General features: G+C 70.2%; 43 protein-coding genes, 7 pseudogenes and 1 riboswitch (1 of these 51 only partly in view). Of the genes and pseudogenes, 22 read left to right on the forward strand and 28 right to left on the reverse strand.

Going from position 1 to position 57,671, the window contains the following annotated elements:
* A protein-coding gene (locus ACH4VX_RS18605) for an SDR family NAD(P)-dependent oxidoreductase (RefSeq protein WP_398368480.1) crosses the window boundary here: on the reverse strand, window positions 1-2,511 show its 5' end (the start). Its footprint begins 4,863 nt before the window's first position; the window shows 2,511 of its 7,374 coding nt (coding positions 1-2,511); the start codon lies at window positions 2,509-2,511; its stop codon lies beyond the left edge, outside the window.
* 149 nt (window positions 2,512-2,660) lie between these two features.
* On the opposite strand from ACH4VX_RS18605, the gene ACH4VX_RS18610 reads away from it, so the two are divergent.
* From ACH4VX_RS18610 to ACH4VX_RS18635, 6 genes are read left to right on the forward strand one after another with little or no spacing between them, the layout of a single operon-like run.
* A complete protein-coding gene (locus ACH4VX_RS18610) occupies window positions 2,661-3,689 on the forward strand; it encodes a 3-oxoacyl-ACP synthase III family protein (protein ID WP_398368481.1) in 1,029 nt (342 codons plus the stop codon).
* Window positions 3,686-4,606 carry an alpha/beta fold hydrolase gene (locus ACH4VX_RS18615; protein WP_398368482.1) on the forward strand — a complete coding sequence of 307 codons (921 nt, stop codon included), beginning with the start codon at window positions 3,686-3,688 and terminating at the stop codon, window positions 4,604-4,606. The genes ACH4VX_RS18610 and ACH4VX_RS18615 overlap by 4 nt, the downstream gene beginning before the upstream one ends.
* Window positions 4,603-6,180, forward strand: coding sequence for an AMP-binding protein (locus ACH4VX_RS18620; protein WP_398368483.1), 1,578 nt, complete (start codon window positions 4,603-4,605; stop codon window positions 6,178-6,180). The genes ACH4VX_RS18615 and ACH4VX_RS18620 overlap by 4 nt, the downstream gene beginning before the upstream one ends.
* Complete coding sequence (locus tag ACH4VX_RS18625) at window positions 6,177-7,226, forward strand: NAD-dependent epimerase/dehydratase family protein (protein ID WP_398368484.1); 1,050 nt, start codon at window positions 6,177-6,179, stop codon at window positions 7,224-7,226. Before ACH4VX_RS18620 ends, ACH4VX_RS18625 begins: the two co-directional genes overlap by 4 nt.
* Entirely contained in the window at window positions 7,190-7,450 is a 261-nt protein-coding gene (locus ACH4VX_RS18630; RefSeq protein WP_398368485.1) for an acyl carrier protein, read from the forward strand. The genes ACH4VX_RS18625 and ACH4VX_RS18630 overlap by 37 nt, the downstream gene beginning before the upstream one ends.
* Window positions 7,447-8,676, forward strand: a complete 1,230-nt coding sequence (locus ACH4VX_RS18635; protein ID WP_398368486.1) for a beta-ketoacyl-[acyl-carrier-protein] synthase family protein — start codon at window positions 7,447-7,449, stop codon at window positions 8,674-8,676. Before ACH4VX_RS18630 ends, ACH4VX_RS18635 begins: the two co-directional genes overlap by 4 nt.
* A 60-nt stretch (window positions 8,677-8,736) precedes the next feature.
* On the opposite strand, the gene ACH4VX_RS18640 is transcribed toward ACH4VX_RS18635, so the two are convergent.
* The 9 genes from ACH4VX_RS18640 to ngcE all read right to left on the reverse strand — a co-directional run bounded on the left by ACH4VX_RS18640 (window position 8,737) and on the right by ngcE (window position 20,974).
* Window positions 8,737-10,263, reverse strand: a complete 1,527-nt coding sequence (locus tag ACH4VX_RS18640) for an amino acid permease (RefSeq protein ID WP_398368487.1) — start codon at window positions 10,261-10,263, stop codon at window positions 8,737-8,739.
* A gap of 148 nt (window positions 10,264-10,411) precedes the next feature.
* Window positions 10,412-12,379: a 1-deoxy-D-xylulose-5-phosphate synthase gene (gene dxs, locus ACH4VX_RS18645; RefSeq protein ID WP_398368641.1), complete on the reverse strand. Its 1,968-nt coding sequence runs from the start codon at window positions 12,377-12,379 to the stop codon at window positions 10,412-10,414.
* A 264-nt stretch (window positions 12,380-12,643) separates the two neighbouring features.
* The gene (locus ACH4VX_RS18650; RefSeq protein WP_398368488.1) at window positions 12,644-13,936 is read right to left on the reverse strand and encodes a sugar ABC transporter permease; all 1,293 of its coding nucleotides are present in this window, start codon (window positions 13,934-13,936) and stop codon (window positions 12,644-12,646) included.
* Window positions 13,933-14,724 (reverse strand): ATP-binding cassette domain-containing protein, encoded by a 792-nt coding sequence (locus ACH4VX_RS18655; protein WP_398368489.1) that lies wholly within the window; start codon window positions 14,722-14,724, stop codon window positions 13,933-13,935. Before ACH4VX_RS18655 ends, ACH4VX_RS18650 begins: the two co-directional genes overlap by 4 nt.
* Window positions 14,725-14,907: 183 nt before the next feature.
* Window positions 14,908-16,008 carry a substrate-binding domain-containing protein gene (locus ACH4VX_RS18660; RefSeq protein WP_398368490.1) on the reverse strand — a complete coding sequence of 367 codons (1,101 nt, stop codon included), beginning with the start codon at window positions 16,006-16,008 and terminating at the stop codon, window positions 14,908-14,910.
* A 134-nt stretch (window positions 16,009-16,142) separates the two neighbouring features.
* Window positions 16,143-17,354 carry an ROK family protein gene (locus ACH4VX_RS18665; RefSeq protein WP_398368491.1) on the reverse strand — a complete coding sequence of 404 codons (1,212 nt, stop codon included), beginning with the start codon at window positions 17,352-17,354 and terminating at the stop codon, window positions 16,143-16,145.
* A 183-nt stretch (window positions 17,355-17,537) separates the two neighbouring features.
* Entirely contained in the window at window positions 17,538-18,473 is a 936-nt protein-coding gene (locus ACH4VX_RS18670; protein WP_398368492.1) for a carbohydrate ABC transporter permease, read from the reverse strand.
* A gap of 15 nt (window positions 18,474-18,488) precedes the next feature.
* Window positions 18,489-19,418 (reverse strand): carbohydrate ABC transporter permease, encoded by a 930-nt coding sequence (locus tag ACH4VX_RS18675; protein WP_398368493.1) that lies wholly within the window; start codon window positions 19,416-19,418, stop codon window positions 18,489-18,491.
* A gap of 74 nt (window positions 19,419-19,492) precedes the next feature.
* A complete protein-coding gene (gene ngcE, locus ACH4VX_RS18680) occupies window positions 19,493-20,974 on the reverse strand; it encodes an N-acetylglucosamine/diacetylchitobiose ABC transporter substrate-binding protein (RefSeq protein ID WP_398368494.1) in 1,482 nt (493 codons plus the stop codon).
* Between the two features lie 374 nt (window positions 20,975-21,348).
* Between ngcE and ACH4VX_RS18685 the strand changes: the two genes are divergently transcribed.
* Both ACH4VX_RS18685 and ACH4VX_RS18690 read left to right on the forward strand, forming a co-directional pair.
* Window positions 21,349-25,152 carry a GH92 family glycosyl hydrolase gene (locus ACH4VX_RS18685; protein ID WP_398368495.1) on the forward strand — a complete coding sequence of 1,268 codons (3,804 nt, stop codon included), beginning with the start codon at window positions 21,349-21,351 and terminating at the stop codon, window positions 25,150-25,152.
* A gap of 168 nt (window positions 25,153-25,320) precedes the next feature.
* Window positions 25,321-27,285 carry an alpha-glucuronidase gene (locus ACH4VX_RS18690; protein ID WP_398368496.1) on the forward strand — a complete coding sequence of 655 codons (1,965 nt, stop codon included), beginning with the start codon at window positions 25,321-25,323 and terminating at the stop codon, window positions 27,283-27,285.
* A 61-nt stretch (window positions 27,286-27,346) separates the two neighbouring features.
* On the opposite strand, the pseudogene ACH4VX_RS18695 reads toward ACH4VX_RS18690, so the two are convergent.
* The 6 genes and pseudogenes from ACH4VX_RS18695 to ACH4VX_RS18720 form a co-directional block, all read right to left on the reverse strand.
* Window positions 27,347-27,706: pseudogene (locus ACH4VX_RS18695) on the reverse strand (beta-galactosidase); the annotation flags it as partial.
* A complete protein-coding gene (locus ACH4VX_RS18700) occupies window positions 27,703-28,386 on the reverse strand; it encodes a hypothetical protein (RefSeq protein ID WP_398368497.1) in 684 nt (227 codons plus the stop codon). The gene ACH4VX_RS18700 and the pseudogene ACH4VX_RS18695, both read right to left, overlap by 4 nt.
* Window positions 28,383-29,900 carry a xylan 1,4-beta-xylosidase gene (locus ACH4VX_RS18705; protein WP_398368498.1) on the reverse strand — a complete coding sequence of 506 codons (1,518 nt, stop codon included), beginning with the start codon at window positions 29,898-29,900 and terminating at the stop codon, window positions 28,383-28,385. The genes ACH4VX_RS18700 and ACH4VX_RS18705 overlap by 4 nt, the downstream gene beginning before the upstream one ends.
* Window positions 29,897-31,555: an extracellular solute-binding protein gene (locus ACH4VX_RS18710; RefSeq protein ID WP_398368499.1), complete on the reverse strand. Its 1,659-nt coding sequence runs from the start codon at window positions 31,553-31,555 to the stop codon at window positions 29,897-29,899. Before ACH4VX_RS18710 ends, ACH4VX_RS18705 begins: the two co-directional genes overlap by 4 nt.
* A 55-nt stretch (window positions 31,556-31,610) precedes the next feature.
* Window positions 31,611-32,492 (reverse strand): carbohydrate ABC transporter permease, encoded by an 882-nt coding sequence (locus ACH4VX_RS18715; RefSeq protein WP_398368500.1) that lies wholly within the window; start codon window positions 32,490-32,492, stop codon window positions 31,611-31,613.
* Window positions 32,486-33,478, reverse strand: coding sequence for an ABC transporter permease (locus tag ACH4VX_RS18720; RefSeq protein ID WP_398368501.1), 993 nt, complete (start codon window positions 33,476-33,478; stop codon window positions 32,486-32,488). The genes ACH4VX_RS18715 and ACH4VX_RS18720 overlap by 7 nt, the downstream gene beginning before the upstream one ends.
* 264 nt (window positions 33,479-33,742) lie before the next feature.
* On the opposite strand from ACH4VX_RS18720, the gene ACH4VX_RS18725 reads away from it, so the two are divergent.
* Window positions 33,743-34,735 carry an acetylxylan esterase gene (locus ACH4VX_RS18725; RefSeq protein ID WP_398368502.1) on the forward strand — a complete coding sequence of 331 codons (993 nt, stop codon included), beginning with the start codon at window positions 33,743-33,745 and terminating at the stop codon, window positions 34,733-34,735.
* Between the two features lie 64 nt (window positions 34,736-34,799).
* On the opposite strand, the gene ACH4VX_RS18730 is transcribed toward ACH4VX_RS18725, so the two are convergent.
* The 5 genes from ACH4VX_RS18730 to ACH4VX_RS18750 all read right to left on the reverse strand — a co-directional run bounded on the left by ACH4VX_RS18730 (window position 34,800) and on the right by ACH4VX_RS18750 (window position 42,126).
* Window positions 34,800-35,894 carry a lytic polysaccharide monooxygenase gene (locus ACH4VX_RS18730; RefSeq protein ID WP_398368503.1) on the reverse strand — a complete coding sequence of 365 codons (1,095 nt, stop codon included), beginning with the start codon at window positions 35,892-35,894 and terminating at the stop codon, window positions 34,800-34,802.
* A 180-nt stretch (window positions 35,895-36,074) separates the two neighbouring features.
* A complete protein-coding gene (locus ACH4VX_RS18735) occupies window positions 36,075-37,490 on the reverse strand; it encodes a caspase family protein (protein WP_398368504.1) in 1,416 nt (471 codons plus the stop codon).
* 13 nt (window positions 37,491-37,503) lie between these two features.
* On the reverse strand, window positions 37,504-37,923 hold the full coding sequence (locus ACH4VX_RS18740; protein WP_398368505.1) for a hypothetical protein: 420 nt from the start codon (window positions 37,921-37,923) through the stop codon (window positions 37,504-37,506).
* 90 nt (window positions 37,924-38,013) lie between these two features.
* On the reverse strand, window positions 38,014-40,737 hold the full coding sequence (acnA, locus tag ACH4VX_RS18745) for an aconitate hydratase AcnA (protein ID WP_398368506.1): 2,724 nt from the start codon (window positions 40,735-40,737) through the stop codon (window positions 38,014-38,016).
* Window positions 40,738-41,235: 498 nt separating this feature from the next.
* Window positions 41,236-42,126, reverse strand: coding sequence for an aminoglycoside phosphotransferase family protein (locus tag ACH4VX_RS18750; protein ID WP_398368507.1), 891 nt, complete (start codon window positions 42,124-42,126; stop codon window positions 41,236-41,238).
* Window positions 42,127-42,391: 265 nt separating this feature from the next.
* On the opposite strand from ACH4VX_RS18750, the gene ACH4VX_RS18755 reads away from it, so the two are divergent.
* From ACH4VX_RS18755 to ACH4VX_RS18775, 5 genes and pseudogenes are all read left to right on the forward strand, one after another.
* On the forward strand, window positions 42,392-42,598 hold the full coding sequence (locus tag ACH4VX_RS18755) for a DUF4236 domain-containing protein (protein WP_398368508.1): 207 nt from the start codon (window positions 42,392-42,394) through the stop codon (window positions 42,596-42,598).
* Window positions 42,599-42,662: 64 nt separating this feature from the next.
* Window positions 42,663-44,192, forward strand: coding sequence for a UDP-N-acetylglucosamine 1-carboxyvinyltransferase (locus ACH4VX_RS18760; protein ID WP_398368509.1), 1,530 nt, complete (start codon window positions 42,663-42,665; stop codon window positions 44,190-44,192).
* A gap of 338 nt (window positions 44,193-44,530) precedes the next feature.
* Window positions 44,531-44,923, forward strand: a complete 393-nt coding sequence (locus ACH4VX_RS18765) for a hypothetical protein (protein ID WP_398368510.1) — start codon at window positions 44,531-44,533, stop codon at window positions 44,921-44,923.
* Between the two features lie 5 nt (window positions 44,924-44,928).
* Window positions 44,929-45,312, forward strand: a pseudogene (locus ACH4VX_RS18770) (nucleotidyl transferase AbiEii/AbiGii toxin family protein); the annotation flags it as partial.
* A gap of 784 nt (window positions 45,313-46,096) precedes the next feature.
* Window positions 46,097-46,843 (forward strand): annotated as a pseudogene (locus ACH4VX_RS18775) (transposase family protein); the annotation flags it as partial.
* Window positions 46,844-46,933: 90 nt separating this feature from the next.
* Here the strand turns inward: ACH4VX_RS18775 and ACH4VX_RS18780 are convergent.
* Window positions 46,934-47,275, reverse strand: coding sequence for a hypothetical protein (locus ACH4VX_RS18780; RefSeq protein WP_398368511.1), 342 nt, complete (start codon window positions 47,273-47,275; stop codon window positions 46,934-46,936).
* A 238-nt stretch (window positions 47,276-47,513) separates the two neighbouring features.
* On the opposite strand from ACH4VX_RS18780, the gene ACH4VX_RS18785 reads away from it, so the two are divergent.
* Window positions 47,514-47,723, forward strand: a complete 210-nt coding sequence (locus ACH4VX_RS18785) for a hypothetical protein (protein WP_398368512.1) — start codon at window positions 47,514-47,516, stop codon at window positions 47,721-47,723.
* A gap of 202 nt (window positions 47,724-47,925) precedes the next feature.
* Here the strand turns inward: ACH4VX_RS18785 and ACH4VX_RS18790 are convergent.
* Window positions 47,926-48,156, reverse strand: a pseudogene (locus ACH4VX_RS18790) (ATP-binding protein); the annotation flags it as partial.
* Window positions 48,157-48,213: 57 nt separating this feature from the next.
* Here ACH4VX_RS18790 and ACH4VX_RS18795 point away from each other — a divergent pair.
* The 3 genes and pseudogenes from ACH4VX_RS18795 to ACH4VX_RS18805 all read left to right on the forward strand — a co-directional run bounded on the left by ACH4VX_RS18795 (window position 48,214) and on the right by ACH4VX_RS18805 (window position 49,632).
* The gene (locus ACH4VX_RS18795; protein ID WP_398368513.1) at window positions 48,214-48,717 is read left to right on the forward strand and encodes a fascin domain-containing protein; all 504 of its coding nucleotides are present in this window, start codon (window positions 48,214-48,216) and stop codon (window positions 48,715-48,717) included.
* A gap of 270 nt (window positions 48,718-48,987) precedes the next feature.
* Window positions 48,988-49,217, forward strand: a pseudogene (locus ACH4VX_RS18800) (IS1380 family transposase); the annotation flags it as partial.
* A 7-nt stretch (window positions 49,218-49,224) separates the two neighbouring features.
* Window positions 49,225-49,632 carry a transposase gene (locus tag ACH4VX_RS18805; protein ID WP_398368514.1) on the forward strand — a complete coding sequence of 136 codons (408 nt, stop codon included), beginning with the start codon at window positions 49,225-49,227 and terminating at the stop codon, window positions 49,630-49,632.
* Between the two features lie 240 nt (window positions 49,633-49,872).
* Here ACH4VX_RS18805 and ACH4VX_RS18810 read toward each other — a convergent pair whose 3' ends face one another.
* From ACH4VX_RS18810 to ACH4VX_RS18820, 3 genes are read right to left on the reverse strand one after another with little or no spacing between them, the layout of a single operon-like run.
* Window positions 49,873-50,895 (reverse strand): ABC transporter substrate-binding protein, encoded by a 1,023-nt coding sequence (locus tag ACH4VX_RS18810; protein ID WP_398368515.1) that lies wholly within the window; start codon window positions 50,893-50,895, stop codon window positions 49,873-49,875.
* A gap of 41 nt (window positions 50,896-50,936) precedes the next feature.
* Window positions 50,937-51,710, reverse strand: a complete 774-nt coding sequence (locus tag ACH4VX_RS18815; RefSeq protein WP_398368516.1) for an ABC transporter ATP-binding protein — start codon at window positions 51,708-51,710, stop codon at window positions 50,937-50,939.
* Window positions 51,710-52,813: a FecCD family ABC transporter permease gene (locus ACH4VX_RS18820; RefSeq protein WP_398368517.1), complete on the reverse strand. Its 1,104-nt coding sequence runs from the start codon at window positions 52,811-52,813 to the stop codon at window positions 51,710-51,712. Before ACH4VX_RS18820 ends, ACH4VX_RS18815 begins: the two co-directional genes overlap by 1 nt.
* 100 nt (window positions 52,814-52,913) lie before the next feature.
* Window positions 52,914-53,055: riboswitch (cobalamin riboswitch) on the reverse strand.
* A 578-nt stretch (window positions 53,056-53,633) separates the two neighbouring features.
* Between ACH4VX_RS18820 and ACH4VX_RS18825 the strand changes: the two genes are divergently transcribed.
* The 3 genes and pseudogenes from ACH4VX_RS18825 to ACH4VX_RS18835 all read left to right on the forward strand — a co-directional run.
* On the forward strand, window positions 53,634-53,972 hold the full coding sequence (locus tag ACH4VX_RS18825) for a hypothetical protein (protein WP_398368518.1): 339 nt from the start codon (window positions 53,634-53,636) through the stop codon (window positions 53,970-53,972).
* Entirely contained in the window at window positions 53,969-55,543 is a 1,575-nt protein-coding gene (locus ACH4VX_RS18830; protein ID WP_398368519.1) for a transporter, read from the forward strand. Before ACH4VX_RS18825 ends, ACH4VX_RS18830 begins: the two co-directional genes overlap by 4 nt.
* A gap of 81 nt (window positions 55,544-55,624) precedes the next feature.
* Window positions 55,625-55,897 (forward strand): annotated as a pseudogene (locus tag ACH4VX_RS18835) (dihydrofolate reductase family protein); the annotation flags it as partial.
* Window positions 55,898-56,021: 124 nt separating this feature from the next.
* On the opposite strand, the gene ACH4VX_RS18840 reads toward ACH4VX_RS18835, so the two are convergent.
* Both ACH4VX_RS18840 and ACH4VX_RS18845 read right to left on the reverse strand, forming a co-directional pair.
* Window positions 56,022-56,207 (reverse strand): DUF397 domain-containing protein, encoded by a 186-nt coding sequence (locus tag ACH4VX_RS18840; protein ID WP_398368520.1) that lies wholly within the window; start codon window positions 56,205-56,207, stop codon window positions 56,022-56,024.
* Window positions 56,204-57,091: a Scr1 family TA system antitoxin-like transcriptional regulator gene (locus ACH4VX_RS18845; protein ID WP_398368642.1), complete on the reverse strand. Its 888-nt coding sequence runs from the start codon at window positions 57,089-57,091 to the stop codon at window positions 56,204-56,206. Before ACH4VX_RS18845 ends, ACH4VX_RS18840 begins: the two co-directional genes overlap by 4 nt.
* A 325-nt stretch (window positions 57,092-57,416) precedes the next feature.
* Here ACH4VX_RS18845 and ACH4VX_RS18850 point away from each other — a divergent pair.
* A pseudogene (locus ACH4VX_RS18850) lies at window positions 57,417-57,530 on the forward strand (DUF397 domain-containing protein); the annotation flags it as partial.
* Between the last annotated feature and the right edge of the window lie 141 nt (window positions 57,531-57,671).

The following is a 57,671-nucleotide window of genomic DNA, read 5'->3' on the forward strand; positions in this document are numbered from 1 at the left end:
GGCGGCGACGGCCGCCGCGGTCTCGCGGCGGCCGTCCCCGTCGCGGTGCAGGGTGGGGACGCAGGTGGCGCCGGTGTGGCGCAGGTAGGGGCGCAGTACCGGGTGCGGGCCGATCTCGACCAGGACGCCGGCGTGTTCGGCGGCGAGCCGGCCGGCCGCCTCGGCGAACCGGACGGGCTCGCGGACGTTGCGCCACCAGTACGCGGCGTCGAGTTCGGCCCCGTTCAGCGGGGTGCCGGTGACGGTGGAGACGAACGGGATCCGGGCCGGGGCGGGTTGGAGCCCGTCGAGGGCGTCGAGCAGCGGCTCCCCGATGGGGTCCATGGCCCGGCTGTGGAAGGCGTAGTCCAGGTCCAGTTCGCGGAAGAAGACGCCGCGGCCGGTCAGTTCGGCGCCCCAGGCCGTCAGTGCGTCGGCGTCCCCGGCGACGGTGACATCGCGGTCGCTGTTGATCCCGGCGATCTCCAACGCCCCGTCGTGGCGGAGCAGTTCCTCGCGTGCCTGTGCCTCGGGCAGGCCGACGGCGGCCATCCGGCCCCGGCCGGCCGTGGCGCCCTGGGTGCGGCTGCGCTCGGCGATGACCAGCGCCGCCTGTTCGAGGGTGAGGCCCCCGGCGGCGTGGGCGGCGGCGACCTCGCCGACGCTGTGTCCGGCCACCGCCCGCGGGCGCACCCCGTGCGAGGCGAGCAGCGCGGTCAGGCCCACCTGTACGGCGAACAGGGCCGGCTGGGCCACTTCCGTGCGCCGCCACTTCCGGGGGGACGGGCGGGTCAGTTCCTTGGTCACCGACCAGCCCAGGTGGGGTGCCAGGGCCGCGTCGGCCTCCTCGACGGCCCGGCGGAAGGCCGGTTCGCCCTCCAGCAGGTCGGCGGCCATGCCCGGCCACTGGGAGGCGTTGCCGGAGTACACGAACGCGGTCCCGTCCCGCTCGCCGGTGCGCACGACGGCCCCGCGCGCGGGCTCCGCGGCCGTCAGCCGGTCCAGCTGCCGGGCGGCGTCCCGCGGGTCGGCGGCCAGTACGGCGGCACGGTGCGGGTGCGCGGTGCGCCGTACGGTGCTGGTGTGGGCCAGGTCGTAGAACTCCCCGGGCTCGGTGTCCCGCAGCCGCTCCGCCATGCGGGCGGTCATCTGCTTCAGGGCTTTCGGCGACCGTGCGGAGACGACCAGCGGCAGCGGGCGCCCGTCCGGCACCGGGCTCGGGCCGGTCCGCCGGGCGGCGGCGGGGGGCAGGGTGAGGACGGCGTGGGCGTTGGCCCCGCCGAAGCCGAAGGCGCTCACTCCGACGGCCGCCCTCTCCCCCGGGTCCAGCGGGACGGGGGTGACGGCGGGGGCCAGTCCCAGGCCGTCGAAGTCGATCCGGGGGTTGAGGGGAAGGGCGTGCAGGGACGCCGGTACCAGCCGGTGGCGCAGCACCAGGATCGCCTTGAGCAGGCCGGCCATTCCGGAGGCGGGCTCCAGGTGGCCGACGTTCGACTTCACCGAGCCGATCGGCAGCGGGCCGCCGCGGCGGCGCCGGCCCAGCGCCCGGCCGATGGCCTCGGCCTCCGCCGGGTCACCGACCTGGGTGCCGGTGCCGTGGGCCTCGACGTAGACCAGGTCGTCCGCGTCGATCCCGGCCTCCGCGTAGACCGTGCGCAGGAGCGCCTCCTGGGTCTCGGCGCTGGGCACGATCATGCCGGTGCTGCGGCCGTCGGTGTTGTTGCCGGTGGCGGCCAGTACGGCGTGGACGCGGTCGCCGTCCGCCACCGCGTCCTCGAGGCGCTTGAGGACGAGCACCGCGCCGCCCTCCGCGCGGACGAAGCCGTCGGCGTCGGCGGAGAACGCCGCGCAGCGTCCACGCCGCGACAGCATGCCCGCGTAGGAGAACCCGGCGAAGGAGTAGGGGTTGGACAGCACGTTGACGCCGCCGGCCAGGGCGACGCGGCCTGGGCCCTCGCGCAGGGTGCGGCAGGCCCGGTCCAGGGCGACCAGGGCGGAGGAGCAGGCCGTGTCGACGGCCATGCTCGGCCCGCGCAGGTCGAAGGCGTACGAGATCCGGTTCGCCGTGATGGACAGGGTGGCGCCGGGCATGGTGTGCGGGCTCGTGTGGTCCTGCATCATCGACAGGTTCACGCCGTAACCGGGGTCGGAGACGCCCACGTACACGCAGGTGTCCGACCCGGCCAGCGACTCGGCGGGGACGGCGGCGTCGTCCAGCGCCTCGGCGGCCATCTCCAGCAGCAGCCGCTGCTGGGGGTCGATGTGCCGGGCCTCCGCGGGTGACATGCCGAAGTAGGCGGCGTCGAACGAGGCGACGTCGGTGAGGAAGCCGCCGGCGGCGGTGTAGCTGCGGCCGGCCCGCACCGTCCCCGGGTCGACCGTCCGGTCCCTGGGCAGCCGGTCGGCGGGCATCTCGCCGACCATGTCGCGCCCGTCGCGCAGCACGGACCACAGGCCGTCCAGGTCGGTGATGCCTCCGGGGAGCCGGCAACCCACGCCCACTACCGCCACGGCCCGTTCAAGGTGCTGCATCACCGAGTCCCCACCCCTTCACGCCGATTACTGGCCCTCGTGCGGATTGAAGGGGACAACGGGACAGAAAATCCAGTGCAAATCACTCGTTGGGATGGAGAGCGTCACGTAATCGTCATTCCGGTCGGGCGGCTGGCTACGGTGACGCGGTGCCCGAAGCCATCCGTGCCCGTGTCGCCGCCGTTTCCGCTCATCTTCCGTCCCGCTACCGGACCCTGGACGAAATCCGCGTCAAGATCACCGAGACGGGTGGCTACGCTCCGCCGCCCGGTCTGCTGGAGGATCTCACCGGCGTGCGAGGGGTCCATGTCCACGAGGACGGGGAGAACGCCTCCGACCTCGCCGTGGCGGCCGCCCGCAGCGCGCTCGACGAAGCCGGTCTGAAGATCGGCGACGTGGACCTGCTGCTGTTCGCCTCGACCTCGCAGGACCTGGTCGAACCCGCGACCGCCCACCTCGTGGCCACCAAACTGAGGGCCGCCTGCCCGGTGTTCGACGTCAAGAACGCCTGCAACAGCTTCCTCAACGGCATGGAGGTGGCCGCGTCGTTCATCGAGACCGGCCGCTACCGCACGGTCCTCATCACCTGCGGCGAACCCTCCACCCTGGCCACCCGCTGGCACCTCCCCGGCCGGGAGGACCTGCTCCGGGCCCTGCCCGGCTACACCGCCTCCGACGCCGGTGCCGCGATGGTGCTCACCGCCGGCCCCGCGGGCGACAACGACCCCGGCATCCTGTCCCTGCGGTTCGTCAGCAACTCCGCCGCCTGGGAAGCCTGCACCGTGGCCGGCGGCGGAAGCATGCACCACCTCTCCGTCCACGACGACCACACCACCCTGCGCCTGAACGGGGACCTGCGGCAGAGCGCGCTCGACGTGCTCCCCCGGATCCTGGACACCGCCGGGGAGGAGCTCCGGGCGGCGCAGGCCGGCGCCTTCTCCTTCATCGCCTTCCACCAGATCGCCATGCCGCAGTACCGCGAGGTGATCGGCACCTTCTCCCTCCCCGAGGACCGGTGCATGCCCGCGGTGGCCGAGCACGGGAACTGCGCGGCGGCCTCCCTGCCCCTGCAACTGGTCAAGGCGCGCGAGGCCGACCGCGTCGAGAGCGGGGACCTGGTGGCGATGATCGGCCTGGCCAGTGGTTTCAGCTTCGGTCTGGCGCTCCTCCGGTGGTGACCGTACGAGCCGGGCAGGCCCCGGCACTGGAACGGCTGATGCCGGGCTACCCCGCGCCCCGGCACTGGCGGCGGGTGCCGGTCACCGGACAGCACTACCTCGACCTCGGCTCCGGGCAGCCGGTGCTGTTCCTGCACGGCAACCCGTCGTGGAGCTACGTCTGGCGGAGGCTGCTGCACCGGCTCTCCCCGCACGCCCGCTGCCTGGCCCCCGACCTGCCGGGCTTCGGGCTGTCCCGGCACCTGCGGCCGGCGGACGGGGTGCCCGACCCCTACGAGGCCCAGCTGGAAGGCCTGGACAGCCTCCACCGCCACCTGGTGCGGGACGAGGGCCTGCCCGAGCGGGGCTGGACGTTCGTCCTGCACGACTGGGGCGGCCCGCTCGGTATCGCCTGGGCGCTGCGCAACCCGGGGGTCGTGGCCCGGCTGGTCGTCTGCAACACCGTGGCCTTCCCCTTCCCGGACGGCTTCCGGCTGCCGTTCTACCTCCGCTGGATCCGTGACCACCGGCCGGTCGCCGAATTCGTCCACGCCACCAACGCGTTCGCCCGCATCGCCGTACGGGCCGGAGTCCACCGCCCGCTGCTCCCGACCGAGCGGCGGGCCTACCTGCGGCCCCACGCCCGCCGCGCGGAGCGCCGGGCGGTCACCGACGCCGTGCGCGCGATCCCCCGCGGCCCCGCGGACCCCGCGTGGCGGCTGCTCGAACCCGCCGGTGCCCGCCTGGCGGACCTGCCCCTGCTCATCGGGTGGGGCATGCGCGATCCCGTCTTCACTCCGGACCTGCTGGAGGAGTGGGCGCGCCGGTGTCCCCACGCCGTCATCCACCGCTTCCCCGACGCCGGGCACTTCGTGATGGAGGACGCCACGGCCGAACTGGGCGACCACATCCGTGACTTCCTCCAGGGAGCCCCATGACCACGACCGCCGCGGACATCGCCACGCGCCTGGCCGGCCGGCCCGACGCCATCGCCCTCGTCGAAAGCCGTAAGGGGGTCTCCCGGACGATCCGTCGGGGCGAGCTGGTGCGGCGCTGCCACCGCATCGCGGGGGCCCTGCGCGACGCGGGGGTCCGGCCCGGCCACAAGGCCGTCGTGATGACCCGCGACGCCCACGACCTCACCGCCGTCTCGTACGCGCTGGGCCTGCTCGGCGCCGTACCCGTGCTGATCGAACCGCGCGCCGAGGTGGGCCGCTGCCTTCAGGACGTCGCCCCGGACGTCTTCATCGGGGAGCCGCTGGCCCATGTGGGGCGCCGGGCGCTGGGGTGGGGCCGTCCCCACGTCCGGATCCCCCTGGTCACCGGATCCGCGCCGCTTCCCGCGAGGCGGCGGCTGATCACGCGGACGCCGGCCGACGGCACCCCGCTCCCGTACGTGCGGGAGCCCGACGGCGACGAAGCGGCCCTCATCGCCTTCACGTCCGGCTCCACGGGACGGCCCAAGGGCGCGGAGTACCGTCACTCCACCCTGGCCGGACAGCTCGACGCTCTGACGACGCTGACGGCCCCCCGGCCCGACGACGTGCTCCTCGCCGGATTCCTGCCGATCGCGCTGCTCGGCCCGCTGCTCGGCCTGACCACCGTCGCCCCGGCCGTGAACCACCTGGCCCCGGCCCGCACCTCGCCGGAGGAGCTCGTCGGGCCGATCCTGGAGCACCGGGCGAGCATCGTCCTGGCCTCGCCCGCCGTCCTCACCCTGATCGCCCGCCACTGCGCCCGCCACGGCATCGCCCTGCCCTCGGTCCGCCAGATCCTGTCCTTCGGCGCCCCGCTGCGCGTCCGTCTCACCGAAGCCCTGCGCGGGGCCGTGCCGGACGACGCCGAGATCCTCAGCGTGTACGGCGCCACGGAGTGCCTGCCCGTGTCCGCGATCGGCGACCACGACCTGCGGGCCTCGCGCGCCCGGCCGCCCGCCGGGCACGCGGGCACCTGCCTGGGCCGGCCGCTGCCCGGCATCCGCGCCCGGATCCTGGACGCCGACGCCACCGGGCTCGGCGAGATCGCCGTCACCGGTCCCACCGTCAGTCCCGCCTACCACGCGCGTCCCGACGCCGACGCCGTCACCAAGAGCGACACCGACCACGGTGTGCTGCACCGCACGGGAGACCTCGGCCGGCTCGACGACGAGGGCCGGCTGTGGTTCCTCGGCCGCAAGGCCCACCTGGTCACCGGGACCGGCTTCACCCTGGCCACCGAGGACATCGAGGCCGCGGCGGACACCGCCCCCGGCATCCGGCGCACCGCCCTCGTCGGCGTCGGCACGGCCGTGTGCCAACTGCCCGTGCTGTGCGTGGAGCCCCTGCCCTCCACGCCCCGCGCCGCTGCCCTGGCAGCCGTCCGCGCCGTTCTGAAGGACCATCCGGAAGGGCACCGCGTCGGCGCCCTGCTGATCCGTCCGGCCTTCCCCACCGACCCCCGGCACAACTCGAAGATCGACCGCATGCGGCTGGCCGGCTGGGCCGCGGGGCGTCTGCGCGGGAGGGTCCGATGAAGGTACTGGTCACCGGCGGGAGCGGCTTCCTCGGCCTGGAGATCTGCCGGCAACTGAGCGCACGCGGCGACGTCGTCTCCTCCCTGGGCCGCCGCCCCAGCACCGCACTGGAGCAACTGGGCGTTCACCAGCACCTGGGCGATCTCGCCGACGCCGCCGCGGTCTCGCGCGCCGTCGCCGGGTGCGACGCCGTCGTCCACAACGCCGCCCTGGCCGGCGTCAGCGGCCCGCCGCGGCCCTACTGGGCCACCAATGTCGTCGGCACCCGCCACGTGATCGAGCGGTGCCGCGCCCACGGCGTACGCACGCTCCTCCACACCTCGACCGCCAGCGTCGCCTTCCGGCCCGGCGGCCTGGAGGGTGTCACCGAGAACCTGCCCACCGCCCCCTGTCACCTGGCCGCCTACCCCGCCACCAAGGCCCGCGCCGAGGCCCTGGTGCTGGCCGCCCACGGCCCGGAGCTGGCCACCGTCTCGCTGCGCCCGCACATCGTCTGGGGGCCGGGCGACCCCCATTTCGCCCCCGCCCTCGCCCGCGCCGTGCGGGCCGGCCTCCTGCTGATGCCAGGTCACGGCGGCAATCTCGTCGACACCACCCATGTCCGTACCGCCGCCCACGCCCATCTGCTCGCCCTGGACCGCCTGCGGCAGTCACCGGACACGGCGGGCGGCCGCGCCTACTTCATCGGCCAGGGCGATCCGCGTCCGCTGCGCGAGATCACCCGGCACTTCCTGCGGGCCGCCGGCATCGACGCCCGCTGGTGCGCCGTACCGCCCCGGCTCGCCACCGCCGGGGCCGCGGTCGGCGACACCCTCCTGCGCGCGGCACGCAGCACCCGCACCCACGCCCTGAGCCGCTTCCTGGTCGCGGAGCTGCTGCATCCGCACTACTTCGACCTCACCGCGGCCCGCCGCGACCTGGGCTTCGAGCCGCCGGTCGAATTCGACGCCGGCATCGCGGAGCTCGCCCGTCTCGCCCCGCCCGCCCCGAACGACAGCAAGGAGAAGCCGTGCCGGACACCTACGACGCCGTCCGTTCCATCCTGACCAGTGCCTTCCGCATCCCCGAGGACGAGATCCGGCCCGAGCTCACGCTGGAGCAACTGGACCTGGACTCCCTGGCCCTGGCGGAGCTGGTGCTCGTCGTCCACGAGTGTTTCGGGGTGAGGATCGGCAACGAGCACGCCTCCCGCACCACGACCCTCGCCCAGGTCGTCGACCACCTCGACGCGTTGCTCGCGGGCGGCACGGAAGCGGTGGCCTCCTCGTGACCGGGCCCGTCGCCGTCACCGGTCTCGGCCTGATCACCCCCGCCGGGGAGGACGCCGACGCCACCTGGGACACGGTCCGTCGCGGTGCGGGCACCGCGGCGGCCCACGATCCGGCGCTGGCCGGCCTGCCCGTGGACTTCTCCTGCCGCGTCCCCCTCTCCCGCGACGACCTGGACCGGCGCGTCGGACGCACCGCCTGGCGCATGTCACGCAACGCCGTGCTGGCGGTGCTCGCCGCCCGCGAGGCGGTGCACGACGCCGGCCTCGATGCCCGGACGTGGAACGGCGACCGGGTCGCCGTCGTCATCGGCTGCGGGCTGGGGGCGGACGCGGTGCGCGAGGAGCAGGCCGGGCGGCTGGCGGAACGGGGTGCCGACATGGTCTCCGCGCTCACCATCCCCCAGATCATCCCGAACATGGCGGCCGGGGAGGTCTCCATCGACCTCGGGGCCCGCGGCCCCGGTCTCGCCCCCGCCACCGCCTGCGCCTCCGGCGCCACCGCCGTCGCCGTCGCCCGCGACCTCCTCGCCTCCGGCCGGTGCGACGTCGCGGTGGCCGGGGCCACCGAAGCCGCCGTCACCCCGCTGACGGTCGCGGGCTTCTGGCGCGCGGGCGTCCTGTCCCGGCGCACCGGCGCGGTCACCGGCGCGTCCCGGCCCTTCGCCGCCGACCGGGACGGCTTCGTCATGGCCGAGGGCGCGGGCGTCCTCGTACTGGAGCGGGCCGCGGACGCGGCCGCCCGCGGGGCCCGTGCCCGCGCCCTGCTGGTGGGCTGCGGCAGCACCTCGGACGCCCACCACCCCACCGCGCCCGCCCCGGACGCCCGGGGCGCGGAGGCGGCCCTGCGCACCGCCCTGGCGGACGCGGGTCTGGCACCGCACGACGTCGACCACGTCAACGCCCACGGCACCTCCACACCGGCCAACGACGCCGGCGAGGCCGCCCTGATCGCCCGGGTGCTGCCGCACCGCCCCAGTGTCACCGCGCCCAAGGGCGTGCTCGGCCACGGTCTGGGTGCGGCGGGTGCCGTCGAGGCGGCGCTGACCGTGCTCACCCTTCAGCACGGCACGGTGCCGCCGGTCGCGAACCTGGACGCCCCGGCGCCGGGGTTCGACATCGACTGCGTCACCAAGGAGCCCCGCCGGCAGGACGTCCGTATCGCCGTCAGCCACTCCTTCGGCTTCGGCGGGCACAACGTCGTCCTCGCTCTGGCCAGGGCCTCCTGACCGGCTCGGCGGCCGGCCGGGGGCGGCCGGGCCGGGCGGGGACGACGGACCCGCGCCGGTTCAGCGGGGGTCCCGGCCGCCGGACGGTCCGAGGGGCGCCCCGGGTTCCGTCCCCTCGCGCTGGGCCAGACGGCTGTGGGTGCGGCTGTAGAGGAAGTAGACGACGAAGCCGATCGCCATCCAGATGCCGAAGCGGACCCAGGTCTCGGCGGGCAGGTTCAGCATCAGCCACAGGGACGCGGCGACCGACACGATCGGCAGGACGGGCACCCAGGGGGTGCGGAAGGAGCGGTGCAGGTCGGGCCGGGTCCTGCGGAGGATGACCACGCTGATCGCGACGATCACGAAGGCGAACAGGGTGCCGATGTTCACCAGCGCGGCGAGTTCGTTCAGCGGGGTGAAGCCCGCGAGGATCGCGATGACGACGCCGAGCAGGATGGTCGGCCGGTGCGGGGTCTTGAACCGGGGGTGGACCCGGGAGAAGAACCTCGGCAGCAGTCCGTCGCGGCTCATCGCGAAGAAGACGCGGGTCTGGCCGAGCAACAAAATCATGCAGACGGTCGTCAGGCCGACGGCGGCCCCGAAGCTGATGAAGCCCGCGAACCAGGGATGCCCGGTGGCCTTGAAGGCGTCCGCCAGCGGGGCGTCCACGGACAGCTCGCTGTAGTGCTGCATGCCGGTGACGACGAGCGACACCAGGACGTACAGCACGGTGCAGATGAGCAGGGAGCCGAGGATGCCGCGGGGCATGTCGCGCTGCGGGTTCTTGGTCTCCTCGGCGGCCGTGGCGACGATGTCGAAGCCGATGAAGGCGAAGAACACCACCGAGGCGGCGGTGAAGATGCCCATCACGCCGAAGTTGGCCGGGGCCCAGCCGAACATCAGCTGGATGAGCGGGGCGTCGAGGCTCTCGCCGGCGGGCACCGGCTTCGAGTCCGGGACGAACGGGTCGTAGTTGTCGGCGGTGATGAAGAAGGCACCCGCGATGATCACCACGAGGACCACGACCACCTTGATGGCGACGACGACCGAGGTGACGCGGGCGGACAGCTTCATGCCGAGGACGAGGATGCCGGTCAGCACCAGCACCAGGACGGCGGCGAGGATGTCGAACCCGAAGACGTCGGAGCCCTCGCGGCTGCCCAGCGCCGCGGGCATCTCCCAGCCCGCGTTGGCCATGAGCGACTGGATGTAACCCGACCAGCCGACGGCCACCACCGCCGTGCCGAGCGCGAACTCCAGGACCAGGTCCCAGCCGATGATCCAGGCCGGCAGCTCCCCCAGGGAGGCGTACGAGAAGGTGTACGCGGAGCCCGCCACCGGGACGGTGGAGGCGAACTCGGCGTAGCAGAGCGCGGCGAGCGCGCAGACGACACCGGCCACCGCGAAGGCCAGGGCCGTGGCGGGCCCGGCGTTGTCCTTGGCGACCGTACCTGTGAGGACGAAGATGCCGGTGCCGATGATGACACCGACGCCGAAGACGGTCAGATCCAGCGCGGACAGGGATTTCCTGAGCGCGTGCTCGGGCTCCTCGGTGTCGCGGATGGACTGCTCGACCTTCTTCGTCCGGAAGAGGGGGCTTGTCACGGGTACCTCCCACGCTTGTCGTCCTCGACATGATCGAGAGGGGGCGTAGCTCGTATGCCCCGGCGCGGGCGCTTTCACGCAGATGGGCCGCGCGCGCCACTCTTCACAGTGGCACGGGCGGCCCATCCGGGCGACGCGTGTGCGGCGGTCAGTCGCGGGCCGGCTCCACCGAGTCGACCGCGTCCGCGGCGGACCGCTCGGCGGGGGTCCCCCCGTTCGAGGGGAGCCGGGAGTGGGGGAGGCCGTCGAGCTTCGCCACCAGGCCGGTGACCTGGCGGGCGATGTCGGGGGCGGTCAGTCCGATCTCGGCCATGACCTCGGCGCGGGAGGCGTGGTCGAGGAAGCGCGGCGGGATGCCGAAGTCGCGCAGCGGTACGTCCACGCCGGCGTCGCGCAGGGCCTGGGCGATCGTGGAGCCGACGCCGCCGACGCGGGAGTTGTCCTCGACGGTGACGACCACGCGGTGCTTCTCGGCGAGCGGGGCCATGGCCTCGTCGACGGGCTTGACCCAGCGCGGGTCGACGACGGTGGCGGAGATGCCCTGCCGGTCGAGCAGGGCGGCGATCTCCAGGCACATCGGCGCGAGCGCGCCCACCGAGACCAGCAGGACGTCGGGGGCGTCGGTGCCGGGCTCACGCAGGACGTCCATGCCGCCGATCCGGCCCACGGCGGGTACGGCGGGGCCGACGGCGCCCTTGGAGAAGCGCACCACGGTGGGGGCGTCCTCGACGGCGACGGCCTCGCGGAGCTGGGCGCGCACCTGGTCGGCGTCGCGCGGGGCGGCGAGCCGCAGTCCGGGGACGACCTGGAGGATCGACATGTCCCACATGCCGTTGTGGGAGGCGCCGTCGGTGCCGGTGACACCGGCCCGGTCGAGCACGAACGTCACGCCGCACTTGTGCAGGGCCACGTCCATGAGCACCTGGTCGAAGGCGCGGTTGAGGAAGGTGGCGTACACGGCGAAGACGGGGTGCACCCCGGCGTGCGCGAGGCCGGCCGCGGAGACGGCGCCGTGCTGCTCGGCGATGCCGACGTCGTAGACCCGCTCGGGGAAGCGCTTGGCGAACTTGTCGAGGCCGACCGGCTGGAGCATGGCCGCGGTGATGGCGACGACGTCCTCGCGCTCCTCGCCGAGCTTGACCATCTCCTCTCCGAAGACGGACGTCCAGTCGGCTCCGGAGCTGGCGATCGGCAGGCCCGTGTCGGGGTGGATCTTGCCGACGGCGTGGAAGCGGTCGGCCTCGTCCGCCAGGGCGGGCTGGTAGCCGCGGCCCTTCTCGGTGAGGCAGTGCACGATCACCGGACCGCCGAACCGCTTGGCGCGGGCCAGGGCGGACTCCAGGGCCTCGATGTCGTGGCCGTCGATGGGTCCGACGTACTTCAGGCCGAGGTCCTCGAACATGCCCTGCGGGGCGATGAAGTCCTTCAGGCCCTTCTTCGCGCCGTGCAGCGTGTCGAAGAGGGGTTTGCCGACGACCGGGGTCCGCTCCAGGAGGTCCTTGGTGCGGGTCAGGAAGCGCTCGTAGCCGTCGGTGGTGCGCAGGGTCGCCAGGTGGTTGGCGAGGCCGCCGATGGTGGGCGAGTAGGAGCGCTCGTTGTCGTTGACGACGATGACGAGCGGGCGGTCCTTGGCGTCGGCGATGTTGTTCAGCGCCTCCCAGGCCATGCCGCCGGTCAGCGCGCCGTCCCCGATGACCGCGACGACGTGGCTGTCGCGCTTCTTGATCTGGTTGGCCTTGGCGATGCCGTCGGCCCAGCCGAGGACGGTGGAGGCGTGGCTGTTCTCGATGACGTCGTGCTCGGACTCCCCCTGCGAGGGGTAGCCGGACAGGCCGCCCTTCATCTTCAGCCTGGAGAAGTCCTGCCGGCCGGTCAGCAGCTTGTGGACGTAGGACTGGTGGCCGGTGTCCCAGAGCACCTTGTCCTTGGGCGACTCGAAGACCCGGTGCAGGGCGAGGGTGAGCTCCACCACACCGAGGTTGGGGCCGAGGTGGCCGCCGGTCTTGGAGACCGCGTCGACGAGGAAGGTCCGGATCTCCCCGGCCAGCTGGTCGAGCTCCTCCAGGCTGAGCCGGTCCAGATCGCGCGGTCCCCTGATGCGGGTCAGCAGCGGCACCCGTGCCTCCTTGCGAGTAGAGCTGATCGAGCTGTTGCCGGGCGGGTCGAGTCTAATGTTCCGCTCCGCCTGACGGACTCCGGGCCGTGCGTCGTACATCACCCGATCAGCGGTACCCCGGATGCGTCCGTCCTACGACACGGCTGTGCCCGGTGCCTGTAGAGGCACCGGGCACAGCCACACCCCCCAGGGGCGCGGGGCTGTATCGACATGCGGCTCCGCCGCGTGTGCGCGGCCGGCCACAGCCGGCCCGCACGGGACGTACTACGCGCGCCCTGCGGTCTTCTGCGTCTTCCGGGTGACCGCGTCGATGACGACGGTCGCCAGAAGGACACCACCGGTGATCATGTACTGCACCGGCGAAGCGATGCCCTCGAGCGCCAGCCCGTACGTGATCGAGATGATCACCATCACACCGAGCAGCGCGTCCCACGTGCGGCCACGTCCGCCGAAGAGCGACGTGCCGCCGATCACGGCCGCGGCGATGACGTTCATCAGGAACTCACCGGTGCCCGCGCCCTGGTTGGCGGAGGCGATCTTCGAGGCGACGAACAGGCCGCCGATCGCGGCGAACGTACCGGCGATCGCGAAGACCGAGATCCGGACCATCTCGACGTTGATACCGGCACGGCGGGACGCCTCGACGCTGCCGCCGAGCGCGAAGACCTTGCGGCCGTACGCGGTGCGGCGCAGCACGAAGTCCGTGAGCACCAGGAACGCGAGGAAGATCACCACGGCCAGCGGCAGGCCCTTGTACTGGTTGAAGACGATCGCGGCGGCGAACGCCAGGATCGCGAGCAGTACGGTCCGCACGATGATCTCGTTCAGCGGGCGGGACGGCACACCGGCGGCCTCGCGGCGACGGTTGTCGAAGAACGCGGCGAGGAAGTAGCCCGCGGTCACGACGATCGCCAGGCCGTAGGCGGCAGCCACATCCGAGAAGTAGTAGCTGGTCAGCTTGACGACCAGACCCTCGGAGTCGAGGTTGATGGTGCCGTTGTCGCCGAGGATCTGCAGCATGAAGCCCTGCCAGAACAGCAGTCCGGCCAGTGTCACGGCGAAGGCCGGGACTCCGATGCGGGCGAAGATGAAGCCGTGGATCGCGCCGGCCGCCGTGCCGCTGAGGATCGCCAGCACCAGGGCCAGCACCTCGTTCATCCCGTGCGTGACGTTCATGACCGCGAAGGCGGCGCCCGCGACACCGCTGACCGAGCCGACCGACAGGTCGATCTCGCCGAGCAGCAGGACGAAGACGATACCGACCGCGATCATGCCCGTGCCGACCATGGCGACGGACATGTCGGAGAAGTTGCCGGCGGTGAGGAAGTTGGAGTTCAGGCTGGTGAAGATGGCCCAGATGATCAGCAGGCCGACCACGACGGGGATGGAGCCGAGGTCACCGGCCTTCATCTTCCGCTTGAACTCGTTGAGGTAACCCGCGAAGCCCTGTTCGCGCACCAGCAGCCGGGGGTCGACCACGGTGACGGCCGCGGGGGCCGCCTCGGGGTTCTCCACGGCGTGGTCCTCGGTGGGGGTGGAGGTCTTTTCGGTGCTCACTTCGTGATCTCCCCATTGGTGCGCGCCGCACGACGGGTCACGGCGTTGTCCGTGGCGCCCGTGATGGCGGAGATGATCTCTTCCTGCGAGGTCGACTTGACCTCGAAGACGCCGTTGTTGCGCCCGAGGCGCAGGACGGCGACCTTGTCCGCCACGGCCTTCACATCGGCCATGTTGTGGCTGATGAGGATGACGGCGTGACCGCGCTCGCGCAGCCGCTCGACCAGGTCGAGGACCTGCGCGGTCTGCTCGACGCCGAGGGCGGCGGTGGGCTCGTCGAGGATCACCAGCTTGGGCTCGCCGAGCATGGACCGGGCGATGGCCACGACCTGGCGCTGACCGCCGGAGAGCGAGGCGATCGGGATCCGGACGCTGGGGATGCGGATCGAGAGGGTGTCGAGGAGCTCGCGGGAGCGGCGCTCCATCTCCACCTCGTCCAGGACTCCGCGCCTGCGGACCTCCCGGCCCAGGTAGAGGTTGCCGACGACATCGATGTTGTCGCACAGCGCGAGGTCCTGGTAGACCGTCGCGATGCCCAGGTTCTGGGCGTCGTGCGGCTTGCTGATCTGGACGGGCCTGCCGTCCCACTCGATGGATCCCTCATCGATGGGATGCACGCCGGCGATCGTCTTGACCAGCGTGGACTTTCCGGCGCCGTTGTCGCCCACCAGGGCGACCACCTCACCGGCGTGGACCTCAAGCTCTACGTCGGTGAGCGCCTGGACGGCACCGAAACGCTTGGAGACCCCGCGCAACGCCAGCACGGGCGTAGCGGACACGTGAACCATCTCCTTCGCCGCCTGACCCGGCGGGAGGTTGTGCAGAAGTTTCTGGGGGGGTGTTCCGTCCGGCGCCCCGCGTAGCTTGCGGGGCTGATGTGTGCGGGGCGCCGGCGGAGCGTGTGGCAGTCGGTCCCGTGCGGGGAGTCCGGGTCACGGACTCCCTCGTGTGTCACGGGACTCGGGGACTGCTTACTTGAGGCCGATCTTGTCGCAGGCGGCCTTGTACTTGTCCGTGCAGATCTCCTGGACGGTGTAGATGCCGTCCTTGATCACGGTGTCGTTGATGTTTTCCTGGGTCAGCGAGACGACCGGGACGAGAACGGAGGGGACGGCCTTGGTGGTGGGGCTGTCGACCTTGTCCTTGGCGAGGGAGTCCAGCGGCTTGCCCTGGGCGAGCAGGACGGCCAGCTCCGCGGCGACGTTCGCCTCCTGCGGGAACGGCTTGTAGACGCTCATGAACTGCTCACCGGTGACGATGCGCTGCACACCCGCGAGCTCGGCGTCCTGGCCGGTGACCGGGATGTCGTCGATGCCGGCGGCCTTCAGGGCGGTGATGATGCCGCCCGCCATGCCGTCGTTGGCGGAGTAGACGCCGACGATCTTGTCCTTGCCGAGGGCGGAGATGGCGCCCTCCATGTTGGCGTTGGCGTTCTCCGGCTTCCACTCCTTGGTGTCGTACTCGCGGCCGACCTTCACCTTGCCGTCGAGGACGGAGTGCGCGCCTTCCTTGAAGAGGGCGGCGTTCGGGTCGGTGGAGGAGCCGTTCATCATGACGATCTGGCCGTCCTTGGCCTTGTCGCCCAGCGCCTCCAGCAGGGCCTCGCCCTGGGTCTTGCCGACGGTCACGTTGTCGAACGAGGTGTAGGCGTCGATCGGGCCCTCGGCGAGGCGGTCGAAGGCGACGATCGGGATGCCGGCGTCCTTGGCCTTCTTCACCGAGCCGGCGATGGCCTTGGCGTCCACCGCGTCCACGATGAGGACGTCCACCTTATTGGTGATCATCGTGTCGACCTGCTGGTTCTGCAGGCTGGCGTCCTGCTTGGCGTTGGCGTAGACGACCTCGCCCTTGTTGTTCGTGAGCTCCTTGACCTTCTTCTCGATCAAGGGCTTGTCGAACTTCTCGTACCGCGCGGTCTGGTTCTCCGGCAGGAGCAGGCCGACCTTGATGTCATCACCCTTGGCGGCGGAGTCGCCGGAGTCCTTCTTGTCGCCCGACTCGGCGGCGCTGCCACAAGCGGCGAGCGAGACGGCCATCGCACCGGCGGCGACGGCAAAGGCAGCACGACGCATACGTGTGTTCACTTCTACAAACCTCCCTGACGAGGCCGCGTCGTTGCGGCCGAGGTGGCTGGAAGTCAACTCGGCCACACGTGCGACGTCAAGAAGTAAATCCTTAACGAGATGGCAACGGTGCCATCCGTTCTCTAAGTGAAGGCAGGGGTCGCCGCAGTGAGCGACCCGGTCGCGGTGCCGTCCAAAAGGGTTGAATCACCCATCTCGCTCAGCGCGAGGGCGAGCGCTCCGAGCACCTCGGCGCGGCCTCCAAGCGCCCCGGGGAGAACGGACAGTTGACGTGCCGCACTGGGGATCGCATAGCGGCCGACGGACTCCCGGATCGGCCCGAGCACCAGCTCACCGGCCTCGGCGAGATCACCGCCGAGGACCACCCGGCTCGGGTTCAGCAGGTTGCAGAGATTCGCGACTCCACTGCCGATGTGGCGGCCGACGTCGGCGATCACCCGACGGCAGCCAGGGTCCCCGTCCCGCGCCAGCCGCACGACGCCCTCCATCGTGAGGTCGGTGCCGTGACTGGGCTGGAGCAGCGGGAGCACGTAACGTGCGGCCGTGAAGGTCTCCAGGCAGCCGCGGTTGCCGCAGCGACAGACGGGACCGGATTCATCGAGTGTAATGTGCCCGATTTCGCCCGCGGTGCCGCCGGGCCCTCGATAGATCTTCCCGTCGATCACCAGGCCGGCGCCGACACCGCTGGCGACCTTGATGTAAGCAAGATCACGCACGCCCCGGCCGCTGCCCCAGACCATCTCGCCGAGGGCACCGAGGTTGGCGTCGTTGTCCACGTGCACCGGCACGCCGAGCCGCCCCCGCAGCTCCTCGGCGGGCCTGGTGCCGGTCCAGCCGGGCAGGATCGCGGTCGAGCCCAGGGTCCCGGACTCCACGTCGATCGGCCCCGGTACGCCGAGGCCCACCCCGGCGACCTTGGACGGGTCCACTCCGGTCGCCTCGATCAGCCGCTTGACCAGCTGTTCCGCCCGGTCGAGGCCCTGTGTCGAGGAGGCGTCCACGTCCAGCGGCTCGGACTCCTCGGCCAGCACCTGATGGGCGAGGTTCCCGACCGCGACCCGCAGATGGGTGTGCCCGAAGTCGACCCCGATGACGATGCCGGCGTCCCCGCTCAGCGAGACGCTGCGCGCCCGGCGCCCGCCCGCCGAGGTGGGCGTGACCTCGACCGTTCCGCCGTCCTTCAGTTCCCGGACGATGTTGGAGACCGTGGCCGCGGACAGGCCGGTCGACCTCGCGATCTCGGCCTGGGTGAGGGAACCCGCAAGACGTACTGCTCGGACCACCCGCTCCAGGTTGGCTCGGTGCAGCGACGACTGCGACCCCGGAGTCTCCACGACGACCTCCTGCGCGCGGGGGCCGCTTCGGTGAGGCCCCTCTCTGTCCAACTAGTGAACTCTAAGATGAGCCGTTCGGGTTGCCTCCCGTCAAGAGGTTGAACCGTTTCCGGGTGCATGGACACAGCGACACGCGCCGCTCCCAGGGACGGGAGCGGCGCGTGCACGAGGTGTTCCGGTGCGTCACTTCAAAGTGGCGGAGGTGAGGCCTGCCTGCACCTGGCGCTGGAAGGACAGGTAGACCACCAGCATGGGCACCATGGCGATCGTCACGCCCGCGAAGAGCACGGGGAGATCCGAGGCGTAGCCCTGCTGCTGCTGGAGCTGGATCAGCCCCTGGGTCAGCACATAGCGTTCCGGATCGTCACCGCTCTGCGGCTGCATCAGCACCGTCGGCAGGATGTACTGGTTCCACTGGCCCAGCGTGTTGAAGATGCCGACGCTCAGCAGACCGGGCTTGGCCATCGGCAGCATCACCTGGAAGAAGGTCCGGGTGTGCGAGGCGCCGTCGAGGATCGCCGCCTCGAAGACCGCCGTGGGCAGGGTCCGGAAGAAGGCGTGCATGAAGAACACCGTGAACGGCAGCGAGTAGGCCACGTACACCAGGGCCAGGCCGTGGTAGGTGTTCAGCATGTCCAGCCGTTTGACCATGAAGAACAGCGGCACCAGGGCCAGGAAGACGGGGAACATCGCGCCGGCGACGAAGAAGTAGTACAGCAGGCGGTTGCCCCGGAACTCGTAGCGGGCCAGCACATAGGCCGCCATGGAGCCGAACAGCATCGTCAGCGGCACCGAGATCACCAGCACGATGACCGTACTGGTGAAGTAGTCGCCGATGCCCTTGTCCCAGGCTCGGGAGAAGACGCCCAGATCCCAGTTCTGCGGCCAGCCGAAGGCCGAGCCGCCGATCTGCGCGTCGGTCCTGAAGGAGCTGAGCACCAGCCACAGCAGCGGCAGCACGATCAGCACCGCCCACAGGGCGAGGAAGCCGTGCGAGAAGGCGTTCAGCACGACGCCTTCGCCGCGTCGGTCGCCCGGGCGGACGGTGTCCTTGCCCACCGGCGGCGGGGGCGGGGTGGGGCCCCCGGTGGGGGCGGTTTCCTTGAGGGGTGCGCTCATCGTCGTTACTCCGCCTCAGAACTCGATGCGCTCGCGACGGGTGGCGCGCAGCATGACCACGGACACGATCAGGGTGAGGAGCAGCATGACCACGCCCATGGCGCAGGCGTAGCCGCTCCGGCCGTACAGCAGGAAGTTCCGCATCATCACGGTCGACATGACCTCGCTGTGGTGGTCGGGGCCGCCGCCGTAGTCTCCGGCGGTCATGGTGGAGACCAGGATGAACATGTCCATCGCCGCGATGCCGAGATAGACCCAGGCGGTCTGCACGGAGTCCCACAGCAGCGGCAGGGTGATGCGGAAGAAGGACTGGGTGCGGCTCGCTCCGTCGATGAGCGCGGCCTCGTAGATGTCCCTCGGAATGGACTGCATGGCGGCGGAGAACAGCACCAGGTAGAAGCCGACGCCGTGCCAGACGACCACCGCGATGAGTGCCCACAGCACGAAATCGGGCTCGTTGAGCCATTCCACGGGATTGCTCTTGTCGACCGGTCCCAGTTTGATCAGGAGGCCGTTGAGCATGCCGCCGCCGTCGCTGCGGTAGACCGCTCCGAAGAGCACGGCCAGGATGGCCAGCGACAGCACCTGCGGGAAGAAGTAGACGACCCGGTAGTACTTCGATCCGGCGACTCCGGAGACGCCTCCGGCACGCCCGCGTCCGCCCGCGTTCAGCATGAAGGCGAAGAACAGGGCGAGCAGAATGGTGACCACCGGGATGAACACCAGGAACAGGATGTTGTGCCAGATGGCCCCCATGAAGATGTCGTCCTCGAGCAACTTGGCGTAGTTGTCCAGGCCGACGAAACTGAAGGTCTGCGACTGGCCCTTCCAGTCGGTCAGTGAATAACCGAACGTCTGGATGTACGGCCAGATGACGAAGATCAGATAGAGCGCCACGGGAAAGAAGAGGAATCCCGCGACGAACCGGTGCTGCCCTTTGCGCATGGCGTTCCTGCCCCTGGGTGTGGCCGTTCCGGGCCGGGAGGATCCCGGCCCGGAATGCGGTCGGTCGAGCGAGATCAGTTGCGGCGGTTCTTCTTCGAGGCCGGGTCCTCGGCCTGCTTGTCGACCGCGGCCTGGGCCCGCTTGAGCCACTCCTTGGGCTGAATGCGCTTGGCCATCAGTTCGTTGGAGGCGTTCTCGATGGCGGTGTTCATCTCGCTGTACCACTCGGTGTACAGGAAGCGGAAGGTGTTGTCACCGGCCGCCCGGGAGGCCTCGACGGTGGACTGGGTGCCCGGACGCAGCTGGACGTTCGGGTCGACGCCGTCCTTGAGGATGGTCAGCGAGTTGGCCTCCTTGGCGAACAGCGTCGACCACTCCTTGGAGAGCATCATCCGCATGAACTCCTTGGCCGCGGGGAGGTTGTTGGCCTTGGACGGGATGATGAAGGGCTCACCGGAGCCGGCCCGGATCGCCTCGAAGGGCAGCGCGCTGTCCGGCAGCAGCGGCATCGGCAGGAACTTCATGTCGAAGTCCTCCGGTGTCGTCTTGAGCTGCTCGTTCTCGATCCAGGAGCCGCTGGTGATGAAGGCGGCCTTGTACTGGTTCCAGCGGGTCTGCGACTCGGTGTGGGTGAGGCCGTTCGTACCGGGCATCAGATAGCCCTTCTCGGCGACCTCGTAGACGGCCTCGACGGCCTCCGTGGCGGCGTCGGAGCCGACGAACGCCTTGGGGTCGAGGTTGTCGATCGCCTTCATGGCGTCCAGGCCGCCCTTCTTGGCGATCAGGTCCATGATGGCGACGTTGATGTAGTACGGGTACTTGCCCTGGTGGGCGAGGCCGCCGATGTTCTGGGACTTGGCGTCCTTGCAGATGGCGAGGAAGTCGTCCCAGGTCTTGGGCGCCTCCCAGCCCTTCTCCTGGAAGAGTTTGCCGGAGTACCACAGGCCCCACACCGTGTAGATGTAGTTGAGGGCGACGACCTTGCCCTCCTGCATTCCGGCGTCGAGCGTGCCGGGGATGAGGGTGTCGCGGACCTTCTTGTCCGGGTCGTCGGCCGAGGGGGCGTCCAGCACTTCGGCGAGGTCGAGGAGTTGGCCGTTCTTGGCGAGCACGTCGATCGGAATCTGCTGGGCGCCGGAGTCGTCGACGATGTCCGGCGGGTTGCCGGCGTTGAAGCGGGGCTGGAGCTTGCCCGTGATCTCCTGGGTGCCGGTGTGGACGGAGGTGACGTCCCACTTCTTCTTGAAGGCGGCCTCCCATGCCTTGGCATAGGCGTCGCCGTAGCCGCCCTTGAAGATGACGACGTCGAGTTTGCTGCCTTCCTTGACACCGAACGGGTTGGACTCGGACGTCTTGCCCTCGTTCTCGCCGGAATCGTCACTTCCGCCCCCGCTGGCACATGCGGACAGGAAGCTCATCGTCGGTACGGAAATCAGGCCGAGCGCGGCGGACCGCTTGATCAGTGCGCGGCGCCCCACGCCGGACGTGCTGTTGTCACCGGTGCCGTCGTTCTCGACGGAACCGGTGCCGTCGTTCTCGGCGGAAGTGGATCCCATGCTCAAGTCCTCGCCTTCTCCAGGACTCAGGCGGTGAACCGGATCCTCCCCGGCACCGCGTTCGGGTCAAGCTGGGTCGTGCAGGAAGTGCGGCCGTACAGGGTCGGGTGCGGTGAAGACGCCCCGGAGTGCCGACAGGTATAGTCCACTTCACGCCGACGGAGCAAGATCGAATGCAAGGTTCACCTCCGGTCTTTTCCGAGTTGAGACCTCGCGGAAATATCGGCCTCCGGCGCGTTCCCCGACGGAAAAATCATTGCCGTTGGACTGGAATGCCACATTCAACACCCTTGACACCACCGGCCTCTTGGCGCACTACTAGACCTTGCGCATCCGACTGACAACGTTGTCCGGCGCAGGGAGGGTACTCAGGCATGCACAGCAGGGTTCGGCACAGATGGGGGACGGCGGTCGTCGCGGCGACCGCCTTCGCTTTGGCCGCGGGTTCACAGGGTGTCGCGGTGGCGCTGCCCCAGGCGCCGCCGAAGGCGGACCGTGGGTTCGCGTCGTCGTTCGAGTCCGGGGAGCCCGCCCCGGACTGGCTGAACACCGTCGACACCGCACCGGGTGGCGGCAAGCGCGCCTCGGGTGTGGACGGCGGTTACAGCTCCGGCATTCCGGGCAATGTCACCGACCATGTCACGGACGTCCGCGCCAGCGCGGAGAACACCGGCGGCGGGGAGGTGAAGGAGAACCTCGTCGACGGCGAGCCGAGCAGCAAGTGGCTGGCCTTCGAGTCCACCGCCTGGGTGGAGTTCGACCTGGACGCGCCCGTCGAGGCGGTCCGATACGCCCTCACGTCCGCCAACGACGCCGACGAGCGGGACCCGAAGGACTGGACCCTGAAGGGTTCCACCGACGGCGAGGACTGGAAGACCCTCGACACCCGGTCGGGCGAGACGTTCGCGGAGCGGTTCCAGACCAAGATCTACGACATCGACGCCTCCGCCGTCGCCGAGTACCGGCACTTCCGGCTGGAGATCACCAAGAACGGCAGCGGCGGCCTGGTGCAGCTCGCCGACGTCCAGTTCTCCACCGGCGACGCCGAGGCGCCCATTCCGCAGGACATGCTCTCGCTGGTCGACCGCGGCCCCACCGGCTCGCCGACGGCCAAGGCGGGCGCCGGGTTCACCGGCAAGCGCGCCCTGCGCTACGCCGGCCGGCACACCGGCGACGGGCGGGCGTACTCGTACAACAAGGTGTTCGACGTCAACACGAGGGTCGACCGGAACACCGAACTGTCGTACCGCATCTTCCCCTCGATGGCGGACGGTGACCTCGACTACGACTCCACCAACGTCTCCGTCGACCTCGCCTTCACCGACGGCACGTATCTGAGCGACCTGCGCGCCACCGACCAGCACGGGTTCCCGCTGACCCCGCAGGGGCAGGGCGCGTCGAAGATCCTCTACGTCAACCAGTGGAACAACGTGGCCTCCCGGATCGGTTCGGTGGCCGCCGGGAAGACCGTCGACCGCATCCTGGTGGCGTACGACTCCCCCGAGGGCCAGACCAGGTTCCGCGGCTGGCTGGACGACGTGGCGCTGAAGCCGGTGAAGCCGGAGCGGCCGAAGGCCCATCTCTCCGACTACGCGGTGACGACCCGCGGCACCAACTCCAGCGGCGGCTTCTCGCGCGGCAACAACTTCCCCGCGACGGCGGTACCGCACGGGTTCAACTTCTGGACCCCGGTCACCAACGCCGGTTCGCTGAGCTGGCTGTACGACTACGCGCGCGGCAACAACGCGGACAACCTGCCGACGATCCAGGCGTTCAGCGCGAGCCACGAGCCGAGCCCCTGGATGGGAGACCGGCAGACCTTCCAGGTGATGCCGTCGGCCGCCTCCGGCACCCCGGACACCGGCCGTGAGGAGCGCGAGCTGGCGTTCCGGCACGAGAACGAGACCGCGCGGCCGTACTCCTACGGGGTGCGGTTCGAGAACGGCCTGAAGGCCGAGCTGGCGCCGACCGACCACGCGGCGGCGATGCGCTTCACCTTCCCCGGCGACGACGCGAGCGTGCTGTTCGACAACGTCACCGACCAGGCCGGCCTGACCCTCGACAAGGAGAACGGCACCTTCACCGGCTACTCGGACGTCAAGTCCGGGCTGTCCACGGGCGCCACCCGGCTGTTCGTCTACGGCGAGTTCGACAAGAAGGTCACCGCGGGCGACGCCAGTGGCGTCAAGGGCTACCTGCGCTTCGACGCCGGCAAGGACCGCACGGTCACGCTGCGCCTGGCCACCTCGCTGATCAGCGTCGAGCAGGCGAAGGACAACCTGCGCCAGGAGCTGCCGAGCCGCACCTCCTTCGACAAGGTCAAGCGCGACGCCCAGCGCCAGTGGGACCGCGTCCTCGGCAAGGTCGAGGTCGAGGGTGCCACGCCGGACCAGCTGACCACGCTGTACTCCAGCCTCTACCGGCTGTACCTGTACCCGAACGCGGGCCACGAGAAGGTCGACGGGAAGTACCGGTACGCCTCCCCGTTCTCGAAGATGGAGGCGGCCGACACCCCGACGCACACCGGCGCGAAGATCGTCGACGGCAAGGTGTACGTCAACAACGGCTTCTGGGACACCTACCGGACCACCTGGCCGGCGTACTCCTTCCTGACCCCGTCCAAGGCCGGTGAGCTGGTCGACGGGTTCGTGCAGCACTACAAGGACGGCGGCTGGACCTCGCGCTGGTCCTCCCCCGGCTACGCCGACCTGATGACCGGCACCTCCTCGGACGTCGCGTTCGCCGACGCGTACGTCAAGGGCGTCGACTTCGACGCGGAGGCCGCGTACGACGCGGCGGTGAAGAACGCCACCGTCGTGCCGCCGTCGTCCGGTGTGGGCCGCAAGGGCATGGCGACCTCGCCGTTCCTCGGCTACACCGGCACCGACACCCACGAGGGCCTGTCGTGGGCGCTGGAGGGCTACCTCAACGACTACGGCATAGCGAAGATGGGCGAGGCCCTCCACAAGAAGACCGGCGAGAAGCGCTACAAGGAGGAGTCGGCGTACTTCCTCAACCGCGCCCAGGACTACGTCAACATGTTCGACTCCGAGGCCGGCTTCTTCCAGGGCAAGAGCGCCAAGGGCGACTGGCGCGTGGAGTCCTCGAAGTACGACCCGCGGGTGTGGGGCCACGACTACACCGAGACCAACGGCTGGGGCTACGCCTTCACCGCCCCGCAGGACAGCCGCGGTCTGGCCAACCTGTACGGCGGCCGGGACGGCCTCGGTGACAAGCTCGACGAGTACCTGTCGACGCCCGAGACGGCCTCCCCGGAGTTCAAGGGATCCTACGGCGGTGTCATCCACGAGATGACCGAGGCGCGGGACGTCCGGATGGGCATGTACGGCCACTCCAACCAGGTCGCCCACCACGCCCTGTACATGTACGACGCGGCCGGGCAGCCCTGGAAGACGCAGAAGAACGTGCGCGAGGTGCTGTCCCGCCTCTACACCGGCAGCGAGATCGGCCAGGGCTACCACGGCGACGAGGACAACGGCGAGCAGTCGGCCTGGTACCTCTTCTCCTCGCTCGGCTTCTACCCGCTGGTGATGGGCAGTGGCGAGTACGCCATCGGCTCCCCGCTGTTCAAGAAGGTCACCGTGCACCTGGAGAACGGCCGCGAGCTGGTCGTCAGGGCGCCGAAGAACAGCGCGAAGAACATCTACGTGCAGGGCCTGAAGGTCAACGGCAAGCGCTGGAACTCCACTTCGCTGCCGCACTCGGTGATCTCCAAGGGCGGTGTCCTGGAGTTCGACATGGGCTCGCGTCCGTCGTCGTGGGGCACGGGCGAGAACGCGGCACCCGTGTCGATCACGAAGGACGACGAGGTGCCGACGCCCCGCAAGGACGCGCTGAAGGGCGGGGGCGCCCTGTTCGACGACACGTCGGCGACCGGCGCCACGGTCTCCACCGTGGAGCTGCCCGTCACCGGGGACACCGAGGCGGTGCAGTACACGCTGACCTCCTCGGACCATGCCAAGGCGCCCACGGGCTGGGTGCTGCAGGGCTCGGCCGACGGGACGACGTGGACCGACCTCGACCGGCGGACGGACGAGTCCTTCCGCTGGGACCGCCAGACCCGCGCCTTCTCGGTCGACCGGCCGAAGGCCTACGGCCACTACCGGCTGGTACTGACCGGTGAGGCGACGCTGGCGGAGGTGGAACTGCTGAGCTGAGCTGAGCCGACCTCCGCTCACATGGCGGGTCCGGACCTTGTCCGGGCCCGCCTTTCCCATGGATTTCCCCAGGCCAACAGGTACCTCTCAGGTCACTGGTGCACCAGAATGAGGGCCGCCCCCGGTGCTTTCCGGGCGGCGTGTCCCGGGCAGGGGGAGAGCACGGACATGACGTACTCGGGGGACTTCGACGCGGCCTGGCTGCCGTCGGCCGCGTTCCGGGCGGTCGGGAGCCGGCGTTCGCTGATACGCGCCGGCGACGCCGGGCCTCTGGTGGAGACGGTGTACGGCGAACTGGCCGGCGCCTGCGAGCGGTTCGGCGGGCGGGTCGTGCGGGACGGTGGCGGGGACGCCGAGTTGGTTCTCGAGCCGGCCGACGACGATCTCGGCGACGAGGGTTTCGCGCTGATGCGCCGGGACGGCACCACGACCGTCACCGCCTCCGGGGGACGCGGACTGCTGTACGGCCTGTTCCACGTCGTACGGCTCGGGGAGGACGCCTTCCGCGGTGAGCGGGCCCGCGAGGAGCACCGTCCGGCGTTCGCCTCGCGCATGCTGGACCACTGGGACAACGTGGCCGTGCACCCGGTCATGGGCCAGATCGAGCGCGGCTACGCGGGCGGTTCGCTGTTCTGGGCCGACGGGCGGGCGCGCGGGGACTTCGACCGGGTGCGAGCGTACGGCAGGCTGCTCGCCGCGTGCGGGATCAACGCCGTCGCCGTCAACAACGTCAATGTGCACGCGACCGAGGCGCGGCTGCTCACCGACCGGATCGGCGAAGTGGCCGCGATCGCGGACGTGCTGCGTCCGTACGGCATCCGCACGCACCTGTCGGTCACCTTCGCCGCGCCGATGGTGCTGGGTGGGCTGTCCACCGCCGACCCGCTGGACGAGGCGGTGCGCGGCTGGTGGGCGGAGGCGACCCGTCGGGTGTACGAGGAGATCGGCGACTTCGGCGGGTACGTCGTCAAGGCCGACTCGGAGGGGCAGCCCGGCCCGTTCGCCTACGGCCGCTCGCACGCCGACGGCGCCAACATGCTGGCCGCCGCGCTGGAGCCGTACGGCGGCACGGTGCACTGGCGGGCCTTCGTCTACGACCACCACCAGGACTGGCGGGACCGGAGCACCGACCGGGCGCGGGCCGCGTACGACCATTTCACCCCGCTGGACGGGGAGTTCGCGCCCAACGCGGTGCTCCAGGTCAAGCACGGGCCGATGGACTTCCAGGTGCGCGAGCCGGTCTCCCCGCTGATCGGCGCCATGCCGGACACCCGGCTCGCGGTGGAGCTGCAGGTCACGCAGGAGTACACCGGACAGCAGCGGCACGCGTGCTGGCTGGGTCCGATGTGGAGCGGGGCGCTGCGGTTCCGTCCGGACGGGGAGGCGGGCGCCGGACGGCTGGCGGACGGACTCGTGGCGGTGTCGAACGCCGGCGACGACCCGTTCTGGACCGGTCATCCGCTCGCACAGGCCAACCTCTACACCTTCGGGCGGCTGGCCTGGGACCCGGCGGCGGATCCGCGGGCCGTCCTCGGCGAGTGGATCGCGTTGACCCATCCGGGGGCGGAGGAGCGGCTGGTCGACGGGGTGCACGCCGTACTCGACGGCTCCTGGTCGACGTACGAGAAGTACACCGCGCCGCTCGGCGTCGGCTTCATGGTGCAGCCGGGGCACCACTACGGGCCGAGTGTGGACGGCTACGAGTACAGCCCGTGGGGCACCTACCACTTCGCCGACCGGGACGGCATCGGCGTGGACCGCAGCACGGCCACCGGCACCGGGTACGCCGGCCAGTACGCCAAGCCGTGGGCCGAGGTGTACGAGTCCCCGGAGACCTGTCCCGACGAACTGCTGCTGTTCTTCCACCATGTGCCGTACGACCATGTGCTGCACAGCGGGAAGACCGTGATCCAGCACATCTACGACACACACTTCGAGGGCGTCGAGGAGGCCGAGGAGGCCCGCCGGGTGTGGGCGGGCCTCGCGGACCTGGTGGACCCGGCGCGTCACGCGCGGGTGTCGGAGCGGTTCGAGGAGCAGCTGCGCGGCGCCCGCGAGTGGCGCGACCAGGTCAACAGCTACTTCCTGCGCAAGTCCGGGGTGCCGGACGAGCGGGGACGGACCATTCACTGAAGGCGCAGGACCGCCACACCGAGCGGGTCGGGGGTGAACGGCTCGTCCCACCCGGTGTGTTCGCCGGTGAACCGGGGCAGAAGGTGTGGCGCCGGCCGTAGCGGTGACGGCGGCCCTCGAAGTCGGTGCGGTTGGCTTCCGGGTACCGCTTCGCGAGTCAGGGCGGGAGGGCGGCGGTGCCGGTGGTGAGGCGGACCCGGCGGCCCTCGGCGGCTGCGCGGTCGAGGATCCGGTCCAGGACGGTGAAGTCGTAGGTGTCCTCGGCGGGCTGGGTGAGGGACCGGGAGAAGACGCCGACGATGAGGGTGTCGGTCCCGGCCCGGGTGAACAGCCGGTGGTCCTCGTCCCACACCTCCTCCGGCCACTGCCCGGGGTTGTAGTCGCCGCCGTAGGGGATCCTCGGGGTGCGGGGCGGAGTCACGCGGTGAAGTCCTCCTGGGTCTCGGCGATCACCGGGCGGCTGCTGTGCAGCAGGGACAGCAGCAGCGGGGCGGCGAGCAGCGCGGGCAGGGCCTCGGTGAGCAGGGCGGTCCCGGCGGCCGTGAGGATCAGCAGGGAGAGGGTGCCGAGGGTGGCGCGGGGGTGCCGGAGCAGGAAGTAGGCGGCGAGGCGGGCGGTGTCGCGGGCGCGGAAGGTGAACAGGGTGGTGAGGACCAGGGCGTGCGCGCCCCACAGGAGGGTGCCCGTGCCGATCAGCGCGAGCAGCAGCGCCCACCAGCCGGGCAGTCCTGTGGTGGAGAAGTGGGTGAGGGTGAAGGCGATCACCGTGAGCCAGCCGAGCAGCGGTGCCCACAGCTTCAGCACGGGCAGGGCGTTCAGTCGCCAGCCGCGCAGGAAGGCGCGGGCCGGGTGGAGTTCGGTGAGGTCGTGGCTGCGGTGGTGCAGGGCGTAGAGGGCGGCGGAGGCGGCCGGGCCCAGGGGCAGCAGGCAGAGGGCGGCGAGGGGCAGGTTGGCGGGGTCGGGGGCGAGCAGGAGGAGGCCGGCGAGGCCCGGCGCCGCGGTGAGCAGCAGCAGGGCCTCGACGGTGACCAGCGTGTGGATGAGGGCGGCGGCGCGGGACAGCGGGCCGGTGCCGAAGGCGGCGGCCCGTACGGTGCTCACGGCGCCTCCCGGCCGAGCAGCCGCCGCTCGTCCCACCAGGGCGGGGTCTCGTCGTCGACCGGGGTCAGCTCGACGAGGGTGATCTCGTGGCGGGCCAGGGTGAGGTCCAGGCCGACGCGGCCGTCCTCGATCGGCAGCCGGTGGTGGGCGCGGGCGGGTTCGGACGCCTCGTGCAGGACGTCGAGCTGTCCCGGCCCGGGCGAGCGGGGACTGCCCATGTGCCGCCAGGCGGTGTACGCGTTGCCGCGCTCCTCGTCGACACAGGAGCGGCGGACGAACGCCTCCCCGCGCGGGGCGGTGCCGACCGGCAGGGACAGGCGCAGGGTGTGCCGGTCCGGGCCGGGTGTCCGCCCCGTCGGGTCGACGGGGGCCCAGGCGAGGACGGTGACCCGGCCGTCGGTGTGCCGGGTCACCGAGTAGTGATCGCCCCGGGCCAGTTGCTCCGCTCCCGTGCGGGCCATGAAGGCGTACAGGTGGTAGGTCGGTTTGCGCAGCTGCCGGTGGGTGAGCAGGCCGAAGCCGCCGTGGAAGAGCGCGGTCGGGATGCCGGACTCCTCGAAGACGTCACTGAACGTCCAGTAGGAGAAGGAGTCGGCGTGGTCGCCGCCGGCCGTCACCACCGGGGCCAGGTAGGCGGCGTGGAAGGCGGTGTCGTGGATGGGGTTGTCGGGCCGGTAGGAGGAGTTGAACTCGGTGATGTGGACGGGCAGCCCCTCCAGCCGGGTGCCCTTGAGGGACCGGCGTGGCTCGGCGAACTGGTCGAGGAGGTCACTCGCCGGGGCCAGGGTCTGGTGGACGCCGAACGGGACGTGCCGGGCGGGCCCGGAGCTGTAGGCGTGCCGGGAGACGAAGTCGACGGGCACGTCACGCCGTTCGGCGAATTCGGCGAACCGCTCCAGCCAGCCGTCGGCGCCGGGCGAGACCGCCGGGCCGCCGACCTGCAGCCGGTCGTCCACCTCCTTCACGGCGTGCGCGGTCGCCTCGTACAGCCGGTGGTATGCCGCCTCGTCGGCGTCGAGCCAGAAGTCGGGCAGGTCGGGCTCGTTCCACACCTCGACGGGCCAGGTGCGCACCTCGTCGGCGCCGTAGCGGTCGACGAGGTGGGCGAGGACGGCGCGGACCAGGTCCGTCCACTCCTTCTCGTCGGCGGGCGGGGTGACGTTGCCCTTCCACCAGAAGACCGTCTTCTCCCCCGAGGCCAGTGCGCCCGGCATGAAGCCGAGTTCGAGGAAGGGGCGGATGCCGAGGCCGAGGCAGGCGTCGAGCACCTGGTCGAGGTAGGTGAACGAGTGGTGGGTGCGGCGGGCGCCCTGCCACTCGTAGGGGCGGTGGATGCCCAGGCCGTCGCTGAGCAGGCCGTGACCGCGCAGGTGGCGGAAGCCGATGTCGCGCTGGAGCAGGGCGAGGGAGTCCTGGTAGTCGCGGCGCAGGGCGAGGTCGAGGCGGCCGGTGCCGACGCAGGACCGCCAGGCGTCGGACAGCCGGACACCCGGCCCGTCGGGGACGCGGATCACGCGTTCTCCTTCTTGAACCGCTCGTAGGCCTGGTTGTGCAGGTCGATGAACCGGTCCATGTTCTTGGTCTTCAGCTCCTTGACGTAGTCGTCCCACTCGGACAGCGGGCGCTTGCCGAGGGCGAACTGGAGGGTGTTCTGGGTGACGTGGTCCTTCAGCGGGGTGTCCCACAGGGTGGCCTGCTCCTGTTCCTCGGAGCGCAGCGGGTGGGGCGGGTCGACGGGCAGTTGCTCGCGGGACGCCATGGCGTCGGTGAACTTCTTCTCGTCGGGGCTGAAGGAGGAGGAGACCAGGGCCCAGCTGCCGCCGTAGGTGAAGACGCCGTTGTGGAAGCCGAAGTCCTTCTGGAGGTCCTTCGGGGCGTCCGGGTCCGAGCCCATGAGGCTGATGCCGGGCTCGAGTTCGTACCGGCCGGGCCCGGAGCGGGTGAAGGTGGTGTTCTCCACGCCCCACTTGCTGAACTCCTGGCCGGCGTCGGAGTACCAGAGCCAGTCCACGAACTGCATCAGGGCGACGAAGTCGTCGCTCTCCAGCGCCTTGCCGGAGATCATCATGCCGTTCTCCAGACGGGCGCCGCCCAGCACGACCGGCCCGGCGGGTCCGATCGGCACCGGGATCATCTCGATGGTGGCGCCCTCGACCTGCTTGCCGAGGTTGTAGCGGTAGTTCTGCACCAGCTCCTGCGGGTTGGCGCTGATCGCGAAGGACTTCTCCGAGAGGATCTTCCTGACCGCCTCGTCGTCGGTCTGGGTGAAGCTCTCGGGGTCCATCAGCTTCTCCGAGACCAGCTTGTGCAGGTACCCGACGAAACCGCGGTAGGCGTCCGTGGCACCGGTGAAGACGAACTTCCGCGCCTTCGCGTCCCAGCTGGTGTTCAGGTACGACCAGCCGGCCCGGACGCCGTACGCCTGGCCGAGGTACTGGGACAGCGCGCCGACGGGGAACGGCGTGTTGGTGCTCCAGCGGTCGGTGAACGGGTAGCGGTCGGGGTACTCCTCCTTGAGCGCCTTGAAGGTCGTGTACACCTCGTCCCAGGTGGTGGGCAGGCTCAGGCCGTGCTTGTCGAGGACGTCGGTGCGGAAGGCCAGCGAGTAGCTCTGCTTGACCTTCTCGTGCAGTCCGGGCAGCAGGTAGTAGCGGCCGTCGGACTGGCGCAGCGAGTCGACCTCCGGCTGGAGGCGCCATCTCTTCACCTTGTCCTGGAAGTTGGGCATCAGGTCCACGTACTCGCTGACCGGGAGGATCGCGCCCGAGGAGACGAACGCGGACTCCGCGCCCGGGTAGGTCTTGGGGATGAGGAGGGGGGCGTCGCCCGCGCCGATCAACAGGCTGCGCTTCTTCTCGTAGTCGCTCAGCGGGACCGGGGTGGCCTTGAAGGTGATGCCGGTGCGCCGGGTGAGCTCCTTCCAGAACAGCCAGTCGTCCTTCATCGGGTAGACCGGGTTGTTGTTGTGCAGGATGGAGAAGGACAGCGGCTTGGTGGCCTTGAACTGCTGGCCGGCACGGTAGTTCTTCATGGCGCCTTCGTGCTTCTTCGACAGGTCCTTGGCGTCGCCGCCGTCGCCGCCGCTGCCGCAGCCGGTGAGGGCGGCGAGGCCGATGAATCCGGCGGCTCCGAGGACCTGGCGCCGCGACAGCTGTCCGTTGTTCTTCACGGGGACTCCCTTGTTGCGTCGGCGTGTCGAGGTGGAGGAGGGAGGGGTACGGCCGTCAGCCCTTGACCGCGCCGAGCATCACGCCCGAGACGAAGTAGCGCTGCACGAACGGGTACAGGCAGAGGATCGGCAGCGAGGTGAGCACGATCGTGACGGCCTGGATGTTCGCCGAGACCTGGGTGAGCTGCTCGGTGGCCGCGCCGGCGCCGGTTCCTCCGGTGGCGCCCGCGAGCAGGTTGCGCAGATAGACCGTGACCGGCATCAGTTCGGTGCGGTCCATGTAGAGGAACGCCGAGAACCAGGAGTTCCAGAAGGACACCGAGTAGAAGAGCACCATGGTCGCGACGACCGCCTTGGACAGCGGCAGCACGATCCGCAGCAGGACGCCGTACGTACTGAGGCCGTCGATCTGCGCGGCCTCCTCCAGTTCCGTCGGCAGGCTCTCGAAGAAGGCCTTCATCACCAGCAGGTTGAAGACGCTGATCGCGTTCGGCAGGGCGATGGCCCACACGCTGTTCTTCAGGCCGAGGCTGGTGATCAGGACGTAGTTGGGGATGAGGCCGCCGGTGAAGAACATGGTGAAGACGGCGATGCCGACCAGGGCGCCGCGTCCCCTGAGGTTCTTCTTCGACAGGACGTAGGCGTAACAGGTGGTCAGCACCATGGCGACGGCGGTGGAGACCACCGTGTAGAAGACGGTGTTGCCGTAGTTGCGCCAGAACATCGAGTCGGTGACGACGATGTCGTAGGTGGTGAGGTTGAACCCCTTGGGCCACAGGGTCACTTCACCGGCGCGGATCTGCCGCTCCCCGCTGAACGAGCGGGCGATGATGTTGACGAAGGGGTACAGGGTCACCAGGACGACGAGGGTGAGGATCACTCCGTTGACGCCCTGGAAGACGCGGTGGCCGCGTGTCGGCCGGTTGACGCTCACCACAGGCTCGTCCCCACCGTGCGGCGCGAGAGCTGGTTGGCCGAGGTGATGAGTACCAGGCCGATGACCGCCTCGAACAGACCGATGGCCGCCGCGTAGCTGAAGCTGTTGGACTCCACACCGGTCCGGTAGAGGTAGGTGGAGATCACGTCGGCGGTCGGATAGGTCAGGGGGTTGTAGAGCAACAGGACCTTCTCGAAGCCGACGGCCATGAACGTGCCGATGTTGAGGATCAGCAGCGTGATCATGGTGGGGCGGATGCCGGGCAGGGTGACGTGCCGGATCTGCTGCCAGCGGTTGGCGCCGTCGATGCGGGCGGCCTCGTACAGGTCCTCGTCGATGGTGGTGAGCGCGGCGAGGTAGAGGATCGTGCCCCAGCCGGCGGTCTGCCAGATCTCCGAGCCGACGTAGACGGCGCGGAACCAGTCGGGTTCCTGGATGAACCGGATCGGGTCGTGTCCGAACCAGCCCAGGACGTGGTTGACCGGACCGTCCGTGGCGAGCATCTGCAGCGTGATACCGGCGACGATCACGATCGACAGGAAGTGCGGCAGGTACGACACCGACTGCACGAACCGCTTCAGCGAGTTCCTGCGCACCTCGTTGAGCAGCAGGGCGAGCACGATCGGGATCGGGAAGCAGAAGACGAGGGTGAGTCCGCCCATCCACAGGGTGTTCCTGAACACCTGCCAGAAGGTGGGGTCGGACAGGAACATCTCGACGTAGCGCAGTCCCACCCAGTACTCGCCGAAGACCGAACCGCCCGGCTCGAACCGGCGGAACGCGATCACGTTGCCGATCATCGGCAGATAGCGGAACACCAGGAAGAACAGCAGCGGCAGCACGGCCAGCGAGTACAGCTGCCAGTCCCTGCGCAGCGCGCGCCGCCGGCCGGTGCGCGCGGGGGAACGCGTGCGCCGCGGTGGTGCCTTCGCCGACGGCGGGTCCTGCGTGCCCGGTGGTGGAGCCGACGTGGTGGAAGTGCTCATTGCTCGGGCCTCCCGTGCCTGTGACGCAGAACCGAAACTTTCGAGCTCTTACCGGTAACTTGCGGCAACCTATGAGCAGCGGTAGGCGGTGTCAATGGATCCCGCGCTGCGGAAATTCGAGAGGTCGTAGCGGTCATGGATTCGGTACGCACGGCTATGGAAGGGGGTCTTGATCTGTTAACGTCCCCGGAACTTTCCGGTGCGCGCTCGCAACGATCGGCCGTGCCGCCCATTCGACTCCCTTTCGATTCTGCGAGGTGCCCCGTGCCCGCGTTCGACCTGCCCCCGGCTGAACTGGAGCGCCACCGCCCGGACATCGAGGAGCCCGCCGACTTCGACGCCTTCTGGGAGCACACGGTGAAGGAGGCGTCGGCCGAGGGGGATCCGCTGCTCTCCCTACGGCCGGTGGGGAACGGGCTGCGGCTCACCGAGACCTGGGACGTGACGTTCCGCGGCTTCGCCGGCGACCCGGTGCGGGCCTGGTTCAGCCTCCCGGCCGGGATGAGCGAACCCCTGCCGGCGGTCGTCGAGTTCGCGGGTTACGGGCGTGGACGCGGGTTGCCGCACGAGCGGCTGACCTGGGTGAACGCCGGGTACGCGCATCTGCTGATGGACAACCGCGGCCAGGGCGACCAGTACGGCTGCGGCGGCGACACCCCCGACCCGCACGCCCTGGCGCCGGGCGGCCCCGGCCCGGCGGTCCGCGGCCTGCTGGACCCGGGGGACTACCACTACCGCCGGCTGATCACCGACGCGGTGCGCGCGGTGGCCGCCGTACGCGCGCTGCCCGGGGTGGACGCCACCCGCGTGGCGGCCGTGGGCAACAGCCAGGGAGGAGGGCTCGCGCTGGCCGTGGCGGGCCTCGTGCCGGACCTGGCGGCGCTCCTGGTCACCGCCCCGCTGCTGTGCGGCATCCACCGCGCCCTGGGCCTCACCGACGTGGCCCCGTACGGCGAGATCACCGCCTACCTCTCGGTGCACCGGGGCGCCGAGGAGGCCGCCCACCGCACCCTCTCCTACGTCGAGGGCGTGTCCTTCGCCCGGCGCGCGCACGCCCCGGCCCACTTCGGGGTCGGGCTGCGCGACACGGTCTGCCCGCCGAGCGGGGCGTACGCGGCGTTCAACCGGTACGCGGAACGCACGGGCGGGGACCCGGCCAAGGTGCTCCACGCCTATCCCTTCAACGGGCACGAGGGCGGGGACGCGGTGCATGTGCGGCGCCAACTGGATTGGCTCGGCTCACTGCTGGGCGGCTGACCGGTGCGTGGGCGGCACCGATGACGACCGGACACGCCATCGGGGCCGCCCGCGGGGGGGTGGTTCAGCCGACCCGGCAGGGCAGGGACGTCGTACTGTCACCGCCCGAGCCGGAGACCACGTAGCCGAACGTCGCGCTCTCCCCCGGATCGAGGGAGCCGTTGTAGTCGGCGTTGTGGACCATCACGTCCTGGCCGTCGTAGGTGGCGTCGCCGCTCCACAGGCTGTCGACGCTCTGGCCGTCCGGGAGGGTCCAGTCGACCATCCAGCCGAGCATCGGCACGTCGCCGCTGTTGGTGACGGTCACCTCGGACTGGTAACCGCCGCTCCAGCTGCCCGCCGTACGGCGGGTGGCGGTGCACTCGCCGGGGACGGGGTCGGGGTCGGTCGGGTCGCCGGGGTCCTTGATGCCGGTCACCTCGCCGTTGCCGCCGTCGAAGACGACGTCCGAGCAGGAGTAGAAGGTCTCCGCGCTGTCCGAGCGCTGCCAGACCATGTAGATGACGTGGCGGCCGGACTTGCCCTCCGGGAGCTGTCCGCTCCAGCGGTAGTCGGCCTCGACGGTGCCCGGGGACCCGTTGAGCGGCGGGTGGTCGACGGAGAGGAAGGGCTGCTCCTCCATGTCGGCCCAGGTGAGGGTGCGCGTCGGGTCGAAGCCGTCCTTGGTGACGTAGACGTGGAACCAGCCCGGGTGGGCGGCCCAGGCGTTGTAGGAGAAGTCGACGGTCGCACCCGAGGTGAGGTGGGTGAGCGGCCAGTCGGCGCTGGGCGTGTCGAATCCGGTGAAGTTGGTGTTCCCGCCGCTGCACAGCGCCCCGTCGGGCACGAAGCCCCGGGTGCGGCCTGCGCCGTCGGAGCGCAGGACGGAGAACCAGTTGTAGAAGGGGGTGGTGCCGCTGACCTGCGCGGCGGTCCTGCAGGCCGGGTTGACCGGCTTGACCTCGCCGGTGTCGGTCAGCGCGTCCTGCCAGCACAGGAAGGTGCGGCTGCCGGGCTTCATGGGGGTGCCGTGGGCTTCGGCCTCGCCGCCCGCCGTCACGACCAGGCCGACGGCCGGGATGGTGGCGAGCAGGGAGACCAGGACGAGGAAGAGGGCCCGGGTGCGGGTGGGGAGCGCTGAGCGGGGAGCGGCACCGCTCTCCGATCTTGTTGTGGTCATGACACACCTGTCCGCGACTGTGGGGTTGACGGATCATGCAGGGGTGCGTGGAAGGGGCGAGACGGGAGTGTCCCAACGGCGGGTTCCGGTCCGCCTGAGCATGGGAGCGCTCCCACCTCGCCCGTGAGGGGACGGTAGCGCGGAGCGCCGCACTTGTAAACGCTTGCAGCACAAGCCCGGTCAGTCCCTGTCGCCGATCAGCCGCTCGACGTGGTCACCGGCCTGTGTTCCCTCGAAGACCCGGACCACGGACACCAGTTGCCGTTCACCGTGCGGGACGCCGAGCGCGGTCCGCACGATGCCCACCACGTCTTCCCGGAGCCGGATGCCCCGCAGGTCGACCGGGCGGCCGAACTGCTCTCCGAGCAGCGTCGCGAACTGGACGCGGCCCTGCGGATCCTCCATGCACGACAGCGCGCAGAGCGCGTCGACGAGTTCCCACAACAGGGGCCGCTCCGACGAGTTGTGGACCGGTGAAGCGTGGGCCGGCGTCAGCAACGCCCGTAGTTCGTCGGCCGCGGCCGTCCCCTCGAAGAGTTCGACCGTCGACAGCAGAGTGTTCTCTCCGCCGTGCCGGTCCAGCGCCGCCCGTACGATCGCGACCACGTCCTCGCGCTGCCGAACGCCCCGCAGATCGATCCGGCGGGCCAGCCGGTCCCCCAGCACGGCTGCGAACTGGTACCGGCTCCGCGCGTCCTCCATGCACGTCAGACCGGACAGCGCCCCGGTGAGGACGAGCAGCGGTGGCACCGGGCTCCAGGAGGGCCCGGGCGTCGACGGCTTCGCCCGATCGTCCGGCCCCGGAACCGACGCCGGCCCCACGTCGGGGCCCCGGCCCCGTGACGGCGTCGGCAGCACCGACCGCGCCACCACGACCCGGCGCTCCAACTCGATCCACATCAGGGGGTTCTGCGGCACATCGGACTTCTGCAGTTCGTCGACCACGTAGTCGTACAGTTCGTGCACGCCGATCCAGCCGTCCCCGTCGCGGTCCGCCTCCCCGGTGCCGAGTCCCTCGATCACGGCCCTGGTGAACCGGGAGGACTCGGGCTCCGGGTCCAGTTCGGTGATCCGTCCGTCCTCCCAGGCGTACTCGGTGCGGTTGGTCGCGGTGAGCACCGCACGGCCGTGTCCGGCCAGTTCGTCCTTGACGTGGACCGTGGTGTCGCCCTTGCCGCCGGTCAGGAAGGCGCCGCTGTAGCAGCAGTCCAGGAGCAGGACGATCGACCGGGCCCGGCAGGAGCGCATCCGCTGGTGCACGAACAGGGCGGGGACGGACGTGGAGGCGAGCAGTCGCCGGTCGGTGTCACCGGCGGCGAAGTGCAGTTCGCCGTTGTCGTCCTTGAGGCCGTGGCAGGAGATGTGCAGCAGGAGCAGATCGTCCCGGCGGCGGTCGAGGAAGAAGTCCTCGATGGCCCGGGTCACTTCCTGATGGCTGCCGTCGACGACCATGCTCACCTCGAAGTCGCCGATCCGCGGGTCCTCGAGCACCTCCGCCAGTGCCTGGGCGTCCCCGGCGGGCGACCTCAGCTGCCGCAGGTCCTCGTTGTCGTACCGGCCCGTCGCGACGAGCAGCGCGTAGCGTCCCGCGGACACGGTCGTACGTCCCTCACTCGCCCCGGCCGTCGGCCGGTTCCGCCTCGGGGCCGTGCGCGGCCAGGAAGGCGTCGATGATCCGCCGCTGGTCGGCGGAGGAGACGGCCTCCAGCTCCAGGCTGTCCTCGCCCAGGGTGACGCCGACCGTGCGCACCGGACGGTTCTCGATCCAGGTCCGCACCAGGTCGAGCACCGAGCGGAGCGCGATGGGGGCCAGGGTCACGGCGAGCGCGCCGACGGCGATCGCGTCCACCGGTTTCGCCCCCTCGGGGACCTCCCCGGAGCGGATCGGTTCGACGTCGTCGACGCCCAGTTCGAGGAGTCGCTCGCGGAGCCGCAGCGTCAGCTCGTCGAGTTCTTCCTGATCGCTGTCCTGGCGCCCGGTCAGTTCCAGACGCATGCGTTCCGTGCGGCCCACCGCAACCCCCGTCATCCGGTGAGGATTCAGCGTACAACGGCGGCGACGGCGAGGGCCGTATCCCCGACGCCGGGGATACGGCCCTCAACTGCTCTGCCGTACCGCTTACTTGCGGATCAGGCTGCGCAGCACGTACTGCAGGATGCCGCCGTTGCGGTAGTAGTCCGCCTCACCGGGGGTGTCGATGCGGACGACCGCGTCGAACTCGACACCGGTGTCGGTGGTGACCTTCACCGTGCGCGGGGTGGTGCCGTCGTTGAGCTCGGTGACGCCGGAGAAGGAGAAGGTCTCCTCGCCGGTCAGACCGAGGGACTCGGCGGTGTGGCCCTCCGGGAACTGCAGCGGCAGGACGCCCATGCCGATGAGGTTCGAGCGGTGGATGCGCTCGTACGACTCGGCGATGACGGCCTTCACACCGAGCAGCGCGGTGCCCTTGGCGGCCCAGTCGCGGGACGAGCCGGAGCCGTACTCCTTGCCGGCCAGGACGACCAGCGGGACGCCCTGCTCGATGTAGTTGCGGGAGGCGTCGTAGATGAACGACACCGGACCGCCGTCCTGGGTGAAGTCGCGGGTGTAGCCGCCCTCGGTGCCCGGCGCGATCTGGTTGCGCAGGCGGATGTTGGCGAACGTACCGCGGATCATGACCTCGTGGTTGCCGCGGCGCGAGCCGTAGCTGTTGAAGTCGCGGCGCTCGATGCCGTGCTCCGTGAGGTACTTGCCGGCCGGGGTGTCGGCCTTGATGGCGCCGGCCGGGGAGATGTGGTCGGTGGTGACCGAGTCGCCCAGCTTGGCGAGCACGCGGGCGCCGGCGATGTCCTCGACCGGGGCCGGCTCCATGCCCATGCCCTCGAAGTACGGGGGCTTGCGCACGTAGGTGGACTCGGCGTCCCACTCGAAGGTGTCGCCGGTCGGGATGGACAGCGCCTGCCACTGGGCGTCACCGGCGAAGACGTCGGCGTAGGACTTGGCGAACATGTCCTCGCCGATCGCGTTCGCGACGACGTCGTTGACCTCGGCCTCGGAGGGCCAGATGTCCTTCAGGAAGACCGGGTTGTTGTCCTGGTCGTACCCGAGGGCCTCGCGGGTGATGTCCACCTTCATGGAACCGGCGAGCGCGTAGGCGACGACCAGCGGCGGGGACGCCAGGTAGTTCATCTTGACGTCGGGGTTGATCCGGCCCTCGAAGTTGCGGTTGCCGGAGAGCACCGAGGTGACCGCGAGGTCGTGCTCGTTGACCGCCTGGGAGACCTCCTCCGGCAGCGGGCCGGAGTTGCCGATGCAGGTGGTGCAGCCGTAGCCGACGAGGTTGAAGCCGACCTTGTCGAGGTACGGGGTCAGGCCCGCCTTCTCGAAGTAGTCGGTGACGACCTTGGAGCCCGGGGCGAGGGTGGTCTTGACCCAGGGCTTGCGGGTCAGGCCCTTCTCCACCGCCTTCTTGGCCACCAGCGCGGCGGCGACCATGACGTACGGGTTGGAGGTGTTGGTGCAGGAGGTGATGGCCGCGACCGTCACCGCACCGTGGTCGAGCGTGTAGGTCGTGCCGTCGGCGGCGGTGACCTCGACCGGGTGGGAGGGGGCGCCGTTGGAGATGGCCGGGGCGTCGGAGGCCGGGAAGGACTCCTTGCTCGCCTCGTCGACGTCGCCGCCGTCCTTGACGTAGTTGCGCACGTCCTGGGCGAACTGGGTCTTGGCGTCGGCGAGGACGATGCGGTCCTGCGGGCGCTTCGGGCCGGCGATGGAGGGGACGACCGTGGACAGGTCCAGCTCGAGCTTCTCGGAGAAGTCCGGCTCGGCCGTCGGGTCCAGCCAGAGGCCCTGCTCCTTGGCGTACGCCTCGACCAGCGCGACCTGCTGGTCGCTGCGGCCGGTCAGGCGCATGTAGTTCAGCGTCTCGTCGTCGATCGGGAAGATCGCGGCGGTGGAGCCGAACTCCGGCGACATGTTGCCGATGGTGGCGCGGTTGGCCAGGGAGGTGGCGGCCACGCCCTCGCCGTAGAACTCGACGAACTTGCCGACGACGCCGTGCTTGCGCAGCATCTCGGTGATGGTGAGCACCAGGTCGGTGGCGGTCGTGCCCGGCTTGAGCTCACCGGTCAGCTTGAAGCCGACGACGCGCGGGATCAGCATGGAGACCGGCTGGCCGAGCATGGCGGCCTCGGCCTCGATGCCGCCGACGCCCCAGCCGAGCACGCCGAGGCCGTTGACCATGGTGGTGTGCGAGTCGGTGCCGACCAGGGTGTCGGGGTAGGCCTTGCCGTCGCGGACCATCACCACACGGGCCAGGTGCTCGATGTTCACCTGGTGGACGATGCCGGTGCCGGGCGGGACGACCTTGAAGTCGTCGAAGGCGGTCTGGCCCCAGCGCAGGAACTGGTAACGCTCGCGGTTGCGGCCGTACTCCAGGTCGACGTTCTGCTTGAAGGCGTCGTTGGTGCCGAACTTGTCGGCGATGACGGAGTGGTCGATGACCATCTCGGCCGGGGAGAGCGGGTTGATCTTGTTCGGGTCGCCGCCCAGCTCCTTGACGGCCTCACGCATGGTGGCGAGGTCCACGACACAGGGCACGCCGGTGAAGTCCTGCATGATCACGCGGGCCGGCGTGAACTGGATCTCCTGCGACGGCTGGGCCTGGGAGTCCCAGCCGCCCAGGGCGCGGATGTGGTCGGCGGTGATGTTCGCGCCGTCCTCGGTGCGGAGGAGGTTCTCCAGCAGCACCTTCAGGCTGTAGGGAAGGCGCGCGGAGCCCTCGACCTTGTCCAGCCGGAAGATCTCGTACGACTCGTCGCCCACCTGCAGCGTGCTGCGGGCGTCGAAGCTGTTCGCCGACACGACAGTCTCCTTCATTGATGTGCGCGTACCACCGCATCCTGCCGCCACGCCGCCCTGGCCGATCCGCTAAGGTCAGGCTAAGTTAGGTAGCCCTTACCAGGGTGGCGGCTGCGGTGCGCCTCGGCAGATATCTCGATGTCGAGATAACTCTAGTACACAAGGGCCGAATGGTCATGCCCGGGCCCGTGTCCGCTGCCGTCCGATCGGGGCGCTCGACAGCGAACCCGGTCATTGCGGCTCCCTTGCGGCGAACCCAGTCGCACGAGGCGAACCCAGTCGCACGAGGGGGCGTGCCGGGTGGCCGTACCGGTCGGGGTGGATCTCACGGAGCCGTACGTCGAGCTGTCGTACGTGGATGCCGTGCGCGCGTGTCGGCGGCGGCCTCCACCGCACCGCGTGACGGCTCGGTTCGAGGACATGCCCGCGGTACGGCCGTTTCGCCGGCCGCGCGGTGAGCGTCACTTCCCGGGCCGGCACTGGGCGACGACCGGGGCGACATCACTCCGTCGACTCCAGGATGCGGTCGAGTGTCCGGCGCCCCATCGCGCTCATCGTCGGATTGCTCTCGACGTAGTACCAGACGACACCCATCGCCTGCTGGAACGCCCACGCCTTGCCGCGCTCCCACTCCAGATCGTCACAGACCAGTGTCCGCCGGAGCAGTTCCCGCGGGCCCGGCCGCAACAGGTGCCAGGCGCTGACCAGATCCAGCGCGGGGTCGGCCGGGCCGAAGCCGCCGGTGTCGAGCACTCCGCCGAGCCGGTCTCCCGCGACCAGTACGTTGCCGGGAATCAGATCACCATGGCTCATCACGTCGGCACCCGTGCGCGGCACCTCCCTGAGGTGGCTCCACACCTGGCGCAGCCGGGGCACGTCGAGCAGCCCCTCGCTCTCCTCGAAGCACTTCGCCATCCAGTCGTCGTGGTGAGCGAGAACGCCGCCACGGCCTTCGCCGCCGAAGAGCCGCCCCCGCGTCTCGGCGTTCCGCAGGGCCGCGATGAAGGCCGCAAGGTCCTCGGCGAAAGCGTCCGAGCCACTCGGGTCGGCATCAGAGGCGACCGTTCCCGGTACCCATGTCTGGACCGACCACGGCATGGGGTAACCCGCTCCGGGCCTTCCCAGGGCGACGGGTTCCGGGGCGGGGAACCGAGACACCCGTGCCAGTTCCGCGCTCGCCCGGGCTTCCCGTTCCAAAACCGCCAGCACCTCCGCAGCATCGGCCGGACGCAGTGGGAAACGCGCGGAGAGGTCGTTCCCGATGCGGAAGACGGCGTGGACCGTCCCGGTCGACGCCACGGGTCGGATCGCCTTGCCGCCCCACCGAGGGAACTGTTCTCGGATCAAGGTCGCAACGATCTCGGTGGTCACGTCCACTTGGTCGTCGTGCATGGTCAATCCCACAGGCCTTTCACCAGCCCGGTGCCGAAACGCCGGAAGCACACCGGATCAACCGGGACGACAGCCAGTATTCAGACGCCAGGGCCCGGATCAACCGGGTTTTGCGGCCACCCGGGCGTCTCGGCCGTTCCGGTTCGCCCCGGACGTCCCGCCGTGCCGTCGCACCGTCACCGCGCCGCCGCCGGATGCCATCAGTGCGCCCGAGCGGGGTAATCGACTGATACGAAGTCAGTTCCGGACGGGAAGGGATACAGGCATGCCGCTCACGTTTCGCAAGAGCTTTCGGATCCTTCCGGGGGTGCGACTGAACATCAACAAACGGTCGTGGTCCATCACCACCGGCAGCAAGAACGGCCCCCGGTACACCCGCAGCAGTACGGGGCGTCGTACGACATCGATGGATTTGCCCGGACCTTTCGGGTGGCGCCGGACCCGTCGGACCCGTCGGACCGGGGAACACTGACGTCACGTCACCCGAATGGACCCCCCAGGAGGTGCAATCTCATATCTGAGATAACCTCATCCTCATGTCAGACGACTACCTCGTACGCATCGGCAAGCTCATCCGTGACGCCCGGCAGCACCGCGGGTGGACGCAGACCCAGCTCGCGGAGGCGCTCAACACCAGCCAGAGCGCCGTCAATCGGATCGAGCGCGGCAACCAGAACATCAGCCTTGAGATGATCGCCCGGATCGGCGAGGCCCTGGACAGCGAGATCGTCTCGCTGGGCTACGCCGGCCCGATGCATCTGCGCGTGGTGGGCGGCCGCCGGCTCTCCGGCGCCATCGATGTGAAGACCAGCAAGAACGCGTGCGTGGCACTGCTGTGCGCCTCGCTGCTCAACAAGGGGCGCACCGTGCTGCGCCGCGTCGCCCGCATCGAGGAGGTCTACCGCCTCCTGGAGGTGCTGAACTCCATCGGCGTGCGCACCCGCTGGATCAACGACGGCGTCGACCTGGAGATCGTGCCGCCGGCCGAGCTGGACCTCGCGTCCATCGACGCGGACGCCGCCCGCCGCACCCGCTCCATCATCATGTTCCTCGGCCCGCTGCTGCACCGCCTGGACCGCTTCATGCTGCCGTACGCCGGCGGCTGCGACCTCGGGACGCGCACCATCGAGCCGCACATGATCGCGCTGCGCCGGTTCGGCCTGGACATCGCCGCGACCGAGGGCCAGTACCACGCGGTGGTCGACCGCTCCGTCGCCCCCGACCGCCCGATCGTTCTCACCGAGCGCGGGGACACGGTCACCGAGAACGCGCTGCTCGCCGCCGCCCGGCACGACGGCACCACCGTCATCCGCAACGCGTCCTCCAACTACATGGTCCAGGACCTGTGCTTCTTCCTGGAGGCGCTGGGCGTCAAGGTCGACGGCATCGGCACCACCACCCTCACCGTGCACGGCGTGCCCACCATCGACGTCGACGTCGACTACTCCCCCTCCGAGGACCCGGTCGAGGCGATGAGCCTGGTGGCCGCGGCCGTGGTGACGGAGTCGGAACTGACGGTCCGCCGGGTCCCCATCGAGTTCCTGGAGATCGAGCTGGCGGTCCTGGAGGAGATGGGCCTCGACCACGACCGCACGCCGGAGTACTTCGCCGACAACGGCCGTACGCGCCTGGTGGACCTCACCGTCCGCCCCTCCAAGCTGGAGGCGCCGATCGACAAGATCCACCCGATGCCGTTCCCGGGCCTGAACATCGACAACGTCCCGTTCTTCGCGGCGATCGCGGCGACGGCCCAGGGCAAGACCCTCATCCACGACTGGGTCTACGACAACCGCGCCATCTACCTGACCGACCTCAACCGCCTCGGCGGCCGCCTCCAGCTCCTCGACCCGCACCGCGTCCTGGTCGAGGGCCCGACCCGCTGGCGCGCCGCGGAGATGATGTGCCCGCCGGCGCTGCGCCCGGCGGTGGTCGTCCTGCTCGCGATGATGGCCGCGGAGGGCACGTCGGTCCTGCGTAACGTGTACGTCATCAACCGCGGGTACGAGGACCTGGCGGAGCGGCTGAACTCGATCGGGGCGCAGATCGAGATCTTCCGGGACATCTGAAAGCTCTAGGAAAAGGTAGCGCGAATCCCCTTCTGACCTGCACGTATGCAACCCAGGAGGGGATTCGGCTTCGTCTGTGGGACTTCTCAGGGACTTTCAGGCCGAGCCGGAAGACTGCCGGTCTCGGGGCTGAGGGCCGGATCGCCCGGCCCTGCACGTGATGGGTCACGGGCAGGGCGTCGGCCTGAGCGACTCATGGGCGAGGACAGGTCGGGCCGGGCTCTCGACTCACTGCCTTGCTGTCACGCTCGGACACCCTCCACGAGCCGTCCCGCTCACTGCGGACGCAAGCTCGCGCATCATGCTCCTTACCGCTCCCCTACGGTCATAATGGAGGCATGTCCTCCATCCCACAGCGTCCCGCACCCGTGCCGAGCGGTCTCTCGGACGCGGTCGCCGAGGATCTCGCGTTGTACCGGGAGAAGTTCCGACGGCGTCTGCCGGAGTCGCTGGACGAGTTGCACGGCCCGACCCAGGGAGTCGTGGAGCTGCCCTTGCACATGGCCTGGTCGGGGATGACCTCGTACGACCTGGGCAAGCCGCGGCAGCGCATGGGCCTGTACCGCACCGTTCTGCATGAGGGCCTGCGTGACGACCTGCCTCGCTACCTCGACCAGGGCCTGCTCCTCCAGCTGTGGCCGGTGCTGCGCACCCTCGTCGGCCGCAGCGTGCGCGCCGTATGGGAAGACGCCTTCCCCCAGCTCGCCTCCCGCACCAGGGCAGCCGCGTGACGGACATGCCGGAGCTGCACACGCGGCTCCTGGCGGATGTGATCGCCCTCGGCTCCCCGTATCCCCTGGTCCTCACCGGTGGGTACGCCGTGCGGGCCCACCATCTCGTGAACCGCCCCAGCCAGGACCTCGATGTCGCCACCGAGAACCCGGCGCCCATGGCCGACATCGCCGGCACGCTCCGTGCCGGCCTGGAAGCCCGCGGCTGGAAGGTGCACGCGCTGGAAATCGCTCCGTTGTCCGCCCGCTTCACCGTGTCCGATCCGGCCACCGGGCAGGACTGCGAGGTCGACATCCTCAAGGAGGTCTTCTGGCGGCCGGTCGCCCAGACTCCGTACGGGCCCGTCCTCGCGGAGGAGGACGTGGTCGGGACCAAGGTCCGCGCCCTACCGACCTGCTCCGATCAGAGATCTCCGAAACCGCGTACTACCTCGTCGGCCCCGACACCCGCCCAGCCCCACCCAAGGCCCACGGCCTCGTCCGTGCCGCCCTCGCCTCCGCGACCGAGCGCTACTTCCGCACCCTGGCTCACCCAACACGCCCCGTCGCCTGCTTGCTTAACCGCCGCAGCCTCGACGAGACCCTCCACCGCTGGGCCCTCACCCACCTCCCCGGCACCGTCTTCACCGCTCAACCCAAGCTCCTGGCCCACCACCTGGGCCACGAGGCCGCCCACGACTGGCTCAACGACGCCCTGGCCGCGCATGACGTGCGCCTCCCCGCCAACGTCGCCTTCCGCTCCCCCTGGCGTGGAACTACTCGTCCCGTATACGGCTTCCTTCACGCCTGCTGGGCCTTCTCTCTCACTCACCGCGCTGTACGCACGGGAGCTATCCGAGAACTCCCAGCCCTGACGGCGTAACAAAGCACCTGCTACAACCACGCACAGGCAATCGGCGATCGGCCTGCGCACCCCAGTCAGCGTGCGCCACCGGCACCACCACCCTCGTCCCCCTCAGCAGCGAGCGGTCCCCCTCGCCCACGCGTACGCGGCGCGTCCCGAACGCTTCGGCCGCCACCCACAGCCCCCGGAACTGCTCACGGTCGTGTGGATCAATGAGCCTTTTCAGCATGGCCACCGATCGGGTGACGGCGGGGAGGCCGCAACGCACGAGGCACCCGTGCCGTTGAGGGAGATGTTCGAAGTCTCAACTCATCAGCGCAGGTGCCTCGTTGGTTCCCTATCCTGCCGCACTCGACCTGCCACACGCTCTGGTCGAGTGGGTCACCATGCTCATCGTCACCCGCGAGGGTGACCGCCGCTGCAAGCTTCCGCCGCACCAGCGTGCGCTGGTCGCTCTGGTGTACCTGCGCAAGCACGACACCCTGACCCAGATCGCCGCGGGCTTCGGCATATCGGTCGGCACCGCCCACGCCTACACCACCGCGGTCATCGACCTCCTGGCCGACCGGTCACCGGGCCTGCTGAAGGTCCTGCGCGAGACCGACCCGGAATACGTTTTGCTCGACGGGACGCTCGCGGAGTGCGACCGGGTGGGCGACAGGCAGGCCGACTACTCGCACAAGCACCGCCGCCACGGTGTGAATGTGCAGGTCGTCACCGACCCGACCGGCCAGGTGCTGTGGATCTCCCCTGCCTTGCCCGGCCGGTGTCACGACCTGACCGCGGCCCGCACCCACCGCATCATCCGGATCTGCGAACGCCAGGGCGTCCCCATCCTGGCCGACCGTGCCTATACGGGCGCCGGCCCCTGGGTCACCACCGGACGCAAACGACCGCCCGGCAGGCAACTGACCCCAACTCAGCAGACGATTAACCGGGCCCTCGCCGCCTCCCGAGCACCCGTCGAACGCGGCATGGCACGACTCAAGTCCTGGCGAATCTTCCGAAGATCGCGATGCAGCCCGAACCGCATGACGTTAATCGCCAAGGCCATCCTCACCCTGGAGCGCTCACGGCCCCAAATGACCTGCGTGACCTGGCCGGCGCGCTGCGGGACGTGCTCCGCATCCGAAACCAGGGCGACCAGGGCTGTCAGCCGGGACAAATCAGGAGATGCGGCTCATTATGTAGGCGGTGCCTACCCTATCTTCCTCGGGTGAGTCCGCCTGGATCGCGAGACTCGGCCCGGCCGTGGTGAAGTCGAACCCGTTCGTCATCGGCTGCGTACAGTCGACGCGCTTAGCTGTCTTGGCGGTGCCTGAGACGACCGTGAAGGTGACCGTGCCCTCCCCTGCGCACGCCACCTCCACTCGCAGGGCCGTGCCCGACTTGATGGTCTCGTCCAGGTTCTCTCCGGGCACCGCGAGGGAACCGGCCGAGACCAAGCCCGCCTCATCCGACTCCAGGCGATCCGTCATGTTGAGCAAGTCGCGAGCTTCCTTGTCCAACTGCTCCCTGCCGGACTGGGAGGGCGGCTGAGCTGTGGGAGCCGCGGCGGAGCTCGCCGCCTTCTCGGACTGCGAAGCCTTGGACGCCATAGGCGAGTCAGAACAAGCGGATGCCATGCCGGTAATCAGCGCGACGGCAGTCAGAGCACTGCCAGTGCGGCGAGTGAAGCGGTACAAGAGGTCCCCCGAAGTGCAGTCAGAAGCCAAGTAAACGTGCAGAGCAAGGTGATCATCCTGTGTGGACACCCGCATCACCTCGGCAATCTGGGCATCGGCACCAGATTGGTACACAGGTTTGACGCGTTTCCTCCGCAAGAGGCGGTTCCCTGGTGGCCGCAAACATCCCGAAGGCCGCGGCGATGTGGGCAAGGAGGTGCGGCGGGAGCTCGCAGCGGCACTCACCCTCACGGTGACGATGAGCATCGTGACCCACTCGACCAGGGCGTGAGGCTTCGACCACTCCCTCAACAGTTACGGGGGCCTCATGCGTTGCGGCCCGCCCCCGCCAACAGCCCGTCACCCGACGCCTGCCGGAAGACCAGGCCCTTGGGACGCCTCAGGGCGTGGAGTGCGTCGGTGCACGTGGTCAGGTAGCGAGACGTGCGCATTACGAGACCGTGAGCCATCATGCCGGCTGGTGCCGCATAGCGCCGCTGAGTGTCATTCAACCCGATCAGAGCACGTACGACAGCTGCGGCGGTGGTGTAGCGGACGCGGTAGCCAGCCATGGCGGCTGCGGTGCCCAGCGCGATCAACAGGTGCGACTTGCCCGTGCCGGAGTCCCCAACCAGACAGAGCGGGTGACTCTTGGCGATCCACTCGCAGGTGGCGAAATTGTGGATGACCGCAGGATCAACGTTCGGATTGACGCTGTAGTCGAACTCCAGCTGCTGCCCGCGCTGCCCCCCGACCTCCCAGGCGGCCAGGTCACCGGTCTGGTGGCCAGAGGAGGCCACACCGTCGGCATCACCCGGGCCAACGGGGTGATCACCCAGGCCACCCTGCGCCCCCGGCACACCGGCACCGTCCGGGTCCGCACCACTGTCCCGGTCGATGTGTCGGCGGGCGGCCAAGCGGTGTCCGTGCAGCGGGTGGAGCCCACCCTGATCTCCTTCGACGCCGCCGCGGGAACCACGTATCAGCTGTCTCCTCGTCCCGCCCCGGTCGTCAGTCTCCGTGCCCGGGCCAACAACCAGTACGTGAGCGCCGGAACCAACGGTTCGTCCGCACTGACCGCCAACCGCACGACGATCGGTGCCGGGGAGCGCTTCGATCTGATCGACCTCGGGAACGGCGCACTCGCACTGCGGTCCCACGCGAACGGCCAGTACGTCTGCGCGGAGAACGCCGGAGCCGACCCACTCATCGCCAACCGCACCGCGATCGGCCTCTGGGAGACCTTCCAGCGCGTGAACAACACCGATGGCACCGTCAGTCTGTGAGCCCAGGCCAACAGTCGGTATGTCTGCGCGGAGAACGGCGGAGCCGCCCCTCTGACAGCCAACCGCACCGCGATCGGCCTCTGGGAATCGTTCGACCTGACCACCGGATGACCGCCACCAGGCGGACCGTGCTCACGGCCGGCTCAGTCGCCCTCCGGTAATCGATTTTTCGCGGCCTGACCTCGCCGTTTCACGTGGGTACGGCTGGCTCTGGGGCGGAAACGCGAAAGTGCATTCCTGACCTGGGACAATGAACCTTGCTGAGGGGTTCTGTCGGTCCAGGCGGAGGGCGCTTTCTACGTGCAGGCTATCGGGTTGCGTCCCAAGGTCCATGTCAGTGCCGACGGTTCGGGGTGGTCGGGCATGCCGGGGCACGGTTGCTGGCGGATCTCGCTGATGTCACCGGGCTGACCGCCGCGCTCAGGTCGCTTCGGCCGCGCGGGACCGGGCATGATCCGGGCCGGGTCGCCACCGACCTGGCGGTGATGCTCGCCGACGGGCGGGGACATGACCCGGTTCGTCTCCGCCAAGCACCTCGCGTCCTGGGCCGGAGTCTGCCCCGGTCACCACGAGTCCGCCGGCCGCGCTAACACCAAGGTCCGCCCCGGCAACCCCTACCTCAAGGGCGCCCTCGGACTGGCCGCCTTCGGCGCGGTGAGAACCAACGGCACCTACCTGCAGGCCCGCTACAAGCGGCTGACCGCCCGCCGCGGACCGATGAAGGCCCTGGTCGCCATCGAGCACTCGATCACCACGGCGATCTGGCACATGCTGACCGACAACATCCCCTACCGCGAACTCGGCGGCGACTACTTCGCCCAGCACGACCCCGAACGAGCCACCCGCCGCGCGATCAACGCCCTCAACCAGCTCGGTTACACCGTCACCCTCAACCCGATTGAGGGCGCAGCCTGACCATCGCACAGCCCGGACACTCGGCGGCCCACTGAGACCACCGGGCATCCAGCCATGCGCACACCCACCCTGACCTGTTCTATACCGGGACATCTGACGCGGCGGTACCTGTGGGACTTCTCCGGGAGGGACCTTGCGGCCGTAACGGCCGCTCCGGCCGCGGGCGCCCGCGCGTGGCCAAAAGCGCGCGTGCCTGCGGAGCGTGGACCCGGGGTCCGGGTGTCCGAGGCACTGCCGGCCTCAGGAACCGAGGCTCCTCAGGTCCGCCGCGAGTGAGCTGACGGCCGCGGGGTTGCGCGGGCTCTCGACGAGGTCGGCGTAGTCGAGAGTGACGATCCGGTCGTTCTTGACGGCGGAGACGTTCGCGAGCGGCTCGTAGGACGTGAGGAACTTCCGCTTCTGTTCCGCGGTGACGTCCCCGTAGTCGTTGATCACGATGACCTCGGGGTCGCGGGCGACGACCGTCTCCCAGCCCACGGTGGTCCAGCTGTCCTGGAGGTCCTTCATGACGTGGTCGCCGCCGGCCTTGGTGATGATGTCGTGGGGCCCCGCGAAGACGCCGGACGTGAACGGCTTGTCCTCCCCGCTGTCGTAGAGGAACACCCGCGGCCGGTCGGCGCCCTTCGGAGCCTTCGCCTGTGCGTCGGCCACCTGCTCGCGGAACTCGGTGACGAGGGTTTCGGCCCTGTCCTCGACGTCGAACACCCTGCCCAGGTTCCGCAGGTCCGTGTACAGCGCGTCGAGCGGCGCCATCACGCCGCGGGCCTTGCCCTGTCCGTTGCGGCACGACTCGCTGAGCAGGTACGAGTCGATGCCGACGCGTCGCAGCGCGGCGGGCGTGAAGCCCTCGCCCTCGTTGAAGCCGTAGTTCCAGCCCGCGAAGACCAGGTCGGCACGGGCGTCCAGGACCAGTTCCTTGTTGATCCGGTCCTTCGAGAGCCACGTGGTCCTCCGGTAGCCGTCCTTCCACGGCACCGTCGTGAGGTCGCCCTTGTCGTCGGGCATGACGTATCCGGCCATGTGCTCCTCCAGGCCGAGGGCGAACATGATCTCGGTGATGCCGACGTCGTTGGTGACCACGCGCCGCGGGGCCCTGTCGAAGGTCTTCTTCTCGCCGCAGTTCTCGACCGTGACCGGATAGTGGCTGCCGGACGCGCGGGCGCCGTCCCCCTTCCCCTCCTCCGGGGAGACGTCCGCACCGCAGCCGGTGACGGCGCAGGCCAGGACGAGAGCGAGGGCGGCGGGGCGTACGGGGCGGGGCATGGTGACGGTGACTCCTTCGAGGACGGACCGGGGTGGACGGACTACCGGGAGGGAAGACGGTCGAAGAGCAGTTGGACCGCGCCCGTCTCCGGGTGGGGGACACGGTGCGCCCGGACGCCGAAGACGTCGGCCAGCAGGGCGGGGGTGAGAACGTCGTGGGGGGCGCCGGAAGCGACGATCCGGCCGCCGTCGATGACGTGCAGGACGTCGCAGTGGAGCGCGGCGAGGTTGAGGTCGTGCAGCGCGGTGAGCACGGTCAGCCCACTGGTCCGCACCAGGGACAGGACCTCCAGCTGCTGCGCGATGTCCAGGTGGTTGGTGGGCTCGTCCAGCACCAGGACCTGTGGTTGTTGTGCGAGCGCGCGGGCGATCAGGACCCGTTGTCTCTCACCGCCGGAGAGTGTGAGGAAGCCCCGGTCGGCCAGATGGCCGGCACCGACTCCTTCCAGCGCGGCGGCACACGTACGCCGGTCCTCGTCGGTCTCCCGGGCCACCGCCCCCTGGTGCGGCAGTCTGCCCATAGCCACGACCTCGGCCACCGTGAAGTCGAACTCCGCGACCGCTTCCTGCGGAAGAGCGGCGAGCCGACGCGCGCTGTCGCGCGTGTTCATGGCCAGCAGGTCGTCGCCGCCGAGACGTACCGCACCGGCCGTGGGACGCAGGGCCCGGTAGACGCACCGCAACAGGGTGGACTTACCACTGCCGTTGGGCCCGACGAGCCCCACGACCTGTCCGCTGCCCGCCCGCAGCGAGGCGTCCCGCACCACCCGCACCCCGGAGATCTCCACGGTCACCGTGTCGATGTCGACCTGCATCACACGCCTCCGAAGGTGTAGGTACGGCGGCGCATGAGCAGGACGAAGCACGGCACACCGATCGCCGCCGTCAGTACGCCCAGCGGCAGTTCGGCCGGGGCGAGCACCACGCGCGACAGGATGTCGACCCAGATCAGCAGCACGGCACCGGCCGGCGGGGCCACCGCCAGCAGCCGGCGGTGGTCCGCCCCGACCAGCATCCGGGCGGCGTGCGGCACCATCAGGCCCACGAAGCCGATCGCCCCGCTCACCGCGACCACCGCCCCGGTGACGGCGGCGGTCGTCAGGAAGAGTTCCCTGCGCAGCCGCCCGGGGTCCACACCCAGCGCGGCGGCGGTCTCGTCGCCCATCGCGAGGGCGTTCAGGCGCCGGGCCGACCAGCCGAGGTGGACGAGGCCGCCGAGCACCGCGCCCGCGGCGATCGGTACGGAGGACCAACTCGCACCACCCAGACTGCCGAGCAGCCACATCACCGCGGACCGGGCCGCTTCGCCGTGCTCGGCGGCGAACACCATGAACGTGGTCACGGCCGAGAAGCCGTAGTACATCGCGGTGCCGGTCAGCACGAGCCGGAGCGGCGTCAGCCCTCGCGGGGTCCGGGCGATCGCGTACACCAGCGTCATGGCCGCGAGCGCGGAGAGGAACGCCGCCGTGGACAGCGCCCAGACACCGAGCGCGCCGAAGGCGCCGAAGATGAGCACGGCGTTGGCTCCGACGGCCGCGCCGGAGGAGATACCGAGGACGAACGGGTCCGCGAGCGCGTTGCGGACCATGGCCTGGACGGCGACGCCCACGGCCGCCAGACCGGCGCCGACGACCGCGGCCAGCACGGCGCGCGGGAAGCGCAGTTCCCACACGATGGTGTAGGAGGAGACCTCGTCCGGGGCTATGGACCCGCCGGTCAGCCCCGCCCAGAGGTAGTACAGCGCCTCGCTCCACGAGAGTCCCGATGCCCCGATGCCCGCCCCGCAGGCCAGGGAGACGGGGAGCGCGACGCACAGGCCGGTCACGAGCAGGGGCAACGGGACGCGCCGGGGCGGTGGGGGCCCGCTGCTCGTGGTGCGCTGCGGTACGGCGGGTACGGGGTCGCGGAGCGTGGCCACCGGCGGATCTCTTTCGCCTCGGGCCGTGCGCCTGCGTGATCGAAGGAGCGGGCCCGGGCGCCGGGCGCCGTGCACAGCACCTCTCGCAGTCCACGGCGATCGACAGGAGCTTCACCACCGCGGGTGATCGGGCTCACGGAACCCTGTACGGGATTCCGCCTACCGTTGCGGGTCAGCGCCGGACTTCGACCGGACTTCCCCCACGAGGCACTTGCAGCTTAGCGCCAGTCCCGCGCCTCCACTCCACGGGGAAGGCGCGGGGGACGCGCCGGCACCGCGGCCCGGCCCTCGTCGCGGGATCGTCGCAGCCCTGCTTGCCGAGTCGCACGGCGCGACCGCTCTCCCGGCACGCTCTGGACGGCACCGCCCTCGGGCCGGTGGGAGAGGTGGTCGAGAAGCTCCTCGAGGCGGGTCACCGTCTGCTCGGCCGTGGCTCGCGGTACCACGACCCCGCAGGGCGAGCACGCCGGTCACCAGCGGCGTGACCACGTCCCTCGCCTCGGGCGAAGTGCCCTGTGTGTCATGTGTCGACGGCCCACGGCGGCGGGCGTTCGCGCAGGCGGGGCACGCCCGGACGGCCGTGGTCCAGGTGCTCGTGACGTGATCGGTCCATCATCACGTGGTCGAGCCCGCCCGGCCACCCGGCTTCCGGTCACGTAGTGCCCGCTCACCGTCCGCACGGCTCCGGATTGGGCGGAGGAACAGATCTGCGCCCGGGGCGGGCAGGTGTGCGCATGTGTCTGATTGACTCCGCGCCCACCCCCACACCCGTACTCGCACCCCTCCCGGGTGCCGGACCGACGTGAGCGGAGCCGCCCCCATGTCCTTCGGACCGCAGCCCTGGCACGGGCCGCCGCACCATGACGAGCCCGCGGCCGGCGCACGGCCGCCGGTGGAGCACGAGCGAGGTGACGCCCAGGAGGCGGCGCGACTGGCCGTCGGGCTGCGGCTCGGCCTCCGGATCGCCGTCGTCTGGCTGCTCTACGTGCTGCCCGCCGCCCTCGTACCGGCCGCGTACGGCACACGGATCGCCGGGCCGGTGAGCCTCGGCGTGATCCTGGCCGTGGTCCCCTTCGCCGTCGGTGTGCACGCGCTGGTGGTGTACGGGCGGCGGGTCGACCGGCTCGAACAGCGGCCGGGCGCCCGGAGGTGGTCGTGACCACGCTGCTCGATCCCTCGTCCCGGTCCCTCGTCTTCGCCGTGTTCTCGGTGTTCGTCGTGGTCTGCCTGATGCTGTGCGTCGTCACCGGCGCCGACGAGGACGACCGGGCTCTCGTACGGTCCGACAGCCGCCGGCTGCGCTCCTGGCAGCAGGGCATCGCGATGGGCGGCGACACCACCACGGTCGCGACGGTCACCGTACTGGTGGGCATGGTCGCCACGTCCGGCTTCGACGGTCTCGGCGTCATGCTGGGCAGTCTGATCGGGGTCCTGCTGCTCCTCGTGCTGATCGTCGAGCCGCTGCGCGGGCACGCCTCGCTGACGGCCGCGGACATGCTGGACGCGCGCGGCAGCGGCGGACCCGCCGTACGCGTCTCGTGGGGCGTGGTGACCCTGCTCGTCTGCTTCCCGCTGCTGGTCGTGCAGTTGGTGGTGGTCGGCAACGTCGCCGCGGCGCTTCTCGGTCAGCCCGGGATGCGCGGCGGCTGCATCGTCGTCATCGGCTGCGTGATGACGGCGCTGGCCGTCAGCGGCGGGATCCGCGGCACGGGCGTGGTGATGATCGCGAAGTCGGCGATCGCCCTGCCGGTCCTGTTGGTCGCCGCCGTGCTGGTGCTCGACCGCTTCGGCTGGGACCCCGGGCGGCTGCTCGACGCCGCCGCGGGCGGCTCGATGAGGGGCGAGGCCTATCTGCGTCCGGGCGGCTACACCGGTGAGGGGTGGGTGGGTGCCGTGAACCGGATCGGGCAGACCCTCGGCATGTCGATGGCCACACTGGCGATGCCCGCCGTGCTGATGCGTGCCATCTCGACGAAGAGCCCGCGCGGCGCCCGGACCGTCGGCCGCTGGATGCTCGGCGAACTCACCCTGCTGTACGGCGCGCTCGCCGTCGTCGGCGTCGGCGCGGCGGCCCTCGTCGGCGAGGTGCTGCGCGAGGCCGGTCCGGGGGCGCAGGTGTTCACGCCGCTGATGCTCGGGCGTGCGCTCGACAGCGGCGGCATCCTCGTGGCCGCCCTGGCCTGTGTCCTCTTCCTCACCGCGCTCGCCGCCGTGGTGGACGTGACCCTCGCCGCCGGCATCGCCCTGGGACGGGACGTGCTGGGTGCGTCCGGCAGGCGCCCGCCGGGCAAGGGGGGCGGTGCCGCGTCGCGGTGGTCGGCGGCGTCGACGGGGGCGGTCTCCGCGGTCGTGGCGGTCGTCGCCGCCGATTGGAACCTGGTGGTCGTCTCGACGCTCTGGCTCGCCGTCTGCGGCGCCGCCCTCGCGCCCGTTCTGCTGTACGCCCTGTACTGGCCCGGGTTCACCGCCCGCGGTGCGCTGTGGTGCCTGTGGGGGGCCACCGTGCTGAGCGTCGCGGCGCTCGCGCTGTCGCCGTACATGTCCGGTACACCCGGGTCGATCTTCCCGGAGCACGACTTCAGGGTCTGGGACGTGACGATCCCGGGCCTGGTGACGGTGCCGGCCGGGTTCCTGCTGGGCTGGCTGGGCAGCGTCACGGATCCGCGCCGGGCGGCCGGCGGTGCAGGGCTACGGGGCTCGTCGCACCACAGGGAGATGGACACCGTCTGACCGTCCGCGTGCCGCCCACCGATGAGTTCCGGTGGGCGGCACGGTCATATCCGGTACACGCACCAGTTTCCGGAGGACACCATGTCGCGGAAGATCACCGCCAGCCTGTTCATCTCGCTCGACGGTGTCGTCGAGGCGCCCGACCAGTGGCATTTCCCGTACTTCGACGACGCGATGGGGGCCGCCGTCGGCGCGGGCCTGGACTCCACGGAGATTCTGCTCTTCGGCCGCAGGACGTACGACAGTTTCGCCGGCGCCTGGCCCGAGCGGGAGGCTGCGGGCGGCGAGGACACCGGCTTCGCCAAGCAGCTCGGTGACATGCGGAAGATCGTGTTCTCACGCAGTCGGCGCGACCTCGGTGACCGTTTCGTCAACCGCGCGGCCCTCGGCTACAGCCCCACGGACGAGACCAAGCGACCCCGGACACGCTGAGGGCGTGCCGCCCGCTGCTCCAGCGGACGGCACGCCCTCAAGTCGCTCAACGCTCCGACGCGAACCGCACGAACTGCCCCCAGCCTTCACGGCCGACGACGAAGGCCGGGCGGGCCACGTCCTTGGAGTCCCGTACGTGGATGGCCTGCTCAGTGACGGCGACCTCCACACAGTCGTCGCCCGAGCTACCGCTGTAGCTTGACTTGAACCAGGCGAGTTCCGTCGTGCTCATGTCTCTCCTCGCAGTCGCTCCAGCAAGGCCCGGGAATCTTTGGGGTGCAGGGCCTGCGACCGCAGTGTGTCATAGCGCTGCTGGAGGACTCTCACCTCTTTCGAGTCACCGATCAGCCGCCCGCTCTCCTGCCCCTCCGAGTATGCGAGCCGACGCCCTTCAAAGGTCTCCAGCAGGCGCAGAGGCCCATCCATGCACGAGTGGTACTCGGCTTCCAGCGGCATGATCTGCAACGTCACGTGACGAGGCGACGTGTGCTCCAGAACCTGGTTCAGCTGCTCGCGCCACACCTCGGCGCCACCCAGTCTCCGGCGCAGGACCGCTTCCTCAACGATGAAGTGGAACGGAACCGTCGGACGCTCGTACAGCATCCGCTGTCGCTCCATCCTCGCCGCAACCTGAGCCTCCAACTGCTCATCCGTCAGCAGCGGAATCCGGTTCTCGAAGAGTGCCCGCGCGTACCCCTCCGACTGCAACAACCCCGGAACCAACCGGCACTCATACGTGCACAGGCTCACCGCCTCCCGCTCCAACCGAGCCCACCGCCGGAACCACGCCGCCAGCCCCGCCTCCCCCCGCGTCAGATGCCGCGCCGCCTTCCGCAGCGCACCCGTGTTGCCCAGGGTCTCCTCCGCCCGCTCCACGAACGCCTCGTCCGGCATCCGCCTCCCCAACTCCACCGACTCCACCGTGTGCTTGGAGTACTGGCCACGGGCGCCCAGGTCGGCCCGACTCAGCCCCGCGTGTTCCCGTAGCGCCTGGACGAACGCCCCGAACGTCCGCAAGCTGTCCGACGGATGCGGTTCCCGCTCCCACTCCCCCGCCGGAACCACCCGCGCACCGGCGCTCCCGGCCGCCTCCCCCTCGACCCCGACCACGTCCATCCGCCGCCCCTTTCCTCTGCTCCGTACCGCACCGCGACGGCTCCTCACGCCGCCCGCGTTCCCCTCAGCCTGACGGATCATCAGACGTACCGTCCACTCTTCGTGTCCGTACGATGACTCACCGTACGGGGTGCCACACTCGTCCCCCACCCCGTCCGACCGCCACTCTGAGGTCACGGAGAACCGGGAGAAACCGTCCGCGTCCACCGCTCACCTGCGGAAACACCCGGGCGGCCATCTCCCCTCCCGTGAACTCCCGCCCCCTACGGGCGGCGGCGGCCGGAGGACCTGGCCGCGTTCAGGCGAAGCGGAAGAAGGTGCAGTGATGCAGAACGGAACCACCCTGTACGCCCTCGGCATCAGCGGGGCCTCGTTCACGAAGGCGTGCGGCGGCCCCTGCACCGAGGGATGCGTGACCCTGGCCCGGATCGGCGAGGACGTGGTTTCGTCGGTGGAAGCGGGCAACGTTTGTCGATGGTTTCGGGTAACAGTTGGCGATCAGACAGCTCGAAAATGTCGATGAGAACTGACAACGCTGCGAGCTCTTCCCGGTGTCAGCGGGAAGCGCATACTGTGCGGT

The sequence above is a fragment of the Streptomyces sp. NPDC020731 genome, from assembly GCF_044334705.1.
Lineage (GTDB): Bacteria > Actinomycetota > Actinomycetes > Streptomycetales > Streptomycetaceae > Streptomyces.

What these genes read in the sequence shown, in the direction of transcription:
- ACH4VX_RS18620 (WP_398368483.1), top strand. Translation starts at nt 4,603, where the DNA reads ATGACCACGACCGCCGCGGACATCGCCACGCGCCTGGCCGGCCGGCCC.
- ACH4VX_RS18625 (WP_398368484.1), top strand. Translation starts at nt 6,177, where the DNA reads ATGAAGGTACTGGTCACCGGCGGGAGCGGCTTCCTCGGCCTGGAGATC.
- ACH4VX_RS18655 (WP_398368489.1), bottom strand. Translation starts at nt 14,724, where the DNA reads ATGGTTCACGTGTCCGCTACGCCCGTGCTGGCGTTGCGCGGGGTCTCC.
- ACH4VX_RS18660 (WP_398368490.1), bottom strand. Translation starts at nt 16,008, where the DNA reads ATGCGTCGTGCTGCCTTTGCCGTCGCCGCCGGTGCGATGGCCGTCTCG.
- ACH4VX_RS18670 (WP_398368492.1), bottom strand. Translation starts at nt 18,473, where the DNA reads ATGAGCGCACCCCTCAAGGAAACCGCCCCCACCGGGGGCCCCACCCCG.
- ACH4VX_RS18675 (WP_398368493.1), bottom strand. Translation starts at nt 19,418, where the DNA reads ATGCGCAAAGGGCAGCACCGGTTCGTCGCGGGATTCCTCTTCTTTCCC.
- ngcE (WP_398368494.1), bottom strand. Translation starts at nt 20,974, where the DNA reads ATGGGATCCACTTCCGCCGAGAACGACGGCACCGGTTCCGTCGAGAAC.
- ACH4VX_RS18685 (WP_398368495.1), top strand. Translation starts at nt 21,349, where the DNA reads ATGCACAGCAGGGTTCGGCACAGATGGGGGACGGCGGTCGTCGCGGCG.
- ACH4VX_RS18690 (WP_398368496.1), top strand. Translation starts at nt 25,321, where the DNA reads ATGACGTACTCGGGGGACTTCGACGCGGCCTGGCTGCCGTCGGCCGCG.
- ACH4VX_RS18720 (WP_398368501.1), bottom strand. Translation starts at nt 33,478, where the DNA reads ATGAGCACTTCCACCACGTCGGCTCCACCACCGGGCACGCAGGACCCG.
- ACH4VX_RS18730 (WP_398368503.1), bottom strand. Translation starts at nt 35,894, where the DNA reads ATGACCACAACAAGATCGGAGAGCGGTGCCGCTCCCCGCTCAGCGCTC.
- ACH4VX_RS18740 (WP_398368505.1), bottom strand. Translation starts at nt 37,923, where the DNA reads ATGACGGGGGTTGCGGTGGGCCGCACGGAACGCATGCGTCTGGAACTG.
- ACH4VX_RS18750 (WP_398368507.1), bottom strand. Translation starts at nt 42,126, where the DNA reads ATGCACGACGACCAAGTGGACGTGACCACCGAGATCGTTGCGACCTTG.
- ACH4VX_RS18755 (WP_398368508.1), top strand. Translation starts at nt 42,392, where the DNA reads ATGCCGCTCACGTTTCGCAAGAGCTTTCGGATCCTTCCGGGGGTGCGA.
- ACH4VX_RS18760 (WP_398368509.1), top strand. Translation starts at nt 42,663, where the DNA reads ATGTCAGACGACTACCTCGTACGCATCGGCAAGCTCATCCGTGACGCC.
- ACH4VX_RS18765 (WP_398368510.1), top strand. Translation starts at nt 44,531, where the DNA reads ATGTCCTCCATCCCACAGCGTCCCGCACCCGTGCCGAGCGGTCTCTCG.
- ACH4VX_RS18805 (WP_398368514.1), top strand. Translation starts at nt 49,225, where the DNA reads ATGACCCGGTTCGTCTCCGCCAAGCACCTCGCGTCCTGGGCCGGAGTC.
- ACH4VX_RS18810 (WP_398368515.1), bottom strand. Translation starts at nt 50,895, where the DNA reads ATGCCCCGCCCCGTACGCCCCGCCGCCCTCGCTCTCGTCCTGGCCTGC.
- ACH4VX_RS18815 (WP_398368516.1), bottom strand. Translation starts at nt 51,710, where the DNA reads ATGCAGGTCGACATCGACACGGTGACCGTGGAGATCTCCGGGGTGCGG.
- ACH4VX_RS18825 (WP_398368518.1), top strand. Translation starts at nt 53,634, where the DNA reads ATGTCCTTCGGACCGCAGCCCTGGCACGGGCCGCCGCACCATGACGAG.
- ACH4VX_RS18840 (WP_398368520.1), bottom strand. Translation starts at nt 56,207, where the DNA reads ATGAGCACGACGGAACTCGCCTGGTTCAAGTCAAGCTACAGCGGTAGC.
- ACH4VX_RS18845 (WP_398368642.1), bottom strand. Translation starts at nt 57,091, where the DNA reads ATGGACGTGGTCGGGGTCGAGGGGGAGGCGGCCGGGAGCGCCGGTGCG.